Origin of the sequence: Citrobacter sp. Awk 4, assembly GCF_028069725.1 — a bacterium.
Lineage (GTDB): Bacteria > Pseudomonadota > Gammaproteobacteria > Enterobacterales > Enterobacteriaceae > Citrobacter_D.
The window spans coordinates 1-57671 of sequence record NZ_JANEWG010000028.1 but is presented as its reverse complement, the minus strand read 5'-3'; the positions used below and the strand labels follow the sequence as shown (position 1 = coordinate 57671).

The following is a 57671-nucleotide window of genomic DNA, read 5'->3' as shown; positions in this document are numbered from 1 at the left end:
TTCCCTTTCCGTCGTTATCAAAAATCGTCATGGACTTCACGTGAGACCGGCGTCACGACTGGTCGCCACTCTGTCGGCCTTTAACGCCGACATGCTGCTGGAAAAAAACGGTAAATGTGTGACGCCAGACAGTCTGAATCAAATCGCGCTGCTGCAAATACGTTGTAATGACACGCTGCGGCTGATCGCCAAAGGCGAACAGGCTGACGAAGCGCTGGCGGCGTTCAGACTTCTTGCCGCAGAGAATTTTGGTGATTCACTGGAGGAGAGCGACTCTGGCGATCCGACGCACCTGTTACCCACTCCTGTGACCGGAACCGCGTTTTGCTATGCCCCTGTCCTGCCAGACATCGGCAGTATCACGGCCACTTCCCCTCTGGACGAGCAACAACGTCTTCACGCCGCGATCCGGCTGACGCTCGACGACCTCAGCGCGTTGACGGCACTGGCAGAGGAAAAATACTCCGCTGACTTGGCCGCGATTTTCTCCGGGCACCACACCTTGCTGGACGACCCGGAACTGTATGACATGGCCAGCGAGTTAATTTGCCATCAGCACTACAGCGCAGAAGCGGCGTGGCAAAATGTCATGAGCGACCTCAGAGAACAGTATCACCATCTCGACGATGCATATTTGCAGGCGCGCTACATTGACATTGACGATCTGCTCCACCGTACGCTTCGGCATCTGAGTGGCATAAAAGTGCAAATGCCTCTCTTCACTCGCCCGACCGTCGTGCTCACGGGGAATATTTTCCCGTCCACCGTGTTGCAACTCAACCCGCAGTTCGTGAAAGGGATTGGCCTGAGCGCCGGCAGTGATATGTCACACTCCGCGCTCATCGCCCGTGAGATGGGCATCGGCTGGCTTTGTCAGCAGGGCGAGTCTGTCAGTACGCTGAAGACCGGAGAAACGATCACGCTGGATATCGCCAACCGCCGCATTCTGCGCTCAGAATAAAGCCATCAATAGCGCGTCCCTGCCCGCAAAAGGCCGCGCTATCTATTTCTGCCCTACGGCGAGAAATGCCCGTGAGTTCCCAAAATGTCGGTTCGATCACGCGCAGAGGGCAATCGTAGACTAAGGTTTTCTCAGGGTTAATGCCGTTAATTCAGGCACACCGCTAAGGAGGAACCTCAATGATAACCCCTGCCATTCGCCAACCTGGCCGGCTGTCTTTTATGATTAAACTGGCCCTGACAGGAACTTTTCTGACGCTCGCCTCGTTGTCTGTACACGCACAAGAACAGAATGACAGTCTGCCGCAACCCCCGGATATTCTGCTGGGGCCGCTGTTCAATGATGTGCAGAACGCCAAACTGTTCCCTGACCAAAAGACATTTGCCGACGCCGTTCCCAACAGCGATCCCCTGACGATCCTTGCCGATTATCGCATGCAAAAAAGTCAGTCTGGCTTCGATCTACGCCATTTTGTCGACGTGAATTTTACGCTGCCCAAAGAGGGGGAGAAATACGTTCCTCCGGACGGACAATCGCTGCGTGAACATATTGACGGGCTATGGCCGGTGCTGACCCGTTCGACGAAAAGCGCGGGGAAATGGGACTCGTTGCTACCGCTGCCTGAGCCTTATGTCGTACCCGGCGGACGTTTTCGGGAGATCTATTACTGGGATAGCTATTTCACGATGCTGGGACTGGCTGAAAGCGACCACTGGGATAAAGTCGCCGATATGGTTGCCAATTTCGGCTACGAAATTGACAGTTGGGGTCATATTCCCAACGGCAACCGCAGCTATTATTTAAGCCGCTCACAACCCCCCTTCTTCGCGTTTATGGTGGAGTTGCTGGCGCAACATGAGGGCGATGACGCCCTGAAAAAATATCTGCCGCAGTTGCAAAAAGAGTATGCCTGGTGGATGGAAGGCGCTGAATCTCTCCAGCCTGGACAACAGCATAAGCGGGTGGTCAAACTCGACGACGGCACGGTGTTGAACCGTTACTGGGATGAGCGTGATACGCCGCGTCCGGAGTCATGGGTAGAGGACATCGCCACCGCGAAGAGCAATCCAAATCGCCCGGCCACGGAAATTTATCGCGACCTGCGAGCGGCCGCCGCCTCCGGCTGGGATTTTAGCTCACGCTGGATGGATGACCCTCAACAACTCAGTACGACCCGAACCACCACTATCGTCCCTGTCGACCTCAATGCGCTGCTGTATAAAATGGAAAAAATACTCGCCCGCGCCAGTAAAGCCGCTGGCGACGATGCCAAAGCCAGCCAGTACGAAACCCTCGCCAGTGCAAGACAAAAAGGGATCGAGGACCATCTGTGGAATGCCAAAGAGGGGTGGTACGCTGACTACGATCTGAAGAGCAAGAAAGTCCGTAATCAACTGACGGCGGCGACGCTGTTCCCGCTGTATGTGAATGCTGCGGCAAAAGATCGGGCCAGCAAAGTCGCGGCGGCGACCCAGGCGCATTTACTGCAACCTGGCGGCCTTGCCACAACATCGGTGAAAAGCGGACAACAGTGGGATGCCCCCAATGGTTGGGCACCGTTACAGTGGGTCGCAACCGAAGGGTTACAGAATTATGGACAGGAGACGGTTGCCATGGACGTCAGCTGGCGTTTTCTGACCAATGTTCAACACACCTGGGAGCGCGAGAAAAAGCTGGTCGAGAAGTATGATGTCAGCAGTACCGGGACGGGCGGCGGCGGTGGCGAGTATCCACTTCAGGATGGGTTTGGCTGGACTAACGGCGTTACCCTGAAAATGCTCGATCTGATCTGCCCCAAAGAGAAACCGTGCGACAACGTACCCGCTACGCGCCCGGCACCGGCAGAGACCACTCCGCCTGCGCCACAAAAACAGACCACGCCCACTCCCCCGTAAGCAGGATGAAATGACCCGGCAATACGCCGGGTCATGTTTTATCAGAAACTGTAGCTCGCGCCGACCTGAACCGTACGGTCACGACCAATCCAGCAGTTGGTGCTGTCATAACAGCTGAAGGTCTCTTTGTTGGTGATGTTCTGCGCGCTGGCTTTCAACGTGACGCCCGTCAACGATGGGAGCGCTTCTCCCAGACGATACGATACGGCCATATCGTACTGGGTGGTGCCGCCAAGCTTACCCCCTTTGTTATCCGGCGAGATCTCCATCGGCCCGGTGTAACGCGCTCCGGCGCCTATGTTCAGCCCTCGCAAAACCGTCTCATCAAAGGTGTAATCGCCCCACAGGTTAAACGCATTTTCAGGTACCTGCGTCGGGCGTTTACCTTCGTAAGTCTCATCTTCGGTATTGATGGCATGGGTATAGGCGTAGTTGGCGATCAGCGTGATGTTATCCGCCGGGCGGCTCACGACTGACACCTCTGCCCCTTTCGACTCTATCTCGCCGGTCTGACGGTAATCCCATGTTGGCGTGGCGGAGAGGACGTTTTTCTGGCGAATGTTGAACACCGAGGCGGTAAAGGTGGTGGCATATTCGGCCAGCAGGTATTTCACCCCGCCCTCAACCTGCTTGCTGGTGGTCGGCTTCACATCTTTTGCCGTTAACGTGCCTTGTGGTGAAATCGGCTTGAAACCTTCGGAGTAGCTGATGAACGGGGAGATGCCATTTTCGAAAGCGTACAGCGCACCGAGACGTTTGGTCACGCGATCCTGCGAGATCCATGTTTTCTCGCCATTTTGCAGATCATCCGTGGTCGTGGAACGGTAGTCGTCGTAACGCACGCTCGCCAGCAGATTCAGCCCGCCAAATTCCACCTGATCCTGCAAATAGTAGCCATTCTGCTGGTAGGAGAGACGGTTTTTCTGCGCGGTATAGAGCCCAAGTTCATCGCTGTGAATTTGATCATAGTCCGGATCGCGCATATCGATCCCTGGCGTGTTGCTGGCATAACGATACCAGTAATGACTGTCGAGTTTTTGGTAGTCAAAACCCGCCAGTAAATGGTGTTTCCAGTCACCCAGCTCAAGCGTTTTGGTCACCTGGTTGTCGATATTAAAACTCTTCAGATCTTCATCGGTGGTGTAGGCAAAGCGATTTAATTCCCACACCGGGTTAGTGCCATTACCGGTTGAGTAAACGCTACGCTGATGGGTATCGACATCAAAATAGCGAGCTTTCTGCGTAAAGCCCCAGCCGCTGTCAAACTGGTGTTCAAAACTGTAACCCAGCATCCATTGCCGCTGTTTGAAGCCACTCCATTCATCCCCGGCATAGTCACGTGGATCGGCATAACCTGAGCGCAAATAAGCAATCGGCAGCGGGTTCGAAGGCGACAGCGACGGCGTATTCTGCGCCAGCGCATCAATGGTCAGGCGTGTTTTATTATCCGGCTGCCAGGTGACAGAGGGCGCCACCAGATAGTTTTCATAACGCGTGGTGTGCGGCTGATCGTCGCCTTCCGTCGCTTTGCCCAGCAGCCGGTAGTTCCAGTCGCTGTTACTGATTTGCCCGGTCGAATCCAGATAACCTTCTTTCAGGTTGCGGGTCCCGGTCGTAAAGCCCATTTCCGTTTTTTGTTCCGCTTGCGGCTTTTTCCCCTGAATATTAACCAACCCGCCAGGCGAGCCACTCCCGTAAAGCACTGATGCCGGACCTTTCAGAATATCCACGCTTTCAATCAACAGGGGGTCAATCCGTGCCTTGGTATTGCCGGTCACGTTATAGGGGAGTTGTAAGCCGTTGTAGAACTCCTGCTCTACCGTAAAACCACGAATTTTGTACTCGCTCATGTACGACGTACTGCCCCGCACCTCCGTAGAAACACCCGGTGCGTAACGCAGGATCTCATTCACCGAGTTCGCATGGCGCTGTTCAATCTCTTTGCTGTCGATGGTGTTAATGACCTGCGGCGTTTTGCTTTCCGGTACGGCCGACTTGGTGGCGCTGTTGGTCCAGGCGGGCAGCAGGCTCTCTTGTCCGGCGGCCGTCACGATAATGGTTGATTCTTCGGCATAAGACGGGAGTGTCAGTGCCAGGGTGATACATCCAGAGAGTGCGCGCAATGTAAAACAACGGGTGGTTTTCATGGGTGAATTATTATATGAGAAATGGAACGGTAATTATTCGCATTTTCATTAACAAATCAAGCAATCCTCCCTCTTTATATTCCTGTCGTTACGAATTCTGTAGAAAGAAAAACGGCCCCCGCAGGAGCCGTTCTGTTAATTTCGCCGCAGGAGTCGAAAGACGCCCAGCACAAGAATCGCACCAACGACGGCCACCAGGAAACTTTGCAAATTGAATCCACTGATACTGCCGCCAATGCCAAACATGGTCGCCAACCATCCACCGACAACCGCACCCACGATACCGAGAATGCAGGTCAGGATAAAACCTCCACCATCACGGCCCGGCATGATCAGTTTGGCGATAATTCCTGCAATCAGACCAAAAACAATCCAGGCAATAATTCCCATTTTCAGGCCCTCTTTCCAGTGAATGCATGCGCAAGACGTTCTTGCACTCGCCCTCTAAGTATAGGCAAGCCACGATTCTGCGCTTTTGGTCGCCGCCTTAATTCGTTCAGTTTGAAAAAAAATTTCACCCATTTGTATTAAGTTCTGTCACGCAATGCCGATAACAGACGACAGTCTGTCAGGTATCCAGGAGTCATTAGGCGTGAGTCATTACCATGAGCAGTTCCTGAAGCAAAATCCATTGGCGGTGTTAGGCGTTCTTCGTGATCTCAATAAAAATCAGGTTCCGTTACGCATTTCGTGGTCGGGAGGCCAGTTCATCAGCAAAATTCTCGCCGTCAGCCCGGAGAGTCTGGTGATGGATTTCGGCAGTCAGGAGAATGAAAACCTTGCGGTTCAGCGCGCCAGACAGATAACCATTACCGCCGAAACGCAGGGCGCGAAAGTCGAATTTACGCTACCGCAGCTTCAGAGCGGTGAATACCAACAGCTTCCGGCGTTTATCACTGCACTGCCGCCCTCTTTGTGGTTCGTACAACGGCGCGAATATTTCCGTATTTGCGCCCCGCTGCATCCGCCCTACGCCTGCTCGGCAAAAATGCCGGACAACAGCACGCTGCGTTTTCGCTTATTCGACCTCTCTCTCGGGGGTATGGGCGCATTGCTGGAAGGCGCCAAACCCGAAGGGTTGAAAGAGGGAATGCGGTTTTCTCAGATAGAACTCAATATGGGTGAATGGGGCATTTTCCATTTTGACGCGCAGCTCATCTCGGTGAGCGAACGTAAAGTTATCGACGGGAAAAATGAGACGATCACCACTCCCCGCCTGAGTCTGCGTTTTCTTAACGTCAGCCCGGCGGTGGAGCGGCAATTACAGCGGATTATCTTTTCACTGGAGCGCGAAGCACGGGAAAGAGCGAATAAGGTGCGCGAGTAACATTACATGGCATTCATCGCTTGCTGAAGTTTCCAGATGTAGCGCGGTGCCTGTGGCGCAGGATGATTATCGGCAACATGCTCGATAAACTCATCAGGGTCAAGATCGTTGATCTCGCCGATCGCTTTTTTCCTGTCAGAGGAGAACGTACGCAGCAGCGCGCCGGCCCCGTTTGCGTAAGAAACCACCAGCGCGTATTGCATCACCTGGGGATCTTCGATTCCGGCCAGCGGACCGTTCTCCAGAATACTCAAATAAGCGGCGCCCATAGAGATATTACGTTCCGGATTTTTCAACTCGCTGGTCGACGGCTCGCCGCTCCACCCCATCCGGCGATACACATCCCGCCCGGAGGTAGAGGCTTTAAGTTGCATCAATCCGACGGCATTCGATTTACTGACCGCATTAGGGTTACCACCAGACTCAATCGCGATAATCGCCGTGATCAGTTTTGGATCCACACCCCAGGCCGCACCCGCTTTTTCGCTGATCGGCATCCATTGCATCGCGCGTTTGACCGGAACTTCGGCATTCCAGGGCGGATTTTTATAATCCTGCTGCTTTGAACTACAACCCGCCAGTAGTACCACTAAAAAAGCAAACCATCTCAATTTCACTTCGTCTATCCTTTTCGCCGGAATCCATTGTTGAGGTGACAACAACACAACGTTGCGCTGAAATGTCAGCAGGCCGGATAAGCAAAGCGCTCCCCGGCAAAACGTTCTAATATATGCGGCATGATATACATTTGCATTCTATTGTCAGCAAGGAATTGCCATGTCTTTGTTTCATTTAATTGCGCCATCGGGCTACTGCATCAACCAACATGCCGCATTACGCGGGCTTACGCGTCTTAGGGATGCGGGGCATCAGGTGAATAACGCCGCGGTCATCCATCGCCGTGAACAGCGCTTTGCCGGTACAGAAGCAGAACGCCTGGACGACATTAATTCCCTCGCCAGATTGACGACGGCCGATACCATTGTGATGCCGGTGCGTGGTGGTTACGGCGCCAGCCGTTTACTGGCGAACATTGACTGGCAGGCCCTGACGACCCGGCAACAGCACAACCCATTACTGATTTGCGGGCACAGCGATTTTACCGCCATTCAGTCCGGTTTACTGGCCCACGGCAACGTCATCACGTTTAGCGGTCCCATGCTGGCGGCTAACTTTGGCGCGGAAGAAATGAACGCCTTCACGGAATACCATTTCTGGCTTGCGCTACGCAACGCGCAATTTACCGTGGAGTGGCAAGGCCAGGGGCCAGCCTGTCAGACCGAAGGGACGCTGTGGGGCGGCAATCTGGCGATGCTGATTTCGCTCATCGGCACGCCGTGGATGCCGAACATTGAAAACGGCATACTGGTGCTGGAAGACATTAATGAGCATCCCTTCCGCGTTGAGCGTATGCTGTTGCAACTGCTTGATGCCGGTATTTTAAACCGGCAAAACGCGGTAGTGCTGGGCAGCTTTAGCGGCAGTACGCCAAACGAGTATGATGCGGGTTACGATCTCAACGCGGTTTACGCCTTTTTGCGCTCACGTCTGTCAATACCGCTGATTACTGGCCTGGATTTTGGTCATGAGCAACGCACCGTGACCCTGCCATTAGGCGCACACGCGGTGCTGAAAAATGCAAAAGACGCCACCCTGCTCACGGTATCGGGTCACCCCGTACTCAACGCGTAAAAAAAACCGGTCCTGATGCGCAAAGTCTGACCTGTCAGGCTTTCAGCAAAACGCTGTTTCTGTCGTTTTTGTGTTAGGGTTTATTATTAAGAAACAGCGTAATTCAGGAGTAACCGAACGTTGGATGCCGCAGCAATCATTAGTCTGTTTATTTTGGGTTCAGTCCTCGTAACCTGCAGTATTTTATTAAGTTCATTCTCATCCCGCCTCGGTATCCCTATTCTGGTTATTTTTCTCGCTATCGGTATGCTGGCGGGCGTGGACGGCGTGGGCGGTATCCCTTTTGATAACTACCCTTTCGCTTACATGGTCAGTAACCTTGCGCTGGCGATCATTTTGCTGGATGGCGGCATGCGCACGCAGGCCAGCTCTTTTCGCGTCGCGCTTGGACCGGCATTATCCCTGGCCACCGTAGGCGTCCTGATCACCTCCGGATTAACCGGGATGATGGCGGCATGGCTGTTTCACCTTGATCTCATTGAAGGGTTGCTGATTGGCGCCATTGTCGGTTCAACGGATGCGGCGGCGGTATTTTCATTACTGGGCGGTAAAGGGCTTAACGAACGTGTGGGGGCCACACTGGAGATCGAGTCCGGCAGTAATGATCCGATGGCGGTGTTTCTGACCATTACGCTGATTGCGATGATCCAGAATCATGAGACGGGTCTGAGCTGGATGTTTGCCGTCCATATCATCCAACAGTTTGGCCTGGGGATTATGATCGGCTTAGGCGGCGGTTACCTGCTTTTGCAGATGATTAACCGCATATCGCTGCCCACCGGTCTGTATCCTCTGCTGGCACTTAGCGGCGGGATCCTGATTTTCGCCTTAACCACCGCGCTGGAAGGCAGCGGTATACTGGCGGTATACCTGTGTGGGTTCCTGCTGGGCAATCGCCCGATTCGCAACCGATTTGGCATCCTGCAAAACTTTGACGGCCTCGCCTGGCTGGCGCAAATCGCCATGTTCCTGGTGCTGGGGTTACTCGTCAATCCTTCGGATCTGCTGCCGATTGCCGTTCCGGCGTTGCTATTGTCCGCCTGGATGATCTTCTTTGCCCGCCCCTTGTCGGTCTTCGCCGGGCTGCTGCCCTTTCGCGGCTTTAATCTGCGCGAGCGGACGTTTATCAGTTGGGTCGGGCTGCGGGGGGCTGTGCCGATTATCCTCGCGGTTTTCCCGATGATGGCCGGACTGGAAAATGCGCGGTTGTTCTTTAATGTCGCGTTCTTCGTGGTGCTGATCTCCCTGCTGCTTCAGGGAACATCGCTCTCCTGGGCAGCCAAAAAAGCCAAAGTGGTGGTTCCCCCTGTCGGTTGGCCAGTCTCTCGCATGGGACTGGATATCCATCCGGAAAACCCCTGGGAGCAGTTTGTTTATCAACTTAGCGCCGACAAATGGTGCGTTGGCGCAGCGCTGCGCGATCTGCACATGCCAGAAGATACGCGCATTGCTGCCCTGTTTCGCGATAATGCCCTGTTTCATCCGACCGGCAGTACTCGCCTGCGTGAAGGCGACGTTCTGTGCGTGATTGGCCGCGAGCGTGATCTGCCCGCGCTGGGGAAACTGTTCAGCCAGTCGCCGCCGGTAGCCCTGGATCAACGCTTCTTCGGTGACTTTATTCTGGAGGCCAGCGCGAAATATGCCGATGTGGCGCTGATTTACGGGCTGGACGACGGCATTGAGTATCGCGATAAGCAGCAGACGCTGGGTGAGATTGTTCAGCAACTGCTTGGCGCCGCCCCGGTTGTTGGGGATCAGGTGGAGTTTGCCGGTATGATCTGGACAGTGGCGGAAAAAGAGGACAATGCGGTACTGAAGGTCGGTGTTCGTATTGCAGAGGATGACGCGGAGTAACGGCGAAAAGTGCCGGATAAGCCAGAGGCATTATCCGGCAGCCATTAAGTTACACTGTCACGACAGGCACGCGTAACGCTAAAGAACACATTAACTCATAACCCACCGTACCGGCGGCAGAGGCAACGTCGTCAATCTTCACCTCTGTGCCCCACAACTCCACAGGCGTGCCAATCCCCGCCTGCGGACACGGCGTCAGATCTACCGCCAGCATATCCATTGAGACCGTCCCCACCGTTCCAGTGCGTACACCGTCGACAAGAATGGGGGTTCCGCTCGGCGCATGGCGCGGATAGCCGTCCGCATATCCGGCTGCGACAATGCCGATGCGCTGTTCCCCACGGGCGGTATAGCGCCCGCCGTATCCCACCCGATCGCCCGCTTTCAGGGTCTGTACGCCAATGATTTCGCTGCGCAGAGTCATCACTGGTTTCAGTCCGGTATTGGCGATATCCTGCCACACGCCTGACGGCGATGCGCCATACAGGATGATACCCGGGCGCACCCAGTCAAAATGCGCCTCAGGATGCCATAGCGTGGCCGCTGAGTTTGACAACGAGCGACGGCACTCCAGTCCTTCCGTAGCCTGAGAAACCCGGGTCATGGCGTCACGGATGCCGTCCGGATGTTCAGCATCCGCAAAGTGCGACATCAGCGTTATTTCGCCGACATTCGGCAACGCACGCAGTTGTTGCCAGATGGTTTGCGCTCTTTCAGGCAGGAATCCCAATCGGTTCATGCCGGTATTGATCTTCAGATAGACATCCAGCGGTGCGTTCAGTCGGGCATTCTGTAGCGCCTTCAACTGCCAGTTGCTGTGCACGCTGGTCGTCAGACGATACTTGTCGTATAACGCCAGATCTTCAGCGTGGAAAAAGCCTTCCAGCATCAGTATCGGCCCCTTCCAGCCGCGCTCCCGCAGGGTGACCGCTTCCTCCAGATTGAGCAGGGCAAAGCCGTCAGTCGCGCCCAGCGCCGACCAGACGCGATCAATTCCATGCCCATACGCATTGGCTTTCACCACCGACCAGATACGGGAGTTCGGTGCTGCCTGGCGCGCAATCCCCAGGTTCTGTTTCATCGCCTGCAGGTCAAGGCTGGCCAGTATAGGACGAGTCATCCGAATTCCTTATTAGTTATGTGCGCCATGCAAATGTCGTGGACGTGAGGGGGTAAATCCCGGCTGGTAACGCGCGACGCTCAGGTCGTCGTAAGGGATAGCCGGTGTCCGCCCGGAAAGAATGTCGCTCAACAATTGCCCTGAGCCGCAGGCCATAGTCCACCCCAGCGTCCCGTGTCCGGTGTTCAGCCAGAGATTTTTGAAGTGCGTACGTCCTACGACTGGCGTACCGTCTGGCGTCATCGGGCGCAATCCGGTCCAGAAAGTGGCTTGCTCAACATGCCCGCCGCGTGGGAAGAGATCGCGCACCACCATTTCCAGCGTTTCGCGACGTGGTTGCAACAGTTCGGTATTAAAGCCCACAATTTCCGCCATCCCGCCCACACGGATGCGATTATCAAAACGGGTAATCGCAATTTTGTAGGTTTCATCAAGAATTGTAGACACGGGCGCGCCATCTTCCTGCGCCACCGGAATGGTCAGCGAATAGCCTTTTAGCGGATAGACAGGAATATCGACAATCCCTTTCAGCATTGCCGTCGAGTAAGAGCCAAACGCCATCACGTAAGCATCGGCCTTTACAATTTCCTCGCCGCACTTCACGCCATAAATCTGCTCGCCCTCATAAAGCAACTTTTCCACCGGCGTGTTGAAGCGGAATTTCACCCCCGCCTGCTCCGCCATCAGCGCCAGTTGTTGAGTAAACAGCTGGCAATCGCCGGTTTCATCATTCGGCAACCGCAGACCACCGGTCAGCTTGTGCGCGACTTCTGCCAGTGCCGGTTCGACTTCAGCCAGACGGCTGGACTCCAGCAACTGATACGGAACGCCTGCATCTTCGAGTACAGCGATATCGCGGGTCGCGTTTTCGTACTGCTGCTCGGTACGGAACAACTGCAGGGTTCCGCCCTGACGACCTTCATACTGAATGCCGGTTGACGCACGCAGCGCTTTCAGACAGTCACGGCTGTATTCCGCCAGACGCACCATGCGGCCTTTGTTTTCCATGTAATGGCTTGTGTCACAGTTACGCAACATTTGCCACATCCATTTAAGTTGAAATTGCGTCCCGTCAAGGCGAACGGCCAGCGGCGCGTGCCGCTGGAACATCCATTTAATGGCCTTCAACGGAACGCCGGGTGCCGCCCACGGCGCCGCATACCCCGGGGAGATTTGCCCCGCATTCGCAGCACTGGTTTCCAGCGCCGGGCCGGGTTCGCGATCAATGACGGTCACGTCATGTCCAGCCTGACTCAGATACCAGGCGCTGGTCACGCCGACAACGCCACTTCCCAGTATGACAACTCGCATAGCCACTCCGTTAACAGTAGGTAAAAGAACAATCATCTAATTACATCTTGATAACTCAGATGAAAATATTATTCAACATATGGCTTTTTTATGGTGACGCATCTCACATATGTCTCTTATGTCAGGCATATCGCTGGTTTGGAATCTCCTGCTACACCTCATTTTTATCCAGCATAAAATGCTGTTACACCTGCTTTATGCGGCATCCTGATAACGTGAAATCGCAAAGAAAAATTTTCCTCACCTGCACGCTTTTTAACACGGTGTTCTATGCTTGAGTTGAGGTGCTCCAGACAGAGAGTGCCGCTAACAATGAGGGTGCGCGAATGGCTACGATTGATTCCATGAATAAGGACACCACACGTTTGAGCGATGGACCCGACTGGACGTTTGATCTGCTGGATATCTATCTGGCGGAAATAGACCGCGTGGCAAAACTCTACAGACTGGACACCTACCCGCACCAAATCGAGGTGATCACCTCCGAACAGATGATGGATGCCTACTCCAGCGTCGGCATGCCGATCAACTATCCTCACTGGTCGTTTGGCAAAAAATTTATCGAGACCGAACGACTGTATAAACATGGTCAGCAAGGGTTAGCGTATGAAATCGTGATTAACTCTAACCCCTGTATTGCCTATTTAATGGAAGAGAACACCATCACCATGCAGGCGCTGGTGATGGCGCACGCCTGCTACGGGCACAACTCGTTCTTCAAGAATAACTACCTGTTCCGCAGCTGGACGGACGCCAGTTCGATTGTCGATTACCTGATCTTCGCCAGAAATTACATTACCCAATGTGAAGAACGTTACGGCGTCGATGAAGTTGAAAAGCTCCTCGACTCCTGTCACGCGCTGATGAACTACGGCGTCGATCGTTACAAACGACCGCAAAAAATCTCCTTACAGGAAGAAAAAGCCCGGCAGAAGAGCCGCGAAGAGTATCTGCAAAGTCAGGTCAATATGCTGTGGCGCACCCTGCCGAAACGCGAGGAAGAGAAAACCATCGCCGAGGCGCGTCGTTATCCGTCCGAGCCCCAGGAAAACCTGCTCTACTTTATGGAGAAAAACGCCCCGCTGCTGGAGCCCTGGCAGCGAGAGATCCTGCGCATCGTGCGTAAGGTAAGCCAGTATTTCTATCCGCAAAAACAGACGCAGGTGATGAACGAAGGCTGGGCGACCTTCTGGCATTACACCATCCTCAATCATCTGTACGATGAGGGTAAAGTGACTGAACGGTTTATGCTGGAGTTTTTGCACAGCCATACCAACGTGGTGTTTCAGCCACCGTACAACAGCCCGTGGTATAGCGGAATTAACCCCTATGCGCTCGGCTTTGCCATGTTCCAGGACATCAAACGCATTTGCCAGTCGCCTACCGAAGAGGACAAATACTGGTTCCCGGACATCGCGGGTTCCGACTGGCTGGAAACGCTCCATTTTGCGATGCGCGACTTTAAAGACGAGAGTTTTATCAGTCAGTTCCTGTCGCCTAAAGTGATGCGTGATTTCCGTTTCTTCACCGTGCTGGACGACGACAGACACAATTATCTGGAGATTTCGGCGATTCACAATGAAGAGGGGTATCGCGAAATTCGCAATCGTCTCTCATCGCAGTACAACCTGAGCAATCTGGAGCCAAATATTCAGGTCTGGAATGTTGACCTGCGTGGCGATCGCTCTCTGACGTTGCGCTACATTCCGCACAACCGCGCGCCGCTGGACAAAGGACGTAAAGAGGTCCTGAAACATGTACATCGGTTATGGGGATTTGATGTGATGCTGGAACAGCAAAACGAGGACGGCAGCGTCGAGCTTCTGGAGCGTTGCCCCCCACGCATGAACAGCCTGTAAAAAAACAGGCCCCTTCATGATGAAGGGGCCTGTTGACTCTTTTTGCCGATGATAAGCGTATCGCTTAACGGCCCTGAATCGCTAAATCACCGGGCAGACTTTTCTGCATACGATGCCAGATTTCACCACTGTCATGACCATAGCGACGTACCGTTTCATAAACCTGATCGTGGGCGCCCTGCTCACACAGCGTTGATAGCTTGTGGTAAAACGCCAGCGCCAGGCTGCGCGCTTCAGGATTCGCAAAATAGTGACGACCAATGCGGGTGTACAGCCCTTTCATCCCATTAATAATCAGACCGTAAATGGGGTTGCCGGAGGCAAACGCCAGGCCACGGAAAATGTTGTAGTCCAGATCGGAGAACGCATCGGCGTGATCGGCCACTTCATTTGCCGTCGCCAGCACTTCTTGTGCTTTCTCCGGATGTTGACGAAGCGCTGTACGGATAAAGATTGTGGAAATGTTGGTACGCACTGACAGCAGATTGTCGATCAACTGCGGGACACTTTCATGATCGAGTCGCGCGAGCGTCTCAAGAATATTGAGCCCGGACGTTTCCCAGAAATTATTCACCTTCGTCGGTTTGCCGTGCTGAATGGTCAACCAACCGTCTCGCGCCAGACGCTGCAACACTTCGCGTAATGTGGTTCGCGTTACCCCGATAAGCTCGGAGAGTTCACGTTCTGCAGGCAAAATAGTGCCAGGCGGGAAGCGGTTATTCCAGATACTTTCAATAATGTACTCTTCCGCGAAACCCGCCGGGCTCTGCGCCTTAATGACCATAGTGAGATTTCCATTACACAGCAAAACATAGTTGCACTCATCATACCAGACGGGTTTCATGGCTGATAGCAGACAAAATAAAGAAAAAAGGGATCAAGGCTTCATTTTCTACATTTCCCCATTTCACACTCTGTGCACAAGGACTTGCCTACGTGCGTGCCTGGCCGTAAGCTTTGCGCCTTACATAAAAACGCCATTTCATATTTCACGGTAAGGGAAACTGCATGGAGATCTCCTGGGGACGCGCGTTATGGCGCAACTTCTTAGGCCAGTCACCAGACTGGTATAAACTCGCACTCGTTATCTTCTTAATCATCAACCCACTGATTTTTCTCATCAACCCTTTTGTGGCTGGGTGGTTATTAGTCGCTGAGTTTATTTTTACGCTGGCAATGGCGCTGAAATGCTATCCTCTGCTCCCCGGAGGATTGCTGGCGATCGAAGCCGTTTTCATCGGTATGACCAGCGCCTCACATGTTCGTGAGGAGATTGCCGCCAATCTTGAAGTACTGTTGCTGCTGATGTTCATGGTGGCGGGTATCTATTTTATGAAGCAGCTCCTGCTGTTCATTTTTACCCGGCTGTTGCTCAGTATCCGCTCCAAAACCATTCTGTCGCTCTCTTTTTGTCTTGCGGCGGCGTTCCTCTCTGCTTTCCTCGACGCCTTAACCGTAGTCGCGGTGGTGATCAGCGTTGCCGTTGGTTTTTACGGTATCTATCATCGCGTTGCCTCTGCGCGTGGAGAAGATAACGACCTGCTGGACGACAGTCACATCGACCAACACTACAAAACCGTGCTGGAGCAATTTCGCGGTTTCTTGCGCAGTTTGATGATGCACGCCGGTGTAGGTACCGCATTAGGCGGCGTAATGACGATGGTGGGGGAACCGCAAAACCTGATCATCGCTAAAGCCGCTGGCTGGCATTTTGGCGACTTCTTCCTGCGCATGTCACCCGTGACCGTACCGGTTCTCATTTGCGGTTTATTAACCTGCGCACTGGTAGAGAAAATGCGCTGGTTTGGTTACGGAGAAACCTTGCCAGAAAAAGTGCGTGGCATCCTGCAAGAGTTTGACGATCAAAGTCGCAAGCAGCGTACCCGTCAGGATAAGCTCAACCTGATTGTACAAACCATTATCGGTATCTGGCTGGTTATTGCACTGGCATTGCATCTGGCGGAAGTGGGATTAATCGGTCTGTCAGTCATTATTCTGGCGACTTCATTGACTGGTGTCACCGATGAACATGCCATTGGTAAAGCGTTCACCGAATCATTGCCGTTTACCGCGCTGCTGACCGTATTCTTTGCGGTGGTCGCGGTGATTATCGACCAGCACCTGTTCGCGCCGATTATTCAGTTTGTTTTACAGGCGCCCGAGCATACACAGTTGCGGCTGTTCTATCTTTTCAACGGCCTGCTCTCTTCTATTTCCGATAACGTCTTTGTAGGTACGATTTATATCAACGAAGCCAAAGCGGCAATGGAAAGTGGCATTGTCAGCTTAAATCAGTTCGAGTTGCTGGCTGTGGCCATTAATACCGGCACCAACCTGCCTTCCGTAGCGACACCGAATGGCCAGGCCGCATTCTTGTTCCTGCTGACCTCGGCGCTGGCGCCTCTCATTCGTCTTTCCTATGGCCGGATGGTCTGGATGGCGCTGCCGTATACGTTAGTACTGACTCTGGTCGGTTTATTCTGCATTGAATATACCCTAACGCCAGTAACAGAATGGATGACGCAATTAGGCTGGCTGGCTACACTTTCATAACAATAAACCGAGCAAATCACTGCTCGGTTTCACTTTTTGCATGATAAGTATCCAATTACACTTTATTTCATTTTCCGCTAGTGGCGTGAAAATTGAATTGGTTTACACTGCCGACTCTACGCATGTTGCAGGGAAATTATTATGTTACGATTTTTGAACCAGTGCTCACGGGGTCGGGGCGCATGGTTACTGATGGCGTTGACCGCACTGGCGCTTGAAATAGTGGCGCTGTGGTTTCAGCATGTCATGCTGCTTAAGCCTTGCGTCCTGTGCATTTATGAACGTTGCGCGTTATTCGGCATTATGGGCGCCGGTCTGGTTGGCGCGATTGCGCCAAAATCACCGTTACGCTATGTGGCGCTGGTGATTTGGATTTACAGCGCGTGGCGCGGCCTTCAGCTGGCGTATGAACATACCATGATCCAGCTTCACCCTTCGCCATTCATGACCTGCGATTTTATGGCGCGCTTCCCGAGCTGGCTGCCTCTGGACAAATGGCTGCCGCAGGTATTCGTCGCTTCTGGTGATTGCGCACAACGTCAGTGGGAGTTTTTAACGCTGGAAATGCCGCAGTGGCTGTTGGGGATTTTTGCCGCGTATCTCGTCGTGGCCGTTCTGGTGGTCATTGCCCAGCCGTTTAAGCCTAAAAAGCGCGATCTGTTCGGTCGATAACATAAAACGCTCTTTCGGGAGCGTTTCGTGTGATGACAAGGAACATCCTCTCAGAATCAACAATTCACGCTCAGACGGACTGGGCAAGATGAGACTCAACCCGACAGAAGTCGGGTTTTCTTTTACATCACTTAGTACTTGATATCGCGAGCCTGATCGCGCCCTTCCTGTTTGTTCTGGCGATGATCCTGGCGGCAATCGGCATTACCGACAACGCCATTACGGCATTCCTGCTTAATTTCACGGGATTCCTGACGCGTATCCTGGCGAACTTCCCTGGCATCACGGCGCTCACCAGCCTGCTGGGTTTCAGCCTGCGCGGGAACAATGGTCATCAGGGAGGTGGCAGCCAGCAGCATCAACGCAAACTTCTTCATTATCAACCCTCAAAATATTCATCACGCCTCTACGACGCTCTAAAATTATAGGTTTAAGACATATTTTTTTGCTTGATTGAAAGTGCTGGCTTTTCCCGTTTTTCTCTTACCTCTTCAATCCGCAATGAAAATAAATTGCCACAAAATATAACCGGCATATCGTGATTAAAATCTACCGTTTTTAGGCCGCAGATGACCCTTTGCGATAAGGTAAACGCTGGTGAATAACAGCAGTCCGGCAATGGCTATCATGCAGAAAATTTCATTGGGGGCAGGACTAAAAATGAGATTGCCGCCGGCATCATCCGGATAGTTGTACAGTGCCCAGATACCGGCTATTACCTGAATGGCGCTGGCGCACAATAACGCGACTCTTGCCCCCGCGAAGCGGGCCAGGATGGTCGCTACCAACCCTGCGGTTGTCAGTAGCCAGCCACCTAAACACATGAGGACCAAAAACATCCCGCCAAATAACGTTCCTCCAACCTCTCGCGGCGTTATTAGCATGATACCGAAAAAGGACTGCACGCCGGATAAGAGGAGTCCCGTTATCCCGCAGAATACGTAATAGATCAGGAGCTTCATTGCGTCTCATTAAACAATTCATCGTGGGGTTATTATACGGACCTACGGGTAAGTGATAAGGCCTTTTATTTCAGGCACTCACTGTCCCCATTCGGGTTTGTTGAGGCCAGCCAGCAGCAAAAACTGGGAGTACGTTGAGTGACTGACCTGCGAGGAAGTTGCCGATCGTGCTGTGCTACCTTGACCCACATTCATGGCTGGGCAATTATCGGCAAATTGCTAACGCGTACCGCTGGTTGAGGATAACAGTCGTGCGCGTTTTTATTTGTCCATGCTGTCTGAACAGGCTCATGCGAGATGCCTGAGTCCATTATTTGAGGTTATTAATGAAAAATACCGCACTGCTGCTCTCCCTCCTGATGACAGGACCAGCCCTGGCTGACGTCAGCATCAATTCCAATGGTGTACGGGTCAGTATGGATCGAGAAGACGAAATCAATGAGTGGAAAAATAAGCACAAGAATGAGTGCTCATCAGTCACAATCGGCGGCGTAAAAGTCACCAGCGACGGGTGTAGTAGCAAGGACAAAGAGAACCGCAGCGTTCACGGAGACAATAATCCAGGTAAGGGGCACGACAAAAACAAGAACAAAAACGATGGCGATGATGACTATACCCTCAAGGTCGAGCACTATGACTCTGATTCCGTAAAAAGCAAAGGCAAGGGTAAGCAAAACAAATAAAATAGACTCGCACTGTGACGTGTAATCCCCCGTGACCCGTCGCTCCTCGCCCAATGCGGCGGGGAGCAATCACGACAATGCCAGAACCAAATACGTCTTTTATTGCAACAACTCACTGCGCCCATTCGGGTTTGTTGAGGATATGCTCCTGCCAGTCCACGACCTCGGACTCTTTCACCGCAATATGGCGCACAGAAATACGCTCACCGTGCATGGCAGCTTTTGAACCGGTTATCAACGGGTGCCAGTCTGGTAACCCCTTCCCTTCGGCCAATAACCGATAGGCGCAGGTCATCGGCAACCATTCAAAGGTCGGGAGGTTATCGCGGGTAAGCTTGATGCAATCAGGTTCGTACTCGAAACGACGTTCGTAGTTACGACACTGGCAGGTTTTGATGTTTAGCTGACGGCAGGCGACGTTGGTGAAATAAATATCATCGGTGTCTTCATCCATTAATTTATGCAGGCAGCATTGACCGCAACCATCGCATAACGACTCCCACTCAGCATCAGTCATGTCGTCCAGGGATTTACGTTGCCAGAAAGGTAAGTCGTTCATTCGGGTATCCGCCATTGCAATAAAGCTGCACCTTATAACCAGTCTGGCAGGCGGATGCAAGTTTTGCCGCCCGAAAAGGCGGCAAGCAGAGATTACAACACCCGGGTGGTCAGCGTTTGGCCATTAAAACTGACGGTCAGCTCATCACCACTGTGTAACGGACCAACCCCTTCCGGGGTACCTGTCAGCACCACATCACCGGCTTTCAGCGTGAAAAATTGACTCATATAGGCAATCAACGGAATAATCGGGTGGATCATATCCGCCGTCGTTCCATGCTGGCGCATTTCGCCGTTAATGCTAAGACTGAGCGTGGTATTCTGCGGGTCATCCTTAAATTCAGACACCGGAATAAACCCGGACAGCGGACATGAGTTATCAAATCCCTTCGCTTTCTCCCAGGGTTGCCCGGCCTTTTTCATTTTCCCCTGAATATCACGCAAAGTGAGATCAAGCGCCACACCATAACCGGCAATGGCTTTACGCACATGCTCTTGAGAAGCCTTACGTAGCGTCGCGCCAATCAATACCGCCAGTTCGACTTCGTGATGTACGGACCCCATATTCGCAGGGATCACCAGCGGCTGGCGTAAATCACACAATGCGGTTTCTGGTTTAATGAACAGTACCGGTTCTTCCGGCGTCGCGCTGCCCATCTCCTTAATATGCTTTGCATAATTACTGCCTACGCAAACCACTTTACTGACTGGGTAATCAAGCAGAGCACCTTGCCAATTATGGTGTTGATACATTATTTTCCCCTAACGTAATCGTGGACTTCAGGAACTGCATCGACGAGGCATGACACGGCCGGATACAGTTTAACGTTTAGCGTCTGATTTATTTTCTCCGGCCACCGAAAGATGCTGTTTCAGTAAATCTTCCGGCGGCGGCGGCAATTGTAAATAATAGCCCTGTTCAGCAAGCGCCTGTTTTACTTTATCAATATCGGCATTAGCGAGTTTTTTACGCCCATCAAGCGGCAGGATCATCGCCAGTTGGGGCTGACCGAACCCCTTCAGTAGTTCCTCAGAAACCCGTGAGAAATCGTCTTTTTTTTCGACATATAAATAGGTCTGGTCACGCTTAGTACTTCTGTAGATCACACAAAACATACATTTTACTCTGAATTAACGGGATGGTGACTTGCCTCAATATAATACTGACTATAACATGCCTCCTGGACTTCGGAATATCGCTCCGTACTGGAGATGATAAATAGCAAATTGAGTAAGGCCAGGATGTCAAACACGCCAATCGAGCTTAAAGGCAGTAGCTTCACCTTATCAGTGGTTCATTTGCACGAAGCAGAACCCGAGGTTATTCGTCAGGCGTTGGAAGACAAAATCGCGCAGGCACCTGCTTTTTTAAAACACGCGCCTGTGGTGGTGAATGTCAGCGGCCTTGAAAGCCCGGTAAACTGGCCGGTTCTACAAAAGGTCGTGGCGTCCACCGGTCTGCGTATTGTCGGGGTTAGCGGATGCAAAGATACCCGACTGAAAGCGGAAATCGACAAGATGGGCCTCCCTTTACTGACCGAGGGTAAAGAGAAAGTGGCTCGTTCCGCTCCCGTTGAAGCCGCTGCACCCGTTCCCCCACCGCAAAACGTTACTCCTATCACAAAAACGCGATTAATAGATGTACCGGTTCGTTCCGGCCAGCGTATTTATGCTCCACAATGTGATCTAATTGTTACAAGTCACGTCAGCGCTGGCGCAGAGTTGATTGCCGATGGCAATATTCACGTTTACGGTATGATGAGAGGCCGCGCGCTGGCAGGCGCAAACGGCGATCGGGAAGCGCAAATTTTTTGTACGCATCTGACGGCAGAACTGGTGTCTATCGCAGGTGTTTATTGGCTGAGTGATAAAATCCCAGCAGAATTTTATGGCAAAGCGGCACGTCTGCAACTGGCAGAGAACGCTTTGACAGTTCAACCGTTGAATTGATCCCTTTTAACAAGGAATTTCTATGGCACGCATTATTGTTGTTACTTCGGGTAAAGGGGGCGTTGGCAAGACCACCTCCAGCGCGGCCATCGCTACAGGTTTGGCCCAGAAGGGAAAGAAAACTGTCGTTATTGATTTCGATATCGGCTTGCGTAACCTCGACCTGATCATGGGATGTGAACGCCGCGTCGTTTACGATTTCGTGAACGTGATTCAGGGCGATGCGTCACTCAATCAGGCGTTAATCAAAGATAAACGTACTGAAAATCTCTTCATTCTTCCGGCATCACAAACCCGCGATAAAGATGCACTGACCCGTGAAGGCGTCGCGAAAGTGCTTGATGATCTGAAAGCGATGGATTTTGATTTCATCGTCTGCGACTCGCCGGCAGGTATCGAAACCGGCGCGCTGATGGCGCTCTATTTTGCCGATGAAGCGATTATCACCACCAACCCGGAAGTCTCCTCAGTACGTGACTCTGACCGTATTCTGGGCATTCTGGCCTCAAAATCACGTCGTGCAGAGAATGGTGAAGATCCGATCAAAGAACACCTGCTGTTAACGCGCTACAACCCTGGCCGCGTCAACAAAGGCGATATGCTCAGCATGGAAGACGTGCTTGAGATCCTGCGTATCAAACTGGTGGGCGTCATTCCGGAAGATCAATCCGTATTACGTGCATCTAACCAGGGCGAGCCGGTCATCCTCGATATCAACGCGGATGCAGGCAAAGCGTATGCAGATACTGTGGAACGTCTGTTGGGAGAAGATCGTCCTTTCCGCTTCATTGAAGAAGAGAAGAAAGGTTTCCTCAAACGCCTGTTCGGAGGATAAGTTATGGCATTACTGGATTTTTTTCTCTCGCGGAAAAAGAGTACAGCTAACATCGCAAAAGAGCGACTGCAAATTATTGTCGCGGAGCGCCGTCGCAGTGACGCCGAACCGCATTATTTACCGCAGCTGAGAAAGGATATTCTCGAGGTTATCTGCAAATATGTGCAAATAGATCCGGAAATGGTCACCGTGCAGCTTGAACAAAAAGACGGCGATATTTCTATCCTCGAACTTAACGTGACGTTACCGGAAGCAGAAGAATCCCGATAACACTCAGCACAAATAGCGCATGTATTATAGAAGGCAGATAATTCTGCCTTTTTTATTTTCAATTGCCTGCCAAAAATTCAGCGCTTCACGTTTATTCCAGTTTAAACTTTGGATAACGCTCCTGAAAATAACTGCGTAAAAACTCGACCGTAATACGGATTTTTGCCGAAGTCGCAAGACGAGAAACATAAACAGCCCAGATATTGGCGGGCTGATAATACTCCGGCAGCACGTGAACCAGATGACCACTGGCAATGTTGTCGCACACATCCCACCACGAACGCAGCGCAATCCCCTGCCCATCCAGACACCACTGATGCACAATCTCGCCGTGGTTGGATGACAGTGCGCCAGTCACTTTGATCGAGTGTACGCCCTCTTTGTTGCGTAATTGCCATATCCCAAACGGATGGTCACGCTCCTTAATGACCAGACAGGGATATGTTGCCAGCTCAGCGAGTTGTTTCGGCGTACCGTGCTGCGTCAGAAATTCTGGCGATGCACATAAAACCCGATAGTTGGTGGCCAGTTTGCGGGCAATCAAATTCGGGGCGATATCATCCCCAATGCGAATATCGAGATCGACCCCTTCATTGACCAGATCCACCAGCCGGTCTTCAACGTCAAAGCGCAGTTCCAGTTGCGGATACTGTTTTGCCAGGGCGGAGAGCGCCGGGGCGACAACCCGACGCCCAAAACCAAAACTGCTGATGACCCGTAACATGCCCTGCGGCACTTGCCGCGCGTCAGACAGCTCATCCATCATCTGATCCACATCCTGCAAAATGCGCTGCGCCCATTCGTAGATGCGTTCCCCCTCCTCAGTAATGGTGACCCGCCGGGTGGTTCGGTGTAATAACACGACGTTGAGCGTCTGTTCCAGCAACGCGACGCGCTTGCTGATAAACGCAGGGGAAACGCCCAGCTCTTCCGCCACGGCGGCAAATCCGGCACGGCGGGCAACCAGCATAAAGACGCGTAAATCATTTAGCAGCGGCAGATTATTCATGATCTGTGTTTTATGTTTCACCAGTTAGGGGGATTAACTCTCAATCAGTCAATTATAGGATAAAGGGGAAGTCAATTTTGGTTGCTGATAAGTGAGAGCTGGTATGAAGAAAACCTGTCGTATTGCCGCTATTCCCGGAGACGGTATTGGGAAAGAAGTTCTGCCTGAAGGTATTCGTGTCTTGCAGGCTGCCGCTGAGCGCTGGGACTTGTCGCTAAGCTTTGAGCCGATCGAATGGGCCAGCTGTGAGTACTATACCCATCACGGAAAGATGATGCCTGATGACTGGCACGAGCAACTTAAGTCATTTGATGCCATCTATTTTGGCGCCGTCGGCTGGCCGGAAACGGTACCTGACCACGTCTCATTGTGGGGTTCACTGCTGAAGTTTCGCCGCGAGTTTGATCAGTACGTCAATTTGCGCCCGGTACGTCTCTTCCCGGGTGTTCCGTGTCCGCTGGCCGGAAAACAGGCGGGTGATATTGATTTTTACGTGGTGCGCGAAAATACCGAAGGCGAATACTCTTCGCTGGGCGGGCGCGTCAACGCCGGGACCGAGCATGAACTGGTTATCCAGGAGTCCGTATTTACCCGCCGCGGCGTGGACCGTATTCTGCGTTACGCCTTTGAACTGGCGCAGAGTCGGCCACGTAAAACGCTCACCTCCGCCACCAAATCTAACGGTCTTGCTATCAGCATGCCTTACTGGGATGAACGTGTTGAGGCGATGGCCACGCACTATCCGCAGATACGCTGGGATAAGCAGCACATCGATGTACTGTGCGCGCGCTTCGTTTTACAACCAGAACGCTTTGACGTGGTGGTCGCCTCTAACCTGTTCGGCGATATCCTGTCCGATCTGGGCCCGGCCTGTACGGGGACCATCGGCATTGCGCCCTCTGCCAACCTCAATCCGGAGCGCACTTTCCCGTCATTGTTCGAGCCGGTACACGGTTCAGCGCCGGATATCTACGGTAAAAACATCGCCAACCCTATTGCGACCATTTGGGCTGGCGCCATGATGCTGGATTTCCTCGGTAATGGCGATGAGCGTTTCCATCATGCACACAATGCCATTCTGGCAGCCATTGAACAGGTGATTGCCAGCGGACCTAAAACGCCCGATATGAAAGGCGTTGCTTCCACACAACAGGTGGGTGATGCCATTTGTCAGGCCATACTGCGTTGAGGTCAAACCACAAAATAAGAGCCGCGTCACTGACGCGGCTTTTTTTATTTATTCTCCCTGGGAAATACCTGCGTCATTTCACCTTTTATTATTTCCGTTCCGTGTTTTATTGCTTCACGCATTCACTAATTGTTTAATTCACGCAACAAACAAATAATTAATTTGCAACAAATGGAGTAACAAGTCTTGACCCTACAGCGTGATTACAACTACAGGCCAATGCCAAATACGGGCGACGATGCCCAGGAGATCACCCATGTTGAGCAATGTAAAAAAGAAAAAAGATGTGCCGCTGATCGCCATCAGCTTACTGGCTATTCTTTTTATCGCAGCAGCATTAAGTCTCTTCCCGCAACAATCAGCGCAAGCAGCAAACACCATTTTTAACGGCGTTACACGGATGCTCGGTTCCGCAGTTCAGGTCCTGGTGCTATTGGCAATGGGACTGGTCATCTATCTGGCGACCAGTAAATACGGCAATATTCGCCTCGGGGAAGGAAAACCGGAGTACAGCACCCTTTCCTGGTTATTCATGTTTATCTGCGCCGGATTAGGTTCTTCCACGCTCTATTGGGGCGTGGCTGAGTGGGCGTATTACTACCAGACGCCGGGTCTGAATATCGCGCCAAATTCACAAAAGGCTCTCGAATTTAGTATCCCCTACTCCTTCTTCCATTGGGGAGTCAGCGCGTGGGCGACCTATACTCTGGCCTCATTAATCATGGCCTACCATTTTCATGTACGTAAAAACAAAGGGTTAAGCCTCTCGGGGATTATTGCCGCCATCACAGGGGTGCATCCGCAAGGCGTCTGGGGCCGTCTGGTCGACCTGATGTTCCTGATAGCCACCGTCGGCGCATTGACCATCTCTCTGGTCGTCACCGCAGCCACCTTTACGCGCGGGTTATCTGCGCTGACCGGATTACCGGATAACTTCACCGTGCAGGCTTTCGTTATCCTGCTTTCCGGCGGAATTTTCTGCCTCAGCTCCTGGATTGGTATCAATAACGGCCTGCAACGTTTGAGCAAAATGGTTGGCTGGGGCGCGTTTTTGCTGCCGCTGCTGGTGCTTATCGTTGGCCCAACCGAGTTTATTACTAACAGCGTTATCAACGCCATTGGCCTGACGACGCAGAACTTCCTGCAAATGAGTCTGTTCACTGACCCGCTCGGAGACGGCTCGTTTACCCGCAACTGGACCGTGTTTTACTGGCTGTGGTGGATCTCTTATACCCCTGGCGTGGCAATGTTTGTTACTCGCGTGTCGCGCGGTCGTAAGATTAAAGAGGTCATCTGGGCGCTAATCCTCGGTAGCACCGTCGGCTGCTGGTTCTTCTTCGGCGTGATGGAAAGTTATGCCATCCATCAGTTTATTAACGGTGTGATCAACGTACCGCAGGTAATGCAAACGCTGGGTGGCGAAACCGCCGTACAGCAAGTATTGATGTCACTCCCGGCTGGCAAGCTGTTCCTGGCGGCGTATCTGGCGGTGATGATTATTTTCCTGGCATCCCACATGGATGCGGTGGCCTATACCATGGCGGCAACCAGCACGCGAAACCTGCAGGAAGGTGACGATCCTGAGCGTGGACTGCGTCTCTTCTGGTGTGTGGTCATTACCCTGATTCCGCTGTCGATTTTGTTTACCGGCGCCTCGCTGGAAACAATGAAAACTACCGTGGTACTGACAGCGCTTCCGTTCCTCGCCATCTTACTGGTGAAGGTCGCTGGCTTTATTCGCTGGTTAAAGCAGGACTATGCCCACGTCCCTGCCCATCAAATTGAAAGCATTATTCCCGAAAAGCAGGACAGCGCGCCCGAATCAACGCCCACGCTGCCAGCCGGGACCATACTCAAAGGCGACCACTGAGCGCCACGAGCCAACATCCTCTTACTGACAAAAAATAAAAGGTAACCCTATGAGCAATCTGAGCCCTGAATTTGTTTTGCCTGACAACTTTTGCGCAAACCCGCAGGATGCCTGGACCATTCCGGCACGCTTTTACACCGACCAGCAGGCATTCGAACATGAAAAAGAGAACGTGTTTGCCAAAAGCTGGATTTGCGTCGCGCACAGTAGCGAACTGGCGAAGCCGAATGATTATGTGACCCGCGAGGTAATTGGCGAAAATATCGTCCTGGTGCGCGGTCGCGACAATATTCTGCGCGCCTTTTATAACGTCTGTCCGCATCGCGGTCATCAGTTACTGAGCGGCGAAGGGAAAGCGAAAAACGTGATCACCTGCCCATACCATGCCTGGGCCTTCAAGCTGGATGGCAATCTCGCTCACGCCCGTAACTGTGAAAACGTGGCTAATTTCGACAGCGAAAAGGCCCACCTCACCCCGGTTCGCCTTGAAGAGTACGCCGGTTTTGTCTTTATCAACATGGACCCTAATGCGGGCAGCGTTGAGGAGCAGTTACCGGGGCTGGCGGCGAAAGTAGTGGAGGCGTGCCCGGAGGTTCATGATCTGAAACTCGCGGCGCGTTTTACCACCCGTACCCCGGCAAACTGGAAGAATATCGTCGATAACTATATGGAGTGCTACCACTGCGGACCGGCACACCCTGGCTTCTCGGATTCCGTACAGGTGGATCGCTACTGGCATACCATGCATGGCAACTGGACGCTGCAGTACGGTTTCGCCAAACCTTCCGAGCAATCATTCAAATTTGAAGAGGGTGTGGATGCGGCCTTCCACGGGTTCTGGCTGTGGCCCTGCACCATGCTCAACGTCACGCCTATCAAAGGGATGATGACGGTTATCTATGAGTTTCCGGTTGATGCAGAAACCACCCTGCAAAACTACGACATCTACTTTACCAACGAAGAATTAACGGATGAACAAAAGTCACTGATCGAATGGTATCGCGACGTGTTCCGTCCGGAAGATTTACGTCTGGTCGAAAGCGTACAAAAAGGGCTGAAATCACGCGGCTATCGCGGTCAGGGGCGCATTATGGCGGATGCCAGCGGGAGCGGAATTTCCGAGCACGGTATCGCCCATTTCCATAATCTGGTCGCCCAGGTGTTTAAGAGTTAATCGCGCAGGGAGAGAGCCATGTCTGTATTTCAATCTTCACTTTTTCGTCAACAGGCATTTATTGCTGGTGTCTGGCGAAATGCCGATGATGACGCCACTCTGACGGTGACGAACCCGGCAACGGGCGCAACACTGGGGAAAATCCCCAATATGGGCGCAGAGGAAGCGCGTCAGGCGGTTGACGCCGCCTCGCAGGCATTACCGGCCTGGCGGGCGATGACTGCCGCTCAGCGAGGCATGTTACTCAAAGCCTGGCATCGTCTGATCCTCGACAACACCTCCGCGCTGGCGCAGATCATGACCGCCGAGCAAGGCAAACCGCTGGCGGAGGCTGCAGGGGAAATTGCCTACGCCGCGTCGTTTATCGAATGGTTTGCCGAGCAGGGAAAACGCACGAACGGCGACGTTATCCCCTCCCCGTCCAGCGACAAACGGTTGATGGTGATCCACCAGGGCATCGGCGTCTGCGCCGCTATCACGCCGTGGAATTTCCCTGCGGCGATGATCACCCGCAAAGCCGGCCCTGCGCTCGCGGCGGGTTGTACGATGGTACTCAAACCGGCGAATGAAACGCCGTTCACCGCACTGGCGCTGGCGGAACTGGCGCGACAGGCGGGGATCCCGGCCGGTGTTATTAATGTCGTGACCGGTAAATCCCGCGATATCGGTGCCGTATTCACGGGTGACGAGCGTGTCCGCAAACTCTCGTTCACGGGATCAACCGAAGTGGGCCGCGTCCTGATGCGCCAGTGTGCCGACAGCATTAAAAAGGTGTCGCTGGAATTAGGCGGCAACGCGCCGTTTATCGTCTTTGAGGATGCCTGCCTCGACAAAGCCGTAGAAGGCGCGCTGGTGGCCAAATTCCGCAATGCCGGGCAAACCTGCGTTTGCGTGAACCGCTTTTATATTCACCACGCCATTTACGACGCATTTTGCGAGAAATTCGTCGCCAGAGTCGCCGCGCTGCAAGTGGGCGACGGTAGTCAACCCGGCGTACAAACAGGGCCGCTTATCAACGGTGATGCCGTGCAAAAAGTGCAGTCCCTGCTCGATGATGCGCTGACCCGTGGTGCCACGCTGTTAACCGGTGGTCAGCGTCATGCGGCAGGCGGCAATTTCTTTACCCCAACGGTGATCGGCAACGTGCAGCCCGGCTCTCAGCTGTTACAGGAAGAGATCTTTGGCCCGGTCGCCGCACTGGTGAAGTTCGACGATGAACAGGATGTTATCCGGCAGGCTAATGACACCATTTATGGTCTGGCATCGTATTTCTACACCAATGACGCCGCGCGGATCTGGCGCGTATCAGAACAGCTTGAGTACGGTATGGTAGGAATCAATACCGGACTCATCTCCAATGAAGTCGCGCCGTTTGGCGGCGTCAAGCAGTCGGGGCTGGGGCGCGAAGGGTCAGAATACGGGATCGACGATTACCTGGAGATGAAATACCTCTGCCAGGGGCTATAACGATGACACATCCCGACGCTGTCGATAAGCAGCGTTGGGCTGATTTTTAAGGGAGTGCTGCGATGTCTGAATATCAAATGCATGAAGTGCGGGTGAGTCAGGTTGAAACCCTTACTGCGCACGTAAAGCGTTTTACGTTGGTTGCCGCTTCGGGCGATGCGTTACCCGCCTTCAGCGGCGGCAGCCATATCATTGTGCAAATGCGCGACGGCAATCATCTCTACAGCAATGCCTATTCGCTGATGAGTTCCCCGCTGGATACCTCTCACTGGCAAATTGCCGTGCGACGAGAAGAGAACTCTAAAGGAGGATCACGCTATCTGCATCAGCAGGTGAAACCCGGCGACACGCTTACCGTTTCCACCCCGAAGAATCTCTTCGCCCTCGCGCCGCAGGCGCATAAACATCTGCTGATCGCCGGGGGGATCGGGATCACCCCATTCCTCTCTCAGATACCCGAACTGGAACAGCGCCAGGCGCAGTGGCAGCTCCATTATTGTGCCCACAGCCAGGAAAACTGCGCGTTTCACAGTGAGTTATCTCAGCATGCCCACGCCTCTCGTATTCATCTGCATCTCTCAATAGAAGGCACACGGCTGGAACTGGCGCGTCTGCTGGCTGATGTTGAACCGGGCACCCATATCTATACCTGCGGACCCGCGGCGCTTAACGACGCCGTAAGACGCGAGGCGGCCACCCTCGGCATCGACAATGATGCTCTGCATTTTGAACAATTTGCCGTTGAAGATAAATCGGGCGATGCCTTTACCCTCGTGCTGGCCCGTTCGGGACGCGAGTTTGTGGTCCCCGAAGAAATGACGATTTTGCAGATTATCGAAAATAACAAAGCGGCGAAGGTGGAGTGTTTGTGCCGTGAAGGGGTGTGCGGCACCTGTGAAACAATGATTCTCGAAGGGGAAGCCGATCACCGGGATCAGTATTTCAGCGACGATGAAAAAGCCAGTCAGCAAAGTATGCTCATTTGCTGTTCACGCGCCAAAGGTAAACGGCTGGTACTGGACTTATGATCTCGCAGCCAAACAACGGGAGTACCTGACTCCCGTTGTCGACTGGCTTAGCGGGGATACTCTTGCAGCAGACGGTTAAGCGGTTCAGCCATCAACTCCGCGCGCCATCCTGAAATCAGCTCCGGCAATGTCGCCTGCGGTTTTAGCTTCCAGTGCCAGTTAAGCAACTGGTTGATCTGGCGGCGGGAGGCGAGCAGCTCGGCGCTGAGATTATGCATCGCGCTGACGTCGGCAACCAGCGCCTTGATGGCTTTGAATGCCTTGCGATAACCCGGCATATCCATCAGGTTCAGCAACGGTTCCGGGAGGCTCTCTTCCGGGAGCGCCTGCGCTTGCGCCACCAGTGAAATCAGCGTTTTTCCGTGAAAACGAATTTCACTGCCGGAAAGCCCAAGACCGTCGAGTTCCCCCAGACTGCCCGGCATATAGCGAGCAACCGCCCACAGATGCTCTTCGCGCACCACGAAATTGACCGCCAGATCGCGCTCACGCGCTTTACGCAAGCGCCAGTCTGCCAGTAATTGCAGGCAGGCCAGTTGGCGGGTACGCAACTGCCAGGCGTTGGTAATGTCACGCCAGGCGTCTTCAGGCGCCAGGATCTCCTGACGGCGTTGCTGCATCAAACGACACTCATCCAGCGCCGCAGGCAACCAACCGCTCTCTTGCGTTTCCGCCATCAGTTTTGCGGTGATCGGTAATAGATACCAGACATCGGCCGCCGCGTATTCGCACTGGCGCTCCGTTAACGGTCTGGCCAGCCAGTCGGTACGGGATTCACTCTTGTCCAGCGCCACGCCGGTGTACTCTTCCACCATTGAAGCAAATCCCCACGACAGGGGACGCCCGCAAAACGCGGCAAGAATTTGCGTGTCGATCAGCGGCTGCGGCAGTTCACCAAAGGTGTTCAGAAACACTTCCAGATCTTCGCTGCCCGCATGCAGAAATTTGGTAATCGTGGTGTCGCGTAAAATTGCGCGCAGTGGGGACCAGTCGGTGATCCCGTGCGGGTCGATCAGCGCAACGTGTTCGCCATCAAACAGTTGGATAAGACCCAACTGCGGATAATAGGTGCGTGTGCGGACAAATTCGGTGTCCAGGGCAATTGTCTTGAACGCACGGACCGCTTCGCACAGGGTTGCCAGCGCGTCGTCCGTCGTGATCATTTGGTAATTCAAATCGTGTTCTCTTAGGTTTGCGCCAAAAAAAACGCCGGCTTAACCGGCGTCTGACGACTCATTTAAAGCTCATGCCTTATTGTCTACTTTGCCACGCGCTTCGTCACGTAATTCTCGTCGCAAAATTTTTCCGACGTTAGATTTTGGCAACTCATCACGGAATTCCACCAGCTTAGGCACTTTGTAGCCCGTCAGATGGCGGCGGCAGAAAGTGACCAACGCCTCATCAGTGAGGGATGCGTCTTTTTTCACCACAAAAATCTTCACCGCCTCGCCGCTGCTGCCGGACGGCACGCCCACCGCCGCCACTTCCTGAACACCAGGATGCTGCATGACCACATCTTCGATCTCGTTCGGATAGACGTTGAAACCTGAGACCAGAATCATGTCTTTTTTGCGGTCAACGATACGCAGGAATCCTTCTTCATCCATCACCGCGATATCACCGGTATGCAGCCAGCCCCCTTTAACGATCTCATCCGTTGCGTCGGGACGTTGCCAGTAACCCAGCATCACCTGTGGGCCTTTGATGCACAACTCGCCCGGCTCGCCCGGTGGCACTTCGTTGTCATCATCGTCCACCAGTTTGACCTCGGTGGAGGGAACCGGTAAACCAATACTGCCGCTGTGATAGTCGATATCATGCGGGTTAACGCTCACCAGCGGTGAGCATTCGGTCAGACCGTAGCCTTCCAGCAGATATTGCCCGGTCAGTTTCACCCAGCGCTCCGCGACGGCTTGTTGAACGGGCATTCCGCCCCCCGCCGACAAATGCAAAGTTGAAAAGTCGAGCTGCTGGAACTCTTTGTTATTCAACAGGGCATTAAACAGCGTGTTCACACCCGTCATGGCGGTGAATGGGTATTTTGCCAACTCTTTGACCAGACCAGGGATGTCACGCGGGTTAGTGATCAGCAGGTTTTGCCCGCCCAGCTCAATGAACAACAGGCAGTTCATGGTCAGAGCGAAGATGTGATACAGCGGCAGCGCGGTGACCACCAGCTCTTTACCCGGATGTAACAGCGGCCCGTAGGTGGCATGCACCTGTGCGAGGTTTGCCAGCATATTGCGGTGCGTCAGCATCGCCCCTTTCGCCACCCCGGTTGTACCGCCGGTGTACTGCAGGAAAGCCAGATCTTCCGGCACCACCTCAGGTTTCACGTATTGCATGCGATAGCCGTTTTGTAACGCGCGACGAAATGAAATCGCATCCGGCAGATGGTACTTCGGCACCAGACGCTTAATGTATTTCACCACAAAGTTAACCAGCGTGCCTTTCGCCGTCGAGAGCTGATCGCCCATACGGGTGAGGATCACGTGTTTTACGGCCGTTTTCTCAACCACTTTTTCCAGCGTATGGGCGAAGTTGGAGACAATCACAATGGCCGTCGCGCCGCTGTCGTTGAGCTGATGCTCCAGTTCACGCGGCGTATACAGGGGATTGACGTTGACCACGATCATCCCGGCGCGAAGAATGCCAAACAGGGCGACAGGGTACTGCAACAGGTTCGGCATCATCAACGCGACACGATCGCCCTTTTTAAGCCCGAGCCCCTGCTGCAAATACGCCGAAAATGCCCGGCTACGCTCTTCGAGTTTGCGGAAGGTCATCACCTCCCCCATATTGACGAACGCAGGTTGGTCGGCGTAGCGCGCCGACGCCTGTTCAAACAGGTCCACCAGGGATTGATAACGGTCAGGATTGATCTCCGCGGGGACATCTGCGGGATAACGGTTAAGCCAAACCTTTTTCAAAACATCACCTCTAAAATGCGTGTTCGTCGTCATCACAACCCCAGTAAATAAACAAGCCGTTAACATAATATTAACTCAGCGTACCAGTTTATTAATTACTCAACTGAAAGGTTGCGAAGCGCGTCACTATTTATTTTTCTTCTATCCGTATTAATGCAGAAACAGCGGACGAGCCGCTGTTTCTTTTATAGACAAAACAATGAGTTACTCGGTTACTATCGTCTGAACCTGTGCGGGGCCGGGGTTGTACCATCCACCATAACCGTAGCCGTAACCATAGTGTCTGGCGCGCGCGCCGTAAAACCACGGATCAATCGGCTGAGGCGGCATCACAACCTGCTGCGTAACCCGCCAGCGCTTATAACCCGTCACATTCATCAGCATATATTTATACGAGGTATTGCCGATTTTACCGTCAACCGTTCCGCTGATCGGGCCGACGACGGTGACCAGTTGACCGCGAATATCAACCGGATCAAGGAACCCGTTGACGTCCGCCATAATGCGTCCGCGTGACGCTTCGCCCAGTACGGGTCGCGCGCCGCTATCCAGAGACACCGTGGCTATCTCCAGACGGGTTTTCCCCTGCTGGTTTTGCACGTCCACCACTTTGCCGCCAAAACGCGCTTCCTGGCCGACATACAGTTGCGGCGCGTTCATCACCCGCGCCAGATCCTGTTGCGGCGTTGGACTCGACCCTTTGATGGCATCCGGAATGGTGACGCAGCCACTCAGCATAAGCGCAACGGCTGCTGCCAGCATTCCTTTCACGATCTGTTTGTGAACCGCCATAGTGCGACTCCTTCTTCTCAGCGCATATCACTGCATCAGGCTAATACTACTGAGATTCATTCTTTACCGGGAAGTTTCTTCCACGCCACGTTGTTACGCAAATAAACCGGTTCGGCATGCTCAACGGCGACGGTTTTTCCTGCCGACAGCATTTGGCAGGCTAACGGCAGCATATCTTCGGCCGCTGGCAGCAAAACGTCGCCGTCACGCAGCGCCAGACCGCTCTCGTTTGCCAGTTCCGGCCAGGCTGGCCAACCCGTGCCAACCGTGGCCCACTCGCCGGAAAGTTGTTTTAACCGCGCGATCACCGCTTCCGGTTTTAATACCGCTTCGGTGTCTTCACCGTGCCATACGCCATTTTCGTCGCGCTGATATTCAGCCCAGTAGACTTCGCCCATCCGGGCGTCAATCGCCGCCAGAACGCGGGTAGCGCCTGTTTTACGCCAGGCGCCCTGCGCCATCGTTGCCAGCGTCGAGACGCCGATCATCGGAAGAGATGCCCCCAATGCCAGTCCTTGCGCAATACCGATACCAATGCGCACGCCGGTAAAACTCCCCGGTCCGCGGCCAAAGGCCAGCGCGTTGATTTCGGCAAGCGTTGTGCCGCTGGTTGCCAGGATATCCTGAACCATCGGCAAGATTCGTTGGGTGTGTTCTCGTGGGCAAAGCTCAAATTGAGCATTGATATTACCGTCATTCCACAGGGCAACAGAACACGCTTCTGTGGCGGTATCGATAGCCAGAATTCGCATGGGTCTTCGTGCTTAGATCAATAAAATGGCGCGTATCTTACCATACTCCGTAACAAATTACTTAACCGATGGGAGGGCAAGAAACCTGACGGCGCGAGCAATATCCCGGGTACGCGGCGCGGGTGGGAGACTGGCCAGGAACGTCGCACCGTAGGGGCGCATGACGAGTCGGTTATCACAAATCACCAGCACGCCACGGTCGTCAGCGTCACGGATCAAGCGCCCCACCCCCTGTTTCAGGGTAATGACCGCATCCGGTAACTGGACCTCATCGAACGGATCGCCGCCACGCAGTCGACAGTCTTCCATTCGCGCTTTGAGCAACGGATCATCCGGCGAGGTAAACGGCAGCTTGTCGATAATCACCAGCGACAGAGTATCGCCTCGCACATCGACGCCTTCCCAGAAACTGCTGGTCGCCACCAGCAGCGCGTTGCCCGCGCTGACAAACTGCTGCAACAGTTGACCTTTGCTGGTTTCGCCTTGCAGCAGCACCGGCAACGTCATGGTGGCGCGGAACTGTTCGGCAAGGTCGCGCATCATGGCGTGCGAGGTACACAGCATAAAACAGCGCCCATTATTCGCTTCAATGATGGGTCTTAGCATTGCAGCCAACTGGCGCGCTGCGCCGGGCTGATTGGTCTGCGGCAGGTTTCGCGGCACTAAAAGCAGCGCCTGCTGTGTGTAATCGAACGGACTGGGAAGCAGCATGGATTCTGCCTCTTCAATCCCCAGTCGCGCCGTAAAATGGTGGAGATCGTCATTTACCGACAGGGTCGCTGAGGTAAAAATCCAGCTGCCGGGTTTCTGCGCCATCACCTCTTTGAATTTATCCGCAACGGTCAGCGGCGTCAGCGCCAGGGTAAAATGACGCGACGTACATTCATACCAGTAGCTGTAGCCTGGCTGATTGATCTCTTTTAGTCGCTTGAGACGGGTGCGATAAAGCGTGGCCCGCTCAAAGGCGGCGTCCAGCAGCGCCGAGCGCCCCAGGGAGAGTTTCGCAACGTCGTAACACAGTTCGAGCGTGTCATCGAGCAACAGAAAGGCACGCTGAACGCGCGTGTCGGCAAGAAGCTCACGCAGGTTCCCGCGATAACCTGGCTCACCCAATTGCAAACGGAAATCTTGCGCACTTTGGGCAAGACGGTCAGCGCATTTTTGCAGTTGTTGGGTGTCTTTGAGTTCCGTGCGATACGCAATCGTAAAATCTTTTGCCAGATCAAGAAGCTGTCGGCTGGAGAGTGACTGACCAAAATACTGGCTGGCGATATCGGGAAGCTGATGGGCTTCGTCGAAAATCATCACTTCGGCTTCGGGGATCAGTTCACCAAAACCGCTCTCTTTCACCACCATGTCAGCCAAAAAAAGATGGTGGTTGACCACCACCACATCGGCATCCATCGCTTTTTTACGCGCTTTAACGACAAAACACTCTTTGTAGAGCGGGCAATCGCTGCCCAGACAGTTGTCATTGGTGCTGGTGACCAGCGGCCAGGCCTGGGAGTCTTCCGCCACGCTGACACAGGTACTGATGTCGCCATCAAGGGTTTGATTAGACCAGGAGCGCAGTAAAATGACGTCGCTCAAAATTTGCACCGGCAAGTCACCGCCGGCCAGCGCCTGCTGTTCAAGACGCTCCAGACACAGATAGTTTGAGCGCCCTTTCAGCAGCGCCAGTTTTCCGGTGAACTTCAGGGCGTTTGCCACGGTAGGAAGATCGCGACTGTAGAGCTGATCCTGCAATGCTTTCGAGCCTGTAGAAATAATCACTTTCTTTTTGGCGCGCAACGCAGGTGCGAGATAGGCGTAGGTTTTCCCTGTTCCTGTACCGGCTTCGACAACCAGAGGTGCCGAGGTTTCAATCGCATGGGCCACGGCAACGGCCATTTGTCGCTGGGGTTCACGCGGTTTAAAACCCGCTATCGCTTTCGCTAACTGACCGTCTACAGCAAAATCGTCCGACACACTACCCCCTGTTCATTTGAACAGGGATTATGTCAGGCCAGACGATCTTTCGCCAGTTGAAGAGGTGACGACGGCAAAACTATGTGGCAGTCTTGCCGCGTAAAAATGGAACCTTAACGCTAACGAGGAGTAATTGATGACTATTGTCCGTATTGATGCCGAAGACCGTTGGTCTGATGTGGTGATCCACAATAATACCCTGTACTACACCGGCGTACCCGAGAACCTGGACGCTGACGCTTTCGAGCAGACGGCCAATACCCTGGCGCAAATTGATGCCGTGCTGGAAAAGCAAGGCAGCAATAAAGCGCGCATTCTGGATGCGACCATTTTTCTTACCGAGAAAAGCGACTTCGCGGCGATGAATAAAGCCTGGGACGCATGGGTTGTTGCCGGACATGCGCCTGTACGTTGCACGGTACAGGCTGGATTAATGAACCCGAAATACAAGGTTGAGATTAAAATTATCGCTGCCGTTTAAGGTCGCGTTATTCGTCCTCATCCTCAAAACGCGCCACGATCCGCTCGCCGGTATGGGTGGCGCGTAACTCCTCCGCCACCAGCGCAATCGCCTGCCCGCTACTCATTCCTTGTGACATCAGTTCCTGAATGCGTTCTACCGCTTTTTGCTGCTGATCGTGCGTGAGTGAAGGTAAACCTGCAAACATGATGAACTCCTGCTAAATTGTTAACGCTAATTATTTCATGCTACCCGGCACATAGCCAGTAGAGTAGTCACGAGTCAGGACAGATGAAGACGTTATCTCCCGCTGTAATTCCGTTACCCTGGCGTCATGACGCCGCTGAACACTATTTTACGCCGCTGAGCCATACCCCCTGGGCCATGCTTCTGCATTCCGGTCACGCGGATCATCCGCATAACCGCTTTGACATTCTGGTGGCCGACCCGGTTACGACGCTGGTCACACATGGCGAAAAAACGCAGGTCTGCGATAAGCATAACCGCATTACGACGACCGATGATCCGCTGAAAGTATTGCAGACAGCGCTGGCGTCTCTGGCGATAACGCCTTCGCCCAGCGATGATTTGCCGTTTCAGGGAGGGGCTCTGGGGCTCTTTGGCTACGATCTGGGGCGCCGTTTTGAATCACTGCCCAATATTGCCCAACACGATATCACCTTGCCGGATATGGCGGTCGGCATTTACGACTGGGCGCTGATTGTTGACCACCAGCGACAAACGGTGTCTCTGCTCAGCCATTCGGACGCCTCTGCCAGACTCGACTGGCTGGAAAGCCAGCAGGCACCAGTGCATGAGCCATTCAGATTAACCTCCGCCTGGCAGTCGAACATGACGCGTGAGCAGTACGGTGAAAAATTTCGCCAGGTGCAGGAGTACCTGCACAGCGGCGACTGCTACCAGGTGAATCTTGCCCAGCGTTTTCAGGCTGACTATCAGGGTGACGAATGGCAAGCCTTTGTGCGTCTCAATCAGGCCAACCGCGCCCCTTTTAGCGCCTTTTTACGCCTGGAAGATGGCGCTATTTTGAGCCTTTCGCCAGAACGCTTTATTCAACTCGCGAACAGACACATTCAGACCCGGCCCATCAAAGGGACGCTTCCGCGTCTGGATGATCCGCACGATGACCGTCTGCAGGCGCAAAAACTCGCCAGTTCGCCAAAAGACCGCGCGGAAAACCTGATGATTGTCGATCTGATGCGCAATGATATTGGCCGCGTCGCCGTACCGGGATCGGTCAAGGTGCCCGAACTGTTTGTCGTTGAGCCGTTTCCGGCGGTACACCATCTGGTCAGTACCATCACCGCGCAGCTGCCCGACAATCTGCATGCCACTGATTTGCTGCGCGCCGCCTTCCCCGGCGGTTCGATCACCGGCGCGCCGAAAGTCCGCGCGATGGAGATTATTGATGAACTGGAACCCCAGCGGCGCAATGCCTGGTGCGGCAGCATTGGTTATCTCAGCGTGTGCGGCAATATGGATACCAGTATCACTATTCGTACCCTGAGCGCCACGGAGGGAAAACTCTCGTGTTCTGCGGGCGGCGGGATTGTGGCGGACAGCCAGGAAGCGGCGGAATATCAGGAAACATTTGATAAAGTGAATCGTATTTTGCATCAACTGGAGAACTAAGACGTGGATAACAGCAGCCTGACGCTCGATGATTTTTTATCACGGTTTCAACTTTTACGTCCGGAGATGAGTCGTGAAACGCTGAACAACCGTCAGGCCGCCGTATTGATCCCCGTCGTTCGTCGCCCGGAGCCTGGGCTGCTGCTCACCCAGCGTTCCGTCCATCTGCGTAAACACGCCGGCCAGGTAGCCTTTCCTGGCGGCGCGGTAGACAGTAGTGATGCGTCGCTTATCGCCGCTGCGCTGCGCGAAGCACAAGAAGAGGTCGCGATTCCGCCTGAGGCCGTTGAGGTGATTGGGGTACTCCCTCCGGTGGACAGCGTCACCGGGTTTCGGGTAACCCCTGTCGTTGGCATTATTCCGCCAGACCTTCATTATCACGCCAGTGAAGATGAAGTGTCTGCCGTATTCGAAATGCCACTGGCACAAGCGCTGCAACTGAGGCGATATCATCCATTGGATGTGTATCGCCGCGGCGACTCTCATCGCGTCTGGCTTTCCTGGTATGAGCATTATTTCGTTTGGGGAATGACGGCTGGAATTATTCGCGAACTGGCGCTGCAGATTGGCATGAGACCCTGACTATACGTAACTTTACACGTACCGAACACGACTTGAAACTCCATGCCCAATATTAGTAAAAGCGAGGTTATCTATTAGTTTAATTCATGTGAATAGTTAAGCTGATAGCCCTATTCCCTCTTACACTATGCAAAGTTATTACATCGTTACTGGAACCCCAGTTACCCTGGCAGGAGTATTATCGTGATTAGTCTATTCGACATGTTTAAGGTGGGGATTGGTCCCTCATCCTCCCATACTGTAGGGCCTATGAAGGCGGGTAAACAGTTCGTCGATGACCTGGTCGAAAAAGGATTATTGGAAAGCGTTACCCGTGTCGCCGTGGATGTATACGGCTCACTGTCATTAACGGGTAAAGGTCACCACACCGATATCGCCATTATTATGGGTCTGGCGGGGAACGAACCTGCCACCGTTGATATTGATAGCATCCCAGGTTTTATCCGCGACGTGGAATCGCGCGGACGCCTGTTGCTGGCTCAGGGTCGGCATGAAGTAGATTTCCCGCACAATAACGGGATGCGTTTTCATAATGACAATCTGCCGTTGCACGAAAACGGAATGCAGATCCACGCGTGGAACGGCGAAACCGTCATCTACAGCAAAACCTATTATTCCATCGGCGGCGGTTTTATCGTTGATGAAGAGCATTTCGGTCAGGACGCAACGGGTGATGTGAGCGTGCCTTATCCGTTCAAGTCAGCTACCGAGATGCTGGAATATTGCAACAGCACTGGCCTGTCGCTTTCTGGCATGGTGATGCAAAACGAACTGGCGCTGCACAGCAAGAAAGAGATTGAAGAGTATTTCGCCAATGTCTGGCAGACCATGCAAGCCTGTATCGATCGTGGCATGAATACCGAAGGCATACTGCCTGGGCCGCTGCGCGTTCCGCGCCGTGCGTCTGCGCTACGCCGGATGCTGGTGTCCAGCGACAAACTCTCCAGCGATCCGATGAACGTCATCGACTGGGTGAACATGTTCGCCCTTGCCGTTAACGAAGAGAACGCGGCGGGTGGCCGGGTGGTCACGGCGCCAACCAACGGTGCCTGCGGTATCGTCCCAGCGGTGCTGGCCTATTATGATCATTTTATTGAGTCAGTTAGCCCGGACATTTATACCCGTTACTTCCTGGCCGCTGGCGCTATCGGCGCACTGTATAAAATGAACGCCTCTATTTCTGGTGCCGAAGTTGGCTGCCAGGGGGAAGTTGGCGTGGCCTGTTCAATGGCCGCTGCGGGTCTGGCGGAACTGCTGGGGGCCAGCCCGGAGCAAGTTTGTGTGGCGGCCGAAATCGGTATGGAACACAACCTGGGCTTAACCTGCGATCCGGTTGCGGGTCAGGTTCAGGTACCGTGTATTGAACGTAACGCGATTGCCTCAGTGAAAGCGATCAACGCCGCGCGTATGGCGATGCGTCGTACCAGCGCACCGCGTGTCTCGCTGGATAAAGTCATCGAAACCATGTACGAAACAGGCAAAGATATGAACGCGAAGTACCGTGAAACGTCGCGTGGCGGTCTGGCCATTAAAGTGCAGTGTGACTAATACTTGATCTTCGCCCATCTGCAACGGATGGGCGAATTTTACCCCTCTTCCTCGTCTACGGTAATTTTCCCCACTACACTTGCTCTGTCGCGGTTGGCTTTTGTTGCCAACGGCTTATCGGGCAGCTCGCATGCAAACAGCTCAACGGATCATCAAAAATTACCGTCGTAACCGTTTCATTGTTTGCACAATTTGTGCGCTGACCACGCTCATCCTGACGTTATGTGTCCGTTTTATGTCAGAGCGAAATTTTAATCATCATCGAACCGTGTCATTCGCCAATCATGCGGTTAACGCACTGGATGATGTCCTGCGCCCCCTCAAGTCTGGGCGGGATGTGATGTTGCCATTGATTGGTCTGCCCTGCTCTGTTACCCATTTAGCGCTGCGTAAACAGGCGGCGAAACTGCAAACGGTCCGTTCCATTGGCCTGGTCCAGGGGGGCGTGTTGTACTGTTCCAGCATCTTTGGCTATCGCAATGTACCGGTCAGTCAACTGCATGCAGGCCTTCCGGCGCCAGAGCCTTTACTGCTTCTCTCTATCGATCGCTCGCTTATCAAGGGCAGTCCTATTCTTATCCAGTGGTATCCATCATCATCCAGTGGCGAAGACGGCGTACTGGTGATAGTGAACATCGATTTGCTGGCAGATATGCTTCTTGAACCTGAACAACCGCAAATTACCAGCGCGAGTTTGTCCGTCGGCAATCGCCACCTCCTTTATGGCCGGGGGGTCGTCGACACGTTACCCCCGCTCAATAGCGAACAACGCTATCAGCTTTCCTCACACTATTTTCCGTTCACCATTAGCGCGACCGGTCCTGGCGCGGGAGAACTGGCGTTAAAGCATCTGCCCTCCCAGCTCCCGCTCGCCATGATGCTCAGTCTGTTGGTGGGATATCTCACGTGGCTGGCTACCGCCAACAGAATGAGTTTTTCCTGGGAGATCAATCTTGCGCTTGCCGAAAGAGAGTTTGAGCTGTTTTGTCAGCCGTTAGTGAACGCCCGAACACAACAATGTATTGGCGTAGAAATTCTGCTGCGCTGGAATAATCCCCGGCAGGGTTGGATCTCTCCGGAAGTGTTTATTCCGATCGCCGAAGATCACCATCTCATTGCACCACTGACCCGCTACGTGATTGCAGAAACAGTTCGCCAGCGACATTTTTTTCCGATGAGCAGTCAGTTTCACATCGGGATCAATGTGGCGGCCAGCCACTTTCGTCATGGTGTATTGTTAAAAGATCTCAACCACTACTGGTTTAAAGCGCAGCCCATCCAGAAGCTCGTTCTTGAACTCACAGAAAGGGATGCGTTGCTTGATGTGGATTATCGCATGGTGCGCGAACTTCACCGTAAAGGTGTCAAACTGGCGATTGATGATTTTGGGACGGGAAACAGCTCGCTGTCGTGGCTGGAAAAACTGCGGCCAGATGTTCTGAAGATCGATAAGTCGTTTACCGGCGCTATCGGCACCGACGCGGTGAATTCGACCGTGACCGATATCATCATTGCCCTCGGGCAGCGGTTGAATATCGAACTGGTGGCGGAAGGGGTGGAAACACAAGAGCAGGCGCAACATCTTCGCCGACACGGCGTACACATACTGCAAGGGTATTTGTATGCGAAACCAATGCCATTACGTGATTTTCCACAGTGGCTGGCGGGCAGCTCACCGCCGCCCGCCCAGCATAACGGGCATATGATGCCCGCCATACCGTTTCGTTAAACCCGATTATTCATCTTCGTCATGTACGGGCTGCTCTTTAACAATACGAACCAGATCAACCCGATAGTCATTGGCTTCGACAATCGTAATGCTCAATGGCGCGACCTCAATAACATCGCCCACGCGCGGAATATGACCATTTACCGCGATGACAAGTCCCGCAACCGTGGCGATTTCGTCATCTTCGTCTACCAGATTATCGACCGCAAGCGCCTGTTGCAGAGCGTGGAGATCGGTTCCCCCTTTCACCAGCCAACCGTCAGCATCGGTAATGATTTCCGGTGTTTCATCTGCATCCGGGAACTCACCAGCAATCGCTTCCAGGACATCCAGCGGAGTCACAAGCCCCTGCACTACGCCAAATTCGTTGGTGACAATAACAAAGCTACCGCGAGCACGACGCAATACGCCTAAAAGGTTGATCGGATCCAGCGTTTCCGGAACCACAATCGCCGGCGATGCGGAGGCAATGGCCGCGACATCAACGCCCTCCTCCAGGGCGACCAGCAATTCTTTCGCACGGACGATCCCGATAATTTCATCAAGCTCGCCGCGACAAACCGGGAACAAACTGTGCGGAGAGGAGAGTAACTGCTCGCGGATTTCATCCACGCTCAGACTCGCATCAACCCAGCTAATCTCACCACGTGGCGTCATAATGCCGCGTAATGAGCGCGACGCCAGCGTCAGCACACCGTTAATCATATAGCGCTCTTCATCGGCAAAGGCGCCTTCCAGCACCGGAACCACCGCCGGGATATCCGATTCACTCTGCACATTCGCCTGACGTTTTCCGCCCATTAAGCGCAGGATCGCATCAGCAGTACGCGCACGCAGCGGTAACGTCGATTGATGGCGGATAAAATTACGTCGGGCAATTTGGTTAAACAGCTCAATGATAATGGAGAAGCCAATCGCCGCGTACAGATAACCTTTCGGAATGTGGAAGCCGAAGCCTTCAGCCACCAGACTCAAACCAATCATCAGCAGGAAGCTTAGACAGAGCACGACCACCGTCGGATGTTGGTTCACGAAACGTGTCAGCGGTTTAGAAGCCAGCAGCATCACCGCCATCGCAATGACCACAGCCGCCATCATCACGGGCAGGTGGTTAACCATCCCTACCGCGGTAATGACCGCATCCAGCGAGAAGACCGCATCCAGAATGACAATTTGCGTCACCACCACCCAAAAACTCGCATAGCCTTTACCGTGCCCGGAATCATGCTCGCGATTTTCCAGCCTTTCATGGAGTTCCGTGGTGGCTTTAAACAGCAAGAATATCCCCCCGAGCAGCATGATCAGATCACGCCCTGAGAAGGTTAAATCCCAGGCGGTAAACAGCGGTTTGGTTAAGGTCACCATCCACGAAATGACAGACAGCAACGCAAGACGCATGACCAGTGCCAGTGACAAACCGATAAGGCGTGCTTTATCTCGCTGTTTTGGTGGCAGTTTGTCAGCCAGAATCGCGATAAAGACCAGGTTATCAATACCCAGAACAATTTCGAGAACGACAAGCGTGAGCAGCCCCACCCAAATTGAGGGGTCCATTAAGAATTCCATGACAAGCTCCTGCTTAAGGAATAGCCAGACGGCGCACTGAACAACTCAGGCGATAAAGCAATGTGCAAATTCAGAGTGTGGCAAACGTTGCCAAAATGGTAGGCGCAAAGCGGCCTAAAGGTGAAATGACGTCGGTGACGATCCATACATCGGGCTACTGCCCTATACTCCTTAGAAATTAAACAGATCATAAACATAACAGAGACAATGTCTTTTTGGCAAAGATTTACGGTCCTTTGCAAAGAGATGTGACAGAGATATTTTACACCACGAAATTTCTCAAAACCGAAACCTAAATTACGGATCTTCATCACATAAAATATTTTTTTCGATATCTAAAATAATTCACGAAAATCATAAGTTTTCTATTGTAACCCTTATCTGAATCGATTCGATTGCGGACGGCGATTCAAACTACATCTTTGCGTCGATGTGTTAACGATAATAAAGGAGGTAGCAAGTGACCATTGCTATTGTGATAGGCACACATGGTTGGGCTGCAGAGCAGTTACTAAAAACAGCCGAAATGCTGTTAGGCGAGCAGGAAAATGTCGGCTGGATCGATTTCGTTCCAGGCGAAAATGCCGAAACGCTGATCGAAAAGTACAACGCTCAGTTGGCAAAACTCGATACCAGTAAAGGCGTGCTATTTCTCGTCGATACATGGGGAGGCAGTCCGTTTAACGCTGCCAGCCGCATTGTCGTTGACAAAGAGCATTATGAAGTTGTCGCAGGCGTTAACATCCCCATGCTGGTGGAAACGTTTATGGCCCGTGATGACAACCCGAGCTTTGACGAATTAGTTGCTCTGGCGGTAGAAACCGGACGTGAAGGCGTGAAGGCGCTGAAAGCAAAACCGGTTGAAAAAGCGGTGCCCGCACCGGTTGCCGCATCAAAAGCGGCCGCATCGGCGAAACCAATGGGTCCTGATGATTATATGGTCATTGGCCTTGCCCGTATTGATGACCGCCTTATCCACGGCCAGGTGGCAACGCGCTGGACCAAAGAAACAAACGTTACCCGCATTATCGTGGTAAGCGATGAAGTGGCTGCGGATAACGTGCGTAAAACGCTGTTAACACAAGTCGCACCTCCGGGCGTAACGGCGCACGTCGTCGACGTTGAGAAGATGATTCGCGTTTACAACAACCCGAAATACGCTGGTAATCGCGTCATGCTGTTGTTCACCAATCCTACTGATGTGGAGCGTATCGTCGAAGGTGGCGTCAAAATCACCTCCGTAAACATTGGCGGTATGGCCTTCCGTCAGGGCAAAACGCAGGTTAACAATGCGGTTTCCGTCGATGAGAAAGATATCGTCGCCTTCAAAAAGCTCAACGAACGCGGTATCGAACTTGAAGTTCGTAAAGTGTCCACCGACCAGAAACTGAAAATGATGGACTTGATCGCCAAAGTGGCGAAGTAACCCATCAGCATTTAATTCGCTTTCACACTTAAGTTGCATAGCAATAGGAGAAGTACAATGGAGATTACCACTCTTCAGATTGTGCTGGTGTTCATCGTCGCATGTATCGCGGGTATGGAGTCGGTACTTGATGAATTTCAGTTCCACCGTCCGCTGATTGCCTGTACGTTGATTGGTGCCGTTCTCGGGGATATGAAAACCGGTATTATCATCGGTGGTACCCTGGAAATGATCGCCCTGGGCTGGATGAACATCGGTGCCGCTGTTGCGCCCGATGCCGCACTGGCGTCCATCATATCAACCGTTCTGGTTATCGCCGGTCACCAAAGCATCGGGGCGGGTATCGCGCTGGCTATCCCGCTGGCGGCGGCAGGTCAGGTTCTGACCATCATCGTACGTACTATCACCGTAGCATTCCAGCACGCCGCGGATAAGGCGGCTGAAAACGGCAACCTCACGGCGCTTTCCTGGATCCACGTCTCTTCCCTGTTCCTGCAGGCAATGCGTATCGCCATTCCGGCCGTTATCGTGGCAATCTCTGTCGGTACCAGTGAAGTGCAGAGCATGCTCAATGCGATTCCAGAAGTCGTTACCGGTGGTCTGAATATTGCGGGCGGTATGATCGTCGTCGTCGGTTATGCAATGGTCATCAACATGATGCGTGCGGGCTACCTGATGCCGTTCTTCTACCTCGGCTTCGTGACCGCAGCATTTACTAACTTCAACCTGGTCGCTCTGGGTGTGATTGGCGCAGTCATGGCCATCCTCTACATTCAATTGAGCCCGAAATATAACCGCGTAGCGGGTGCGCCAGCTCAGGCTGCTGGTGATAACTCCCTCGATAATGAACTGGACTAGCAGGTGAGCGAAATGGTTGATATGACTAAAACAACTACCGAGAAAAAACTCACTCAGAGTGACATTCGTGGCGTGTTCATTCGTTCTAACCTGTTTCAGGGTTCATGGAACTTCGAACGTATGCAGGCGCTGGGTTTCTGCTTCTCTATGATACCGGCCATCCGTCGCTTGTATCCTGAGAACAACGATGCGCGCAAACAAGCGATTAAACGTCACCTGGAGTTCTTTAACACCCATCCTTATGTGGCGGCCCCTGTGCTGGGCGTTACGCTGGCGATGGAAGAACAACGTGCTAACGGTGCGGAGATCGACGATGGTGCCATCAACGGTATCAAAGTCGGTCTGATGGGTCCGTTGGCTGGCGTCGGTGACCCGATCTTCTGGGGTACTGTTCGTCCGGTGTTTGCCGCGCTGGGTGCCGGTATCGCGATGAGCGGTAGCCTGCTGGGCCCACTGTTGTTCTTCATTCTGTTCAATCTGGTGCGTCTGGCGACCCGTTACTACGGCGTGGCTTACGGTTACCGTAAAGGTGTCGATATCGTTAAAGATATGGGCGGCGGATTCCTGCAGAAACTGACCGAGGGGGCGTCAATTCTCGGCCTGTTTGTCATGGGGGCGTTGGTTAACAAGTGGACGCACGTTAACATCCCGCTGGTGGTTTCCACCATTACCGGTCAGGATGGCCAGACGCGTGTCACCACGGTACAAACGATCCTTGACCAGTTGATGCCGGGCCTGGTGCCACTGTTGCTGACCTTCGCCTGTATGTGGTTGCTGCGTAAGAAAGTCAATCCACTGTGGATCATCGTTGGTTTCTTTATCATCGGTATCGCGGGTTACTCTGTGGGTCTGTTAGGTCTGTAATAACGTTGTACTTTACCGGGGGCCTGCCCCCGGTTTTTATTTGGAGGATTCATGACAATCACGGACCTGGTGCTGGTTCTCTTTATTGCCGTATTGCTGGCATTTGCCATTTACGATCAGTTCATCATGCCCCGCCGTCACGGCTCCACCCTGCTTTCTGTTCCCTTGTTGCGTCGCAGTCGTGTGGACAGTGTTATCTTTATTGGTCTGGTTCTCATTCTTATCTATAACAACGCCACCAGCCACGGGCCGCAAACCACCACATGGTTATTATGTGGTCTGGTATTAATGGGAGTGTATCTATTCTGGATCCGGGTGCCTAAAATCATTTTCAAGCAAAAAGGCTTCTTCTTCGCTAATGTGTGGATAGAATATAACCGGATCAAAGAAATGAATTTATCCGAGGATGGCGTGCTGGTCATGCAATTAGAACAACGCCGATTACTGGTCCGCGTACGAAATATCGACGATCTGGAAAAAATATATAAACTTCTCGTTTCATATCAATGAGTTAATAATATAGCCTGAACTATATTTTGGTATATCAGCCAGCGACAAACATAGCTCAGGCTATATTTTAATAGCTAAAATTATTATTCTTCTTAACCTTTCATTGATATATTTAAATCTAAATGAAAATCGTTTTCAGTTAGAGGTCAAATAGTATTTCCTCTTTGTTGTTTTATATTCTCAAAATATGTTAAGGTTGCGCCGTCATTTGGGGAGTAGCCAATTTCCAGACTCCGGAAATGTACGTGTCAACATACTCGTTGAAAAACGTGGCGCGTACGGACTGATCACACTCAGTCAGGCGAGACCATATGCACATCAACTGCTATGCCAACCAGAGTGCTGATACTGTGATAACAGATGCACATCAGGAGGGCATGTTTGCTGGGGGCGGTGATGTGTTTTATGGAAACCCCGGTCAGGACGCTGTCATGCATTTTACCGCTACAATTCTTCTCGCTTTTGGTATGTCGATGGACGCCTTCGCTGCGTCGATTGGTAAAGGCGCCACCCTGCATAAACCCAAATTCTCCGAAGCGCTGCGCACTGGCCTTATTTTTGGCGCTGTCGAAACGCTTACCCCGCTGATTGGTTGGGGCATGGGGGTGCTGGCGAGCAAATTCGTTCTCGAATGGAACCACTGGATAGCCTTCCTGCTACTGATTTTCTTAGGCGGGCGTATGATCCTTGAAGGCTTTCGTGATAACGATGAGGAAGACGCAGAGCCCCTGCGCCGTCACAGCTTTTGGTTGTTAGTGACAACGGCCATTGCCACCAGTCTGGATGCCATGGCCGTTGGGGTCGGTTTAGCCTTCCTGCAGGTGAATATCATCGCCACTGCGCTGGCCATTGGTTGCGCGACGCTGATTATGTCAACACTGGGAATGATGATTGGCCGATTCATTGGCCCGATGCTGGGCAAACGCGCGGAAATTTTAGGCGGGATCGTGCTGATTGGCATTGGTGCCCAGATCCTCTGGGCCCATTTTTACGGCTAACTGTCACGCTGCCAGAGGTGAAGACTAAAATCGGTCTGGCAGTCAAATACGTCCCTGGCTGACAACGTTTCCCACACCTCGGGCTTCGCCCGCCATGCAAAAGGCGTCATCTGTAATAACGCCACCGCCTCACTACCGAGAAGGCGCATAGGATAGTTCAACGCCACGCTCTGCTGTAACGTAAAACCATCGATTTGCTCCGTGTGCGGGGCATGCAGTCGGATCTCATCATAAATCAGTCCCTTGAGTTCCATTAAATGGCGTGGCCCCGGCGTTGCGGTGATCACCCATCCACCCGGTTTGACGACTCTGGATAACTCTTCTGCTTTGCACGGCGCGTATATCCTGATAATGGCATCCATTGACGCATCAGCAAATGGCAGGCGATGACTCGAGGCAACGCAGAACGTCACCTGCGGATAACGCTTAGCCGCAGACTTAATCGCCACTTTTGCCACATCCAGGCCAAACACGGTGATTCCCGACTGCGCATCGGCAAAAGCATGGGTGTAATACCCTTCGCCGCAGCCAATATCGAGAACCGATGTCGCATGGGGACTCAAAAGTTCATTGAGGATATTGACGATAGCGTCACGTAGCGGCTGATAATGCCCGGCGTCAAGAAACGCCCGGCGCGCCTGCATCATTTCCGCACTATCACCGGGGTCACGCGAGCGTTTATGCTGCACCGGCAGTAAGTTGACATATCCTTCTTTCGCCACATCAAACTGATGTCGTTGCGGGCAGATAAAACTGTTTTTTACTTGCGCAAGAGGGTGGTGGCAAAGAGGACAAGAAAACGACATGACAACTCCGGCTGATGACTTCGGGGCGCAAGTGTAACGCGAATTGCGCCCAGGGAAAATATACTCTCAATAATTCGCGTTGCAGGACAACACGCTAACACCCTGAATGCTGGCCTGCAGCTGCCCTTCTTAGAGTACAGGCGTCGGAACGCGACTGCCGTGCATAACCAGCAAATGGTCAGAATCGGCGGGCATGCCATCAGGTTTAACGTTCTCGAGGCGCAATACGTCCCCCATAATCTGGCTAAAGACCGGAGCCGAAACCGCCCCTCCATAATAAGCACCATTCTGCGGATCGTTGATCACGACGACCAACGCAAATTTCGGATCGCTCGCCGGGGCAACGCCCGCCGTGTAGGCCACATATTTATCGACGTACTTTCCATCAGCGCCTATTTTTTTCGCCGTGCCGGTTTTCACCGCGACACGATAATCTCTCACCGCAGCTTTGGTTCCCCCACCTCCGGGCAACGCAACGCTCTCCATCATATGTTCAACATCGTGGACCAGACCTTCAGGCATTACCCGGGTGCCAATCACCGGGGGATCGATACGGGTAATGGAGAGAGGCCGATAAATACCGAAGCTGCCGATCGTCGCATACACATGCGCCAGTTGCAGTGGCGTCACCATCAAACCATAACCGAAAGCAAACGTTGCCCGATCAAGATCGCTCCAGTAACGTCGTTGAGGCAGCAAACCGCGACTCTCCCCTGTTAATCCCAGCCCTGTCGGTGTACCAAATCCGAAACTTTTATACGTATCAAGCAATTGTTTAATCGGCATCGCGAGTGAGAGATGCGAAACCCCGGTGTCACTCGATTTTTGCAAAATACCGGTTAAAGAGAGTTCAGGGTAAAAGCCCACGTCCCGGATACGATGACCATCAAGATTAAACGGGTGTGTGTCGAGCACGCTGTCCGGTTGCACAATGCCCTGTTTTAGCGCCGTCATAATGACCAACGGTTTTACGGTAGAGCCCGGTTCAAAGGTGTCGCTAATGGCGCGATTGCGAAAATCGTCCAGCACGGCCCCTTCGCGATTGTTAGGGTTAAAATCAGGGAAGCTGGCCATCGCGAGAATTTCGCCGGTAGCAACACTGACCAGTACCGCTGCGCCCGACTCCGCTTTATTCCAGGTAACGGCATTGTCTAAGGCATCTTCCGTTACGGTCTGCAAACGCTCATCAATGCTGAGTCGCAATTCATGTGCCGGGACCGGCGTGACTTCCGTGATGTTCTCAATCACATGCCCAAATTTGTCTTTTCGCACCAGACGCGAGCCCGGTTTCCCCGTCAATTGCGAGTTAAAGCTTTTCTCAATCCCTTCAATACCCTGTCCGTCAATATTGGTAAAACCAATCAGATTCGCCGCAACATGTCCGGCAGGATAAAATCGACGTGATTCTTCACGCAGATTGATCCCCACAAGGTTAAGTTTGTCTATCCATTGTGCTTGTTGTGGTGACACCTGGCGCGCCAGATAGATAAATCTCCCCGCCGGATTACTGTTAACCCGCTCGGCCAGCGTGCTTAACGACAGATGCAGCGTACTCGCCAGGGCTTGCCAGCGTTCGTTATATCCCACGCCGCCCTTGCTGATGATGGTTTTAGGATCGGCCCAGACCGCATTCACCGGCACGCTGACAGCCAGCGGACGCCCTTCTCTGTCTGTAATCATCCCGCGCACAGAAGCCGTGGCGACTTCACGTAGCGAGCGCATATCCTCTTGCCTGACCAGGTTCGTCGGCGTGACAATTTGTAACCACGCAAGGCGCCCGAGTAATAACCCCATACTTGCCAGGATTGCCGCACACAGCAGCGCGAAACGCACGGGGGTAAAATTAGCCATCACGCCGTCGCTTTTCTTTTTCACCGGGTCTCCAGCAAACTTATGTTTCAGGCGATTGATTTAACGAAAAATTGTGAAGGAAATCGGGAAAAACAATGCTACGAACTTCGCGGTTTTGCAACAAAGCACTAACAGAAGGGGATTCAGACATGTTTTGACGCAAGTTGAATTAAAAAGCCCCGCATTTGCGAGGCTTTATATCTGAGGTTGATGCGCCTGAACGCTTCAAATCAGTGGTATCGATCAGATAGCTGTTACGTTAACAGCAGCCGGACCTTTCTGGCCGTCCTGAATTTCGAACTCAACGTTCTGGCCTTCAGCCAGAGTTTTGAAGCCATTACCCTGGATAGCGGAGAAGTGTACAAACACGTCTTTGCTGCCATCAGCCGGAGTAATGAAACCAAAACCTTTGGACTCGTTGAACCACTTAACTTGACCTTTAATCTTTGCCATTTGCAAAATTCCTTAGATTGTTTTCTTCGCCCGCAGGCATAACATAGATGAAACTGAGACATTACTGCTTGAGGCACTAATATAAGGTTCGGCAGAGAAGCGGTATTCAACGACAACGTTTTTACTCAGGACTTCTTTACTGAAAATGCCACACATAAACAGAATTGCACCTCGTTTAACCCAAGCCGTGTTATCACATACAACGTAAAATATGGCAAGCCATTTTTAAACGTGTCTCGATCAGTCGCACAAATCCCGAAAGTCGGCAAAGCGCGACTGCACTGTTATGCGCTAAATCCGCTAAAGATATATTTTCGCCGCTCTACATCCGCTTTGACAAACTGTGCTCAGAACAGACGCTTTTCTACCATAGCTCAATAAATTCAGTTGTTCCAGGTAAGCTGCTCAACTTATCGCCACTAGTGACAGATATCACTTTTTATGCTTTGTAATGCATAAATTGTCACATAACAAAATCATACCAATTGAAAAAAAACAGATACGAATGGCTGATTTTTAATGGGCTAATGTAGCAAAACTCTCCAACGACATTGTGCACCAAAATAATGAATATACGATGACAATGCACAAAAAATGGGAGAGAAACGTTTCGTTATTGATAATAACGATCGTCATCACAAAAAATGAATAATCATATTTTAGTTGTAGGGAATAGCGTTAATTAATGCGTCCGGGGATAACATATTCATTGTTCGATAAAATATTATCGTTGCCGGGATCCGACTGCAAACGATAATCGAAATGCGCAGTTGCACCAGAAAAATGCATCACTATGAAGAATGACAGGATGTCGTGCCCCAGACAGTGCTGGCAAACCCGCATCCTGTCAATCCGACTACCTTTCCGCTACCAGACGGATGATATCATCGTCCTCTTCCCGATCATTTGCAGCCGGAGTCGCCTCAGCCGTTTTTTCAGGTTCATTTGCTTCACACAGACGGCGCAACAACGCATTTTGACGTTTTTGCTGATCTAACAAGGATTCGAGCAATTCAATCTGCTCATTGGTGCGCGAGCTTGCGCGGTTGACGAAAAACCACAATACAAGTCCAACAACCAGAACCACCACCGATACCATTAAAGACGCGAAAGTTAGCGCGCCTGAGTTCAGAACTTCGTTCATTTTACCACCTCAATGTAGACGGGACATTTTAGCACTGCTACACGAGAAGGTAATCACCTGTTGTAAAAATGCGTTTACCAGGGAATAAATTTATTGATGGCGCAAATACCGCTGAAAAATTGTACATCCTGATCGCACATGATGTTGAACACCTGCGCCCAAAGCAACAGGCAGACCAGCACGCCAATTATCAGGAATACCCACCGAAACTTTTTCACTCAGTTCTCCGAATCCACATCTTATGACTCTAAATTATCATGCGTTACCTAAACCGGGGCTAACTGTAGTGGCATTACGTATTTTTAGGAATGATTCACTTGTATCAGCAGATGCAGAGGCTACTCTTATTATAACGAAAGAAGAAAAGAGGTTGTAATGCGTTTGATCATTCGCGCGATTGTCTTGCTTGCTCTGGTATGGATAGGTTTGCTACTCAGCGGTTACGGAATTTTGATTGGTAGTCAGGAGAATGCAGCTGGTCTGGGCTTGCAATGCCACTATCTGACCGCCCGCGGCACCAGCACGGCGCAGTATATTCACACTAATAGCGGTATTATTGGTCTGACAGATTGTCCTGTATTGAGAAAAAGTACGGTTGTTGTTGATAATTGATAAATCTGTTTGTCGAGTATTTCCCCAAGGCATAACTCCGTTATGCCTTATTTATTCTTCCGTTCATCATATTAAGTCCCGCTAATATGTACTTATCTAATATTGAACTATCCCGACGATATACGGTTACGCCCTGGTTAAAAAGCCAGCCAGCAGTAAGTGCCGTCTGGCTTTTTAATATCAGGTAGCGAACGCCACTCAGAACGGGTAGTCGTTATAGCCCATTTGTTCGGAGATCTTACGTGCAGCGGTGTGCAGCATGGCGACATACTCGTGCAAACGCTCTTCTGAGAAACGCAGCGTCGGGAAGGAGATACTCAGACCCGCAATGACAACCCCGAAGCGATCGAATACCGGTACGCCAATACAGCGTAAACCTTCTTCCTGCTCTTCGTTATCCTCGCCATAACCCTGTTCACGGACTTTATCCAGCAATGTCAGTAATTCATCAGTAGAAGTTATCGTACGGTCAGTGCTGCGCTTATACTCAACCCCTTCCATAATCTGTTTGACTTCATCACGATCGCGCCAGGCTAAAAGCACTTTACCAATCGCGGTACTGTACAACGGGTTACGACGTCCAACCCGCGAGTACATACGCAGATTGTACATAGAATCAATTTTGTGAATGTAAACGATACTGTCTTCGTCCAGCGCACCGAGGTGTACCGTCTCTTTCGTCAGACGCGAAAGCTCACGCATTTGAATATCAGCACTACGGATCAGATCAACATTCTGTAAAGCGCGTGCGCCTAATTCAAACAGTTTCAGGGTCAGTGAATATTTTTCTGATTCGCCTTCCTGAGCCACATATCCCAGCGTTTTCATGGTCTGCAAAAAGCGATAAACGGTGCTTTTCGACATCATGACGCGTTGCGACAACTCGGTAATACCAATTTCGCGCTCTTCCCCCAGCGCCTGTAAAATGCCAAACACTTTCAGCACAGAAGAAACAGAATCAGGTTGTTTATCCAGATCTGTAGTAGCCATTTATCACCTCATTGCGAGTGTTTTATAAAAATCAGAACAATTTTTTATTATAATTTCACGTTACATTGCCCGCAATCCATCTTTGCTTATTGAGTTACAAATCTGCGACATAACCCTGAATATCAATGCTAAAATAATTACTCTGATCATAATCCCAGAAAGACTTTGAATTCATATGGAAAAATGCCAGATAGATGGATTGCCCGTTCCTCAACGGTACGGTGCCATACTCACCATCGTGATTGGTATTTCGATGGCAGTTCTCGACGGTGCTATCGCTAACGTCGCACTCCCAACGATAGCCGCCGACCTTCAGGCTTCACCCGCCAGTTCAATCTGGGTGGTTAACGCCTACCAAATTGCCATTGTGGTCTCCCTGCTCTCTCTATCATTTTTGGGGGATATGTTTGGTTATCGGCGTATATACAAATGCGGGTTAGTAATTTTCCTGCTGGCATCCCTTTTTTGTGCTTTGTCTGATTCATTGCAAATGCTGACGATGGCGCGCGTCATACAGGGGTTTGGCGGGGCGGCGCTGATGAGTGTCAACACTGCGCTAATTCGCCTTATCTATCCCCAGCGCCATCTTGGACGAGGGATGGGCATTAACTCATTCATCGTCGCAGTATCATCAGCGGCAGGCCCCACAATCGCTGCCGCTATTCTCTCGGTTGCTTCATGGCAGTGGTTATTTCTGATTAACGTACCGTTAGGCATCCTGGCATTGCTATTAGCCATGCGCTTTTTGCCACCCAATGGGTCGCGCAGTAAGAAACCGCGCTTTGACCTGCCGAGCGCCGTGATGAACGCCTTAACGTTTGGACTGCTGATCACGGCCCTTAGCGGATTCGCCCAGGGGCAGTCATTGCTGCTGATCGGCGCCGAGACAGCCATCATGCTTGTTGTCGGTTTTTTCTTTATTCGCCGCCAGCTTTCACTTCCGGTCCCTTTGCTGCCAGTGGACTTGCTGCGGATCCCCCTTTTTTCCCTCTCTATTGGCACCTCGATTTGTTCCTTTTGCGCGCAAATGCTCGCGCTGGTCTCCCTGCCCTTTTTCCTGCAAACCGTGTTGGGTCGAAGCGAAGTGGAAACCGGCCTGTTGTTAACGCCCTGGCCGCTGGCCACTATGGTGATGGCGCCACTTGCCGGTTACTTAATAGAAAAAGTACACGCGGGTCTGCTGGGCGCATTGGGGTTGGCAGTGATGGCGGCAGGCCTGTTTTCCCTGGTGTTGTTGCCGGTCTCCCCCTCCGACATCCGTATTATCTGGCCAATGATTCTCTGCGGTGCCGGTTTTGGTCTATTCCAGTCGCCAAACAATCACACAATCATCACCTCAGCCCCCCGTGAGCGTAGCGGAGGTGCAAGTGGCATGCTGGGAACAGCACGTTTACTGGGACAAAGTTCGGGGGCCGCACTGGTGGCGCTCATGCTGAACCTGTTCGGTGATGGCGGAACACACATCGCGCTGATGGTTGCGGGCATTATGGCCACGCTGGCGGCCATTGTGAGTGGTTTACGTATTACACAACCCCGGCCGGGAGCATAAAAAAAGCGCGTCATCAGACGCGCTTTTTTACATTCAGACTTTAGAGCCTATTCCGTTCACTGGCCTACTCATGCCTGTTACTTCAGATATTCCCCGCTGCGCAGCGCTTCAATACGCTTATCCAACGGTGGGTGCGTCATGAACAATTCGCTCAGCGATTTCGACTTGCCGTTGATACAGAATGCCATCATGCTGCTGGCTTCCTGCGGCTCATAGCTGGTTTTCAGGCGCTGCAACGCGGCAATCATTTTTTCGCGACCGACCAGTTTCGCTGAACCGGCATCGGCATGGAACTCACGGTGACGGGAGAACCACATGGTGATAATGCTCGCCAGAATACCAAAGACCAGCTCCAGCACTGTCGCAACAGCGAAGTAGATCAACGGATTACCATTGCCGCCCTCGCCTTCTTCTTCACGGTTACCGCCCATAAAACCTGCGGCAATTTGCGCAAGAATACGCGAGATAAAGATAACAAAGGTGTTTACTACCCCCTGAATCAGGGTCATCGTCACCATATCGCCGTTCGCAATATGGCTGATCTCATGCGCAATAACGGCTTCAGCTTCATCCGGGCTCATGTTTTGCAGCAAACCCGAGCTCACAGCAACCAAAGACGCATCACGACGAGCACCGGTTGCAAACGCATTGATGTCTGGCGCATGGTAAATAGCCACCTGCGGCATAGCAATCCCCGCCTGGCGGGCCTGCGTCGCGACCGTATTCATCAGCCAGCGTTCTCTTTCATTACGCGGTTGTTCGATGACCTCTCCACCAACGGATTTCAACGCCATCCATTTGGACATCAGCAACGAAATGAAGGAACCACCAAAACCAAACAGCAACGCCATGATCAGTAGACCTTGCACGCTGCTCGACTGTATCCCCGTCAGGCTCAGCACCAGCCCGAAAACGACCATCACGGCCAGGTTCGTCAGCAGGAAGAGCGCGATTCGCATCATAATCTTCTTTTAACCTCAACTTAACAAAACGCACTATGCGATTACCCACATCGTATGGGTGTTATCGCTATTTTCAAGCATCAATGGGCTGTAAGTCACCAGAAAGACACAACTTTACATTTGAGAGCGATAGTCTGACGGCCACCCACATTTGTTAAATAAATATCCTCCGGCATAGCCGGAGGTTTTTCAAATGCGCCTGTAAGGCTCTGTTACCAGCCGCGCCCTAACAGGCGCATACGATCTGACATTTGCATCCAACTTTGTTACTTACGGCCCGTA

At 52.5% G+C, this 57671-nt stretch carries 57 protein-coding genes (1 of these 57 running past the window's edge); 29 read left to right on the top strand and 28 right to left on the bottom strand.

Translation table 11 applies throughout. The annotated features are described in order from the left end of the window. Both dhaM and NNO04_RS13450 read left to right on the top strand, forming a co-directional pair. A protein-coding gene (dhaM, locus tag NNO04_RS13455; protein WP_271445089.1) for a dihydroxyacetone kinase phosphoryl donor subunit DhaM crosses the window boundary here: on the top strand, positions 1-961 show its 3' portion. 473 nt of this gene lie to the left of the window's left edge; 961 of the gene's 1434 nt are visible here — the last part of the coding sequence; its start codon lies off the left edge, out of view; its stop codon occupies positions 959-961. A 179-nt stretch (positions 962-1140) separates the two neighbouring features. After that, positions 1141-2856 (top strand): alpha,alpha-trehalase, encoded by a 1716-nt coding sequence (locus tag NNO04_RS13450; RefSeq protein WP_271445088.1) that lies wholly within the window; start codon positions 1141-1143, stop codon positions 2854-2856. A gap of 41 nt (positions 2857-2897) precedes the next feature. Here the strand turns inward: NNO04_RS13450 and NNO04_RS13445 are convergent, their stop codons facing one another. Both NNO04_RS13445 and NNO04_RS13440 read right to left on the bottom strand, forming a co-directional pair. Continuing rightward, complete coding sequence (locus NNO04_RS13445) at positions 2898-5003, bottom strand: TonB-dependent siderophore receptor (RefSeq protein ID WP_271445087.1); 2106 nt, start codon at positions 5001-5003, stop codon at positions 2898-2900. A 135-nt stretch (positions 5004-5138) separates the two neighbouring features. Then, on the bottom strand, positions 5139-5393 hold the full coding sequence (locus NNO04_RS13440; RefSeq protein WP_271445086.1) for a GlsB/YeaQ/YmgE family stress response membrane protein: 255 nt from the start codon (positions 5391-5393) through the stop codon (positions 5139-5141). A 202-nt stretch (positions 5394-5595) separates the two neighbouring features. Here NNO04_RS13440 and ycgR point away from each other — a divergent pair, with 202 nt between their 5' ends. Further along, positions 5596-6330: a flagellar brake protein YcgR gene (gene ycgR / locus NNO04_RS13435; RefSeq protein ID WP_271445085.1), complete on the top strand. Its 735-nt coding sequence runs from the start codon at positions 5596-5598 to the stop codon at positions 6328-6330. Between the two features lie 2 nt (positions 6331-6332). Here the strand turns inward: ycgR and emtA are convergent, their stop codons facing one another. Beyond that, positions 6333-6947 carry a membrane-bound lytic murein transglycosylase EmtA gene (gene emtA, locus NNO04_RS13430; protein WP_271445084.1) on the bottom strand — a complete coding sequence of 205 codons (615 nt, stop codon included), beginning with the start codon at positions 6945-6947 and terminating at the stop codon, positions 6333-6335. A gap of 160 nt (positions 6948-7107) precedes the next feature. Between emtA and ldcA the strand changes: the two genes are divergently transcribed. Together ldcA and NNO04_RS13420 are read left to right on the top strand one after the other, a co-directional pair. Continuing rightward, positions 7108-8022 carry a muramoyltetrapeptide carboxypeptidase gene (gene ldcA, locus NNO04_RS13425; protein ID WP_271445083.1) on the top strand — a complete coding sequence of 305 codons (915 nt, stop codon included), beginning with the start codon at positions 7108-7110 and terminating at the stop codon, positions 8020-8022. 120 nt (positions 8023-8142) lie between these two features. Beyond that, positions 8143-9876, top strand: coding sequence for a potassium/proton antiporter (locus NNO04_RS13420; protein ID WP_271445082.1), 1734 nt, complete (start codon positions 8143-8145; stop codon positions 9874-9876). A gap of 49 nt (positions 9877-9925) precedes the next feature. On the opposite strand, the gene dadX is transcribed toward NNO04_RS13420, so the two are convergent. Together dadX and dadA are read right to left on the bottom strand one after the other, a co-directional pair. Continuing rightward, positions 9926-10996, bottom strand: coding sequence for a catabolic alanine racemase DadX (gene dadX / locus NNO04_RS13415; protein WP_271445081.1), 1071 nt, complete (start codon positions 10994-10996; stop codon positions 9926-9928). Between the two features lie 12 nt (positions 10997-11008). Beyond that, positions 11009-12343, bottom strand: a complete 1335-nt coding sequence (gene dadA, locus NNO04_RS13410) for a D-amino acid dehydrogenase (RefSeq protein WP_271445080.1) — start codon at positions 12341-12343, stop codon at positions 11009-11011. A gap of 290 nt (positions 12344-12633) precedes the next feature. Between dadA and NNO04_RS13405 the strand changes: the two genes are divergently transcribed. After that, the gene (locus NNO04_RS13405; RefSeq protein WP_271445079.1) at positions 12634-14166 is read left to right on the top strand and encodes a SpoVR family protein; all 1533 of its coding nucleotides are present in this window, start codon (positions 12634-12636) and stop codon (positions 14164-14166) included. Positions 14167-14230: 64 nt separating this feature from the next. Here the strand turns inward: NNO04_RS13405 and fadR are convergent, their stop codons facing one another. Continuing rightward, complete coding sequence (gene fadR, locus NNO04_RS13400) at positions 14231-14950, bottom strand: fatty acid metabolism transcriptional regulator FadR (RefSeq protein WP_271445095.1); 720 nt, start codon at positions 14948-14950, stop codon at positions 14231-14233. A gap of 224 nt (positions 14951-15174) precedes the next feature. Here fadR and nhaB point away from each other — a divergent pair, with 224 nt between their 5' ends. After that, entirely contained in the window at positions 15175-16719 is a 1545-nt protein-coding gene (gene nhaB, locus NNO04_RS13395; RefSeq protein ID WP_271445078.1) for a Na(+)/H(+) antiporter NhaB, read from the top strand. A 141-nt stretch (positions 16720-16860) separates the two neighbouring features. After that, on the top strand, positions 16861-17391 hold the full coding sequence (gene dsbB / locus NNO04_RS13390) for a disulfide bond formation protein DsbB (RefSeq protein ID WP_271445077.1): 531 nt from the start codon (positions 16861-16863) through the stop codon (positions 17389-17391). A 131-nt stretch (positions 17392-17522) separates the two neighbouring features. On the opposite strand, the gene NNO04_RS13385 is transcribed toward dsbB, so the two are convergent. Together NNO04_RS13385 and NNO04_RS13380 are read right to left on the bottom strand one after the other, a co-directional pair. Beyond that, entirely contained in the window at positions 17523-17768 is a 246-nt protein-coding gene (locus NNO04_RS13385; RefSeq protein WP_162383724.1) for a hypothetical protein, read from the bottom strand. A 165-nt stretch (positions 17769-17933) separates the two neighbouring features. Next, complete coding sequence (locus NNO04_RS13380; protein WP_271445076.1) at positions 17934-18353, bottom strand: hypothetical protein; 420 nt, start codon at positions 18351-18353, stop codon at positions 17934-17936. A gap of 326 nt (positions 18354-18679) precedes the next feature. On the opposite strand from NNO04_RS13380, the gene NNO04_RS13375 reads away from it, so the two are divergent. Further along, a complete protein-coding gene (locus NNO04_RS13375; protein WP_271445075.1) occupies positions 18680-19036 on the top strand; it encodes a hypothetical protein in 357 nt (118 codons plus the stop codon). A 112-nt stretch (positions 19037-19148) separates the two neighbouring features. Here the strand turns inward: NNO04_RS13375 and NNO04_RS13370 are convergent, their stop codons facing one another. The 3 genes from NNO04_RS13370 to NNO04_RS13360 all read right to left on the bottom strand — a co-directional run bounded on the left by NNO04_RS13370 (position 19149) and on the right by NNO04_RS13360 (position 20710). After that, entirely contained in the window at positions 19149-19595 is a 447-nt protein-coding gene (locus tag NNO04_RS13370) for a YcgN family cysteine cluster protein (RefSeq protein ID WP_271445074.1), read from the bottom strand. 92 nt (positions 19596-19687) lie between these two features. Further along, positions 19688-20347: a fumarylacetoacetate hydrolase family protein gene (locus NNO04_RS13365; protein WP_271445073.1), complete on the bottom strand. Its 660-nt coding sequence runs from the start codon at positions 20345-20347 to the stop codon at positions 19688-19690. Between the two features lie 69 nt (positions 20348-20416). Beyond that, positions 20417-20710, bottom strand: a complete 294-nt coding sequence (locus tag NNO04_RS13360; protein ID WP_271445072.1) for a YcgL domain-containing protein — start codon at positions 20708-20710, stop codon at positions 20417-20419. A gap of 126 nt (positions 20711-20836) precedes the next feature. Here NNO04_RS13360 and minC point away from each other — a divergent pair, with 126 nt between their 5' ends. From minC to minE, 3 genes are read left to right on the top strand one after another with little or no spacing between them, the layout of a single operon-like run. Continuing rightward, positions 20837-21544: a septum site-determining protein MinC gene (minC, locus tag NNO04_RS13355; RefSeq protein ID WP_271445071.1), complete on the top strand. Its 708-nt coding sequence runs from the start codon at positions 20837-20839 to the stop codon at positions 21542-21544. A 22-nt stretch (positions 21545-21566) separates the two neighbouring features. Continuing rightward, the gene (minD, locus tag NNO04_RS13350; protein WP_162383718.1) at positions 21567-22379 is read left to right on the top strand and encodes a septum site-determining protein MinD; all 813 of its coding nucleotides are present in this window, start codon (positions 21567-21569) and stop codon (positions 22377-22379) included. Positions 22380-22382: 3 nt separating this feature from the next. Continuing rightward, positions 22383-22649: a cell division topological specificity factor MinE gene (gene minE / locus NNO04_RS13345; protein WP_003859937.1), complete on the top strand. Its 267-nt coding sequence runs from the start codon at positions 22383-22385 to the stop codon at positions 22647-22649. A gap of 91 nt (positions 22650-22740) precedes the next feature. Here minE and NNO04_RS13340 read toward each other — a convergent pair whose 3' ends face one another. Continuing rightward, entirely contained in the window at positions 22741-23658 is a 918-nt protein-coding gene (locus NNO04_RS13340; RefSeq protein ID WP_271445070.1) for a LysR substrate-binding domain-containing protein, read from the bottom strand. Positions 23659-23761: 103 nt separating this feature from the next. Between NNO04_RS13340 and NNO04_RS13335 the strand changes: the two genes are divergently transcribed. The 5 genes from NNO04_RS13335 to NNO04_RS13315 all read left to right on the top strand — a co-directional run bounded on the left by NNO04_RS13335 (position 23762) and on the right by NNO04_RS13315 (position 30386). Next, entirely contained in the window at positions 23762-24847 is a 1086-nt protein-coding gene (locus NNO04_RS13335; RefSeq protein ID WP_271445069.1) for a tartrate dehydrogenase, read from the top strand. Between the two features lie 256 nt (positions 24848-25103). Further along, the gene (locus NNO04_RS13330) at positions 25104-26717 is read left to right on the top strand and encodes a BCCT family transporter (protein ID WP_271445068.1); all 1614 of its coding nucleotides are present in this window, start codon (positions 25104-25106) and stop codon (positions 26715-26717) included. A gap of 49 nt (positions 26718-26766) precedes the next feature. Then, on the top strand, positions 26767-27891 hold the full coding sequence (yeaW, locus tag NNO04_RS13325; protein WP_271445067.1) for a carnitine monooxygenase, oxygenase subunit YeaW: 1125 nt from the start codon (positions 26767-26769) through the stop codon (positions 27889-27891). Between the two features lie 18 nt (positions 27892-27909). Further along, positions 27910-29358 (top strand): NAD-dependent succinate-semialdehyde dehydrogenase, encoded by a 1449-nt coding sequence (locus NNO04_RS13320; RefSeq protein WP_271445066.1) that lies wholly within the window; start codon positions 27910-27912, stop codon positions 29356-29358. A gap of 62 nt (positions 29359-29420) precedes the next feature. After that, a complete protein-coding gene (locus tag NNO04_RS13315) occupies positions 29421-30386 on the top strand; it encodes a PDR/VanB family oxidoreductase (protein ID WP_271445065.1) in 966 nt (321 codons plus the stop codon). Between the two features lie 47 nt (positions 30387-30433). Here the strand turns inward: NNO04_RS13315 and rnd are convergent, their stop codons facing one another. The 5 genes from rnd to NNO04_RS13290 form a co-directional block, all read right to left on the bottom strand. Next, the gene (gene rnd / locus NNO04_RS13310; RefSeq protein ID WP_271445094.1) at positions 30434-31549 is read right to left on the bottom strand and encodes a ribonuclease D; all 1116 of its coding nucleotides are present in this window, start codon (positions 31547-31549) and stop codon (positions 30434-30436) included. 81 nt (positions 31550-31630) lie between these two features. Continuing rightward, on the bottom strand, positions 31631-33316 hold the full coding sequence (fadD, locus tag NNO04_RS13305) for a long-chain-fatty-acid--CoA ligase FadD (RefSeq protein WP_271445064.1): 1686 nt from the start codon (positions 33314-33316) through the stop codon (positions 31631-31633). A 204-nt stretch (positions 33317-33520) separates the two neighbouring features. After that, entirely contained in the window at positions 33521-34108 is a 588-nt protein-coding gene (locus NNO04_RS13300) for a Slp family lipoprotein (RefSeq protein ID WP_271445063.1), read from the bottom strand. 56 nt (positions 34109-34164) lie between these two features. Then, the gene (tsaB, locus tag NNO04_RS13295) at positions 34165-34860 is read right to left on the bottom strand and encodes a tRNA (adenosine(37)-N6)-threonylcarbamoyltransferase complex dimerization subunit type 1 TsaB (protein ID WP_271445062.1); all 696 of its coding nucleotides are present in this window, start codon (positions 34858-34860) and stop codon (positions 34165-34167) included. A 57-nt stretch (positions 34861-34917) separates the two neighbouring features. Beyond that, positions 34918-36828, bottom strand: a complete 1911-nt coding sequence (locus NNO04_RS13290) for an ATP-dependent DNA helicase (protein WP_271445061.1) — start codon at positions 36826-36828, stop codon at positions 34918-34920. A 136-nt stretch (positions 36829-36964) separates the two neighbouring features. Between NNO04_RS13290 and NNO04_RS13285 the strand changes: the two genes are divergently transcribed. Then, the gene (locus NNO04_RS13285; RefSeq protein WP_271445060.1) at positions 36965-37309 is read left to right on the top strand and encodes a RidA family protein; all 345 of its coding nucleotides are present in this window, start codon (positions 36965-36967) and stop codon (positions 37307-37309) included. Positions 37310-37316: 7 nt separating this feature from the next. On the opposite strand, the gene NNO04_RS13280 is transcribed toward NNO04_RS13285, so the two are convergent. Then, positions 37317-37496, bottom strand: coding sequence for a YoaH family protein (locus NNO04_RS13280; protein WP_162379741.1), 180 nt, complete (start codon positions 37494-37496; stop codon positions 37317-37319). An 83-nt stretch (positions 37497-37579) separates the two neighbouring features. Here NNO04_RS13280 and pabB point away from each other — a divergent pair, with 83 nt between their 5' ends. From pabB to NNO04_RS13260, 4 genes are all read left to right on the top strand, one after another. Then, positions 37580-38941, top strand: coding sequence for an aminodeoxychorismate synthase component 1 (pabB, locus tag NNO04_RS13275; protein ID WP_271445059.1), 1362 nt, complete (start codon positions 37580-37582; stop codon positions 38939-38941). A gap of 3 nt (positions 38942-38944) precedes the next feature. Next, positions 38945-39523, top strand: a complete 579-nt coding sequence (locus NNO04_RS13270; RefSeq protein WP_271445058.1) for a CoA pyrophosphatase — start codon at positions 38945-38947, stop codon at positions 39521-39523. Positions 39524-39706: 183 nt separating this feature from the next. Next, positions 39707-41071: an L-serine ammonia-lyase gene (sdaA, locus tag NNO04_RS13265; RefSeq protein ID WP_271445057.1), complete on the top strand. Its 1365-nt coding sequence runs from the start codon at positions 39707-39709 to the stop codon at positions 41069-41071. 130 nt (positions 41072-41201) lie between these two features. Continuing rightward, positions 41202-42800, top strand: coding sequence for an EAL domain-containing protein (locus tag NNO04_RS13260; RefSeq protein WP_271445056.1), 1599 nt, complete (start codon positions 41202-41204; stop codon positions 42798-42800). A gap of 6 nt (positions 42801-42806) precedes the next feature. On the opposite strand, the gene yoaE is transcribed toward NNO04_RS13260, so the two are convergent. Then, entirely contained in the window at positions 42807-44366 is a 1560-nt protein-coding gene (gene yoaE, locus NNO04_RS13255; RefSeq protein ID WP_271445055.1) for a CNNM family cation transport protein YoaE, read from the bottom strand. After that, a complete protein-coding gene (locus NNO04_RS22895; protein ID WP_442870737.1) occupies positions 44354-44512 on the bottom strand; it encodes a protein YoaL in 159 nt (52 codons plus the stop codon). The genes yoaE and NNO04_RS22895 overlap by 13 nt, the downstream gene beginning before the upstream one ends. Positions 44513-44826: 314 nt before the next feature. Here NNO04_RS22895 and manX point away from each other — a divergent pair, with 314 nt between their 5' ends. The 5 genes from manX to mntP all read left to right on the top strand — a co-directional run bounded on the left by manX (position 44827) and on the right by mntP (position 49022). Continuing rightward, entirely contained in the window at positions 44827-45792 is a 966-nt protein-coding gene (gene manX, locus NNO04_RS13250; protein WP_271445054.1) for a PTS mannose transporter subunit IIAB, read from the top strand. A gap of 57 nt (positions 45793-45849) precedes the next feature. Next, the gene (gene manY, locus NNO04_RS13245) at positions 45850-46650 is read left to right on the top strand and encodes a PTS mannose transporter subunit IIC (RefSeq protein ID WP_162379735.1); all 801 of its coding nucleotides are present in this window, start codon (positions 45850-45852) and stop codon (positions 46648-46650) included. Positions 46651-46662: 12 nt separating this feature from the next. Beyond that, entirely contained in the window at positions 46663-47514 is an 852-nt protein-coding gene (locus NNO04_RS13240; RefSeq protein ID WP_162379734.1) for a PTS mannose transporter subunit IID, read from the top strand. Positions 47515-47565: 51 nt separating this feature from the next. Further along, positions 47566-48024 (top strand): DUF986 family protein, encoded by a 459-nt coding sequence (locus NNO04_RS13235; protein ID WP_271445053.1) that lies wholly within the window; start codon positions 47566-47568, stop codon positions 48022-48024. Positions 48025-48455: 431 nt separating this feature from the next. Beyond that, complete coding sequence (gene mntP, locus NNO04_RS13230; protein WP_271445093.1) at positions 48456-49022, top strand: manganese efflux pump MntP; 567 nt, start codon at positions 48456-48458, stop codon at positions 49020-49022. Here mntP and rlmA read toward each other — a convergent pair. The 6 genes from rlmA to mgrB form a co-directional block, all read right to left on the bottom strand. Then, on the bottom strand, positions 49019-49828 hold the full coding sequence (gene rlmA, locus NNO04_RS13225) for a 23S rRNA (guanine(745)-N(1))-methyltransferase (RefSeq protein WP_271445052.1): 810 nt from the start codon (positions 49826-49828) through the stop codon (positions 49019-49021). The two genes, mntP and rlmA, sit on opposite strands and share 4 nt — an antisense overlap. A 129-nt stretch (positions 49829-49957) precedes the next feature. Then, on the bottom strand, positions 49958-51703 hold the full coding sequence (gene ftsI / locus NNO04_RS13220; protein WP_271445051.1) for a peptidoglycan glycosyltransferase FtsI: 1746 nt from the start codon (positions 51701-51703) through the stop codon (positions 49958-49960). Positions 51704-51922: 219 nt separating this feature from the next. Continuing rightward, entirely contained in the window at positions 51923-52132 is a 210-nt protein-coding gene (gene cspE / locus NNO04_RS13215; RefSeq protein WP_001062678.1) for a transcription antiterminator/RNA stability regulator CspE, read from the bottom strand. Positions 52133-52144: 12 nt separating this feature from the next. Then, positions 52145-52288 (bottom strand): DUF2627 domain-containing protein, encoded by a 144-nt coding sequence (locus NNO04_RS13210; RefSeq protein ID WP_162379729.1) that lies wholly within the window; start codon positions 52286-52288, stop codon positions 52145-52147. A gap of 700 nt (positions 52289-52988) precedes the next feature. Next, positions 52989-53276, bottom strand: coding sequence for a YebO family protein (locus NNO04_RS13205; protein ID WP_271445050.1), 288 nt, complete (start codon positions 53274-53276; stop codon positions 52989-52991). A 74-nt stretch (positions 53277-53350) separates the two neighbouring features. Next, positions 53351-53494 carry a PhoP/PhoQ regulator MgrB gene (gene mgrB, locus NNO04_RS13200; protein ID WP_162379727.1) on the bottom strand — a complete coding sequence of 48 codons (144 nt, stop codon included), beginning with the start codon at positions 53492-53494 and terminating at the stop codon, positions 53351-53353. A gap of 157 nt (positions 53495-53651) precedes the next feature. On the opposite strand from mgrB, the gene NNO04_RS13195 reads away from it, so the two are divergent. Next, positions 53652-53888, top strand: coding sequence for a YobH family protein (locus NNO04_RS13195; protein WP_271445049.1), 237 nt, complete (start codon positions 53652-53654; stop codon positions 53886-53888). Between the two features lie 198 nt (positions 53889-54086). Here NNO04_RS13195 and kdgR read toward each other — a convergent pair whose 3' ends face one another. Beyond that, the gene (gene kdgR / locus NNO04_RS13190) at positions 54087-54878 is read right to left on the bottom strand and encodes a DNA-binding transcriptional regulator KdgR (RefSeq protein ID WP_271445048.1); all 792 of its coding nucleotides are present in this window, start codon (positions 54876-54878) and stop codon (positions 54087-54089) included. Between the two features lie 175 nt (positions 54879-55053). On the opposite strand from kdgR, the gene NNO04_RS13185 reads away from it, so the two are divergent. Next, a complete protein-coding gene (locus NNO04_RS13185) occupies positions 55054-56427 on the top strand; it encodes an MFS transporter (protein WP_271445047.1) in 1374 nt (457 codons plus the stop codon). Positions 56428-56504: 77 nt separating this feature from the next. Here the strand turns inward: NNO04_RS13185 and htpX are convergent, their stop codons facing one another. Continuing rightward, on the bottom strand, positions 56505-57389 hold the full coding sequence (gene htpX / locus NNO04_RS13180) for a protease HtpX (protein WP_271445046.1): 885 nt from the start codon (positions 57387-57389) through the stop codon (positions 56505-56507). Positions 57390-57671: the final 282 nt, after the last annotated feature.

Coding starts and splice junctions, on each gene's coding strand:
- NNO04_RS13450 (WP_271445088.1), top strand. CDS start 1,141: ATGATAACCCCTGCCATTCGCCAACCTGGCCGGCTGTCTTTTATGATT.
- NNO04_RS13445 (WP_271445087.1), bottom strand. CDS start 5,003: ATGAAAACCACCCGTTGTTTTACATTGCGCGCACTCTCTGGATGTATC.
- NNO04_RS13440 (WP_271445086.1), bottom strand. CDS start 5,393: ATGGGAATTATTGCCTGGATTGTTTTTGGTCTGATTGCAGGAATTATC.
- ldcA (WP_271445083.1), top strand. CDS start 7,108: ATGTCTTTGTTTCATTTAATTGCGCCATCGGGCTACTGCATCAACCAA.
- dadX (WP_271445081.1), bottom strand. CDS start 10,996: ATGACTCGTCCTATACTGGCCAGCCTTGACCTGCAGGCGATGAAACAG.
- dadA (WP_271445080.1), bottom strand. CDS start 12,343: ATGATTGTTCTTTTACCTACTGTTAACGGAGTGGCTATGCGAGTTGTC.
- NNO04_RS13405 (WP_271445079.1), top strand. CDS start 12,634: ATGGCTACGATTGATTCCATGAATAAGGACACCACACGTTTGAGCGAT.
- fadR (WP_271445095.1), bottom strand. CDS start 14,950: ATGGTCATTAAGGCGCAGAGCCCGGCGGGTTTCGCGGAAGAGTACATT.
- nhaB (WP_271445078.1), top strand. CDS start 15,175: ATGGAGATCTCCTGGGGACGCGCGTTATGGCGCAACTTCTTAGGCCAG.
- dsbB (WP_271445077.1), top strand. CDS start 16,861: ATGTTACGATTTTTGAACCAGTGCTCACGGGGTCGGGGCGCATGGTTA.
- NNO04_RS13385 (WP_162383724.1), bottom strand. CDS start 17,768: ATGAAGAAGTTTGCGTTGATGCTGCTGGCTGCCACCTCCCTGATGACC.
- NNO04_RS13380 (WP_271445076.1), bottom strand. CDS start 18,353: ATGAAGCTCCTGATCTATTACGTATTCTGCGGGATAACGGGACTCCTC.
- NNO04_RS13375 (WP_271445075.1), top strand. CDS start 18,680: ATGAAAAATACCGCACTGCTGCTCTCCCTCCTGATGACAGGACCAGCC.
- NNO04_RS13370 (WP_271445074.1), bottom strand. CDS start 19,595: ATGAACGACTTACCTTTCTGGCAACGTAAATCCCTGGACGACATGACT.
- NNO04_RS13365 (WP_271445073.1), bottom strand. CDS start 20,347: ATGTATCAACACCATAATTGGCAAGGTGCTCTGCTTGATTACCCAGTC.
- NNO04_RS13360 (WP_271445072.1), bottom strand. CDS start 20,710: ATGTTTTGTGTGATCTACAGAAGTACTAAGCGTGACCAGACCTATTTA.
- minC (WP_271445071.1), top strand. CDS start 20,837: ATGTCAAACACGCCAATCGAGCTTAAAGGCAGTAGCTTCACCTTATCA.
- minD (WP_162383718.1), top strand. CDS start 21,567: ATGGCACGCATTATTGTTGTTACTTCGGGTAAAGGGGGCGTTGGCAAG.
- minE (WP_003859937.1), top strand. CDS start 22,383: ATGGCATTACTGGATTTTTTTCTCTCGCGGAAAAAGAGTACAGCTAAC.
- NNO04_RS13340 (WP_271445070.1), bottom strand. CDS start 23,658: ATGAATAATCTGCCGCTGCTAAATGATTTACGCGTCTTTATGCTGGTT.
- NNO04_RS13335 (WP_271445069.1), top strand. CDS start 23,762: ATGAAGAAAACCTGTCGTATTGCCGCTATTCCCGGAGACGGTATTGGG.
- NNO04_RS13330 (WP_271445068.1), top strand. CDS start 25,104: ATGTTGAGCAATGTAAAAAAGAAAAAAGATGTGCCGCTGATCGCCATC.
- yeaW (WP_271445067.1), top strand. CDS start 26,767: ATGAGCAATCTGAGCCCTGAATTTGTTTTGCCTGACAACTTTTGCGCA.
- NNO04_RS13320 (WP_271445066.1), top strand. CDS start 27,910: ATGTCTGTATTTCAATCTTCACTTTTTCGTCAACAGGCATTTATTGCT.
- NNO04_RS13315 (WP_271445065.1), top strand. CDS start 29,421: ATGTCTGAATATCAAATGCATGAAGTGCGGGTGAGTCAGGTTGAAACC.
- rnd (WP_271445094.1), bottom strand. CDS start 31,549: ATGATCACGACGGACGACGCGCTGGCAACCCTGTGCGAAGCGGTCCGT.
- NNO04_RS13300 (WP_271445063.1), bottom strand. CDS start 34,108: ATGGCGGTTCACAAACAGATCGTGAAAGGAATGCTGGCAGCAGCCGTT.
- tsaB (WP_271445062.1), bottom strand. CDS start 34,860: ATGCGAATTCTGGCTATCGATACCGCCACAGAAGCGTGTTCTGTTGCC.
- NNO04_RS13285 (WP_271445060.1), top strand. CDS start 36,965: ATGACTATTGTCCGTATTGATGCCGAAGACCGTTGGTCTGATGTGGTG.
- NNO04_RS13280 (WP_162379741.1), bottom strand. CDS start 37,496: ATGTTTGCAGGTTTACCTTCACTCACGCACGATCAGCAGCAAAAAGCG.
- pabB (WP_271445059.1), top strand. CDS start 37,580: ATGAAGACGTTATCTCCCGCTGTAATTCCGTTACCCTGGCGTCATGAC.
- NNO04_RS13260 (WP_271445056.1), top strand. CDS start 41,202: ATGCAAACAGCTCAACGGATCATCAAAAATTACCGTCGTAACCGTTTC.
- yoaE (WP_271445055.1), bottom strand. CDS start 44,366: ATGGAATTCTTAATGGACCCCTCAATTTGGGTGGGGCTGCTCACGCTT.
- NNO04_RS22895 (WP_442870737.1), bottom strand. CDS start 44,512: ATGGATCGTCACCGACGTCATTTCACCTTTAGGCCGCTTTGCGCCTAC.
- manY (WP_162379735.1), top strand. CDS start 45,850: ATGGAGATTACCACTCTTCAGATTGTGCTGGTGTTCATCGTCGCATGT.
- NNO04_RS13240 (WP_162379734.1), top strand. CDS start 46,663: ATGGTTGATATGACTAAAACAACTACCGAGAAAAAACTCACTCAGAGT.
- NNO04_RS13235 (WP_271445053.1), top strand. CDS start 47,566: ATGACAATCACGGACCTGGTGCTGGTTCTCTTTATTGCCGTATTGCTG.
- mntP (WP_271445093.1), top strand. CDS start 48,456: ATGCATTTTACCGCTACAATTCTTCTCGCTTTTGGTATGTCGATGGAC.
- rlmA (WP_271445052.1), bottom strand. CDS start 49,828: ATGTCGTTTTCTTGTCCTCTTTGCCACCACCCTCTTGCGCAAGTAAAA.
- cspE (WP_001062678.1), bottom strand. CDS start 52,132: ATGGCAAAGATTAAAGGTCAAGTTAAGTGGTTCAACGAGTCCAAAGGT.
- NNO04_RS13210 (WP_162379729.1), bottom strand. CDS start 52,288: ATGTGTGGCATTTTCAGTAAAGAAGTCCTGAGTAAAAACGTTGTCGTT.
- NNO04_RS13205 (WP_271445050.1), bottom strand. CDS start 53,276: ATGAACGAAGTTCTGAACTCAGGCGCGCTAACTTTCGCGTCTTTAATG.
- NNO04_RS13195 (WP_271445049.1), top strand. CDS start 53,652: ATGCGTTTGATCATTCGCGCGATTGTCTTGCTTGCTCTGGTATGGATA.
- kdgR (WP_271445048.1), bottom strand. CDS start 54,878: ATGGCTACTACAGATCTGGATAAACAACCTGATTCTGTTTCTTCTGTG.
- NNO04_RS13185 (WP_271445047.1), top strand. CDS start 55,054: ATGGAAAAATGCCAGATAGATGGATTGCCCGTTCCTCAACGGTACGGT.
- htpX (WP_271445046.1), bottom strand. CDS start 57,389: ATGATGCGAATCGCGCTCTTCCTGCTGACGAACCTGGCCGTGATGGTC.